This window comes from Enterococcus sp. 3G6_DIV0642, from assembly GCF_002140635.1.
Classification (GTDB): Bacteria; Bacillota; Bacilli; order Lactobacillales; family Enterococcaceae; genus Enterococcus_D; species Enterococcus_D casseliflavus.
The window spans coordinates 3,411,124-3,468,794 of record NZ_NGLH01000001.1 but is presented as its reverse complement, the minus strand read 5'-3'; the positions used below and the strand labels follow the sequence as shown (position 1 = coordinate 3,468,794).

The following is a 57,671-nucleotide window of genomic DNA, read 5'->3' as shown; positions in this document are numbered from 1 at the left end:
TTCTGTTTTAAAAAACGTATGCTTTTTTTGTTTTCAGTCTTGCCAGAACATCTTATAATAGAGAAGAGAAAGGAAGCGGATAAAATGAACAAGACCTCGTCTTCCAGAGAAAAAATGATAACGGTTAAGTTTTATACGAATTATCTTTCTCGCATGATGATGCCGAATTTAAGTATTTTTATTGCGTGGATGCTGATTTCATTCCTGCTGCCTTTTTTCTCAGTCGATCAACAAGTGATCCAGCAAATGGAACAAGGGGTCTTGACTGTGCTGCTGCCCCTCATGATCGCCTATACAGGTGGGCAGATGTTGGCGCCTGAACGAGGTGGGGTCGTAGGAGCAGTGGCGGTCTTAGGGGCTATTCTCGCAACGGATATTCCCCAGGTCTTTGGGGCGATGCTGCTGGGACCGCTAGCGGGCTGGCTATTGTACCGCAGTGATTCGATCGTGAGCAAAGTCAAAAGTGGCTATGAGATGCTGGTGCGCAATTTTATTGCAGGTGCGTTTGGCGGACTCCTTTTTTTAGGCAGTTACTTCCTATTGGCGCCGCTTTTTAATTGGTTCAGTCTCGGCAGCTATCAGCTGGTTGATTATTTTGTTCAGCAAAACGTTTTGCCCTTTATTCATATCATTGTAGAACCATTGAAGGTTTTGTTTTTCAATAATATTGTCAACCATGGTCTATTTACACCGCTAGGGATCGAAGCAGCGGCACTCAATGGTCAGTCGGTTTTATTTTTGATCGAGGCCAACCCCGGTCCAGGATTAGGGGTCTTAGCGGCGTATCTTTTTTTTGGTTCAAAGCGAAACCGAACGAATGCCGCAGCATCCGTTTTTGTGCAGGCTATTGGTGGGATTCATGAAGTGTATTTCCCGTTTGTTCTGCTCGATCCTTGGGTGTTGCTCGGTCCGATCGTTGGTGGTTTCAGTGGCACGCTGATCTTCCAATTTTTAGGGGTAGGCTTAAGAGCGCCTGCGTCTCCGGGCTCGATCTTAGCGATTTTACTCAATACACCGCCGTCTATGATCCTAGGTGTCTTAGCTGGGATTGTCGTCAGTACGGTCGTATCGTTTGCGATCGCTAGTGTGCTGTTAAAACGGAAGTCCAATACAGAAAATGAGGAGCGTAAGATGCCGAAAATGAAGAAAGTCACGGAGATCGTCGTGGCCTGTGACGCAGGGATGGGGTCCAGTGCGATTGGTGCCAGCATACTAAAAAAACAGTTACAAGAAGCCCAGCTAACGTTTCCTGTCCGCTATCAATCGATTTATCGTGTGATCGATGATCCCGCGCTTTTGGTGATCACCCAACGGGAATTAGCAGCTATTGCCCAAAAGCAGACACCACACGCACAGCATTATGTGTTAGATAATTTTTTGGCGGCTGATGAGTATGCCCCGCTGATTAAAGAATTACAAAGAAGAGAACAGGATCCGCAAAAATCGCTGCAAACCGAGGCAGCAAGTTCGCTAGGAGTTTCAACGATCATCTTTTTGTATACTGGAAAAAAACGCGGTTCACAAACGATGGCAGTGGAGATACTAAGCAAAATGGCCCGCCAACAAGCGCTGTCTTTGACCATCAAAAAAATGGCGTATGAAGGACAAGCTCTTGACCCTACGGCAGTCTATATCCTCCCGAAAGAACTTGCAGAAAAGTGCCCGATCCCAGATGTTCCTTTACTGGTGGTGGATGATTTATTGACGGCAGATGCGTATCGTCATTTACTGACAGAAGGAGTCGACTATGTTTTTGACCAATCGTGAAACACTTTTATTAACGGAATTGATGAACAGTACCGGTCCAGTTTCTTTAGATCGCATGATGCAAGTCTTAAAAGTCAGTAAACGAACGGTGTACCGTGAACTGGCTAATCTAGAAAAATCGCTGGAAACAGTAGGAGCTACCTTAGAGAAGGTCGGTCGTGGTCATTTCCAAATTTTTGCATCAGAAACGAGCATTCGCCAATTGCAAGAAGCCATTATGGCAGATACCGATCAAGAATTCGCGGCTAGTGAGCGACAACATCGTATTTTGCTGCAACTGACTACCGCCACGAAGCCTGTATCTAGTCATTTCTTCTTGGATCGCTACCAAATCAGCAATACGACGTTTTTTTCAGATATCAAACAACTAGAAGAAAGTCTCGCACGGCTGCCGTTAAGGATCGTGCGCAATCAAGGGTATGAGATCGAAGGCTCCGAAAAGTATCGGCGGTTGATCACAGCCAATACACTAGTGATGGAGATCAATGAATACCAATTTTTCCATTTACTGGAAACCGATGATGAAGCCCCGTTTATTTTTCAATTTCTGTCCCGCGACCATCTATTGCTAGCCCAGCGGTTGATTCGGGAAACCATCGAACCGCAGTTCAAGGAACTTAGTGACCGCAAATTAGCCTTTATCGTCTTGATGCTGGCGCTAGCCATGGATCGGGTAGCTTTGGGCTATACGGTGGAAGAAGAGACGTACCCGAGTCAGATCAACAAAGACTTGCTGAAGGTGGCGAAAAAGATTTTTGCTCAGATCGCCGAAAAGACCAAACTGCTTTATTCCATCAACGAAATCGTCTTTTTTGCCGTGTTACTAGGTGATTTTGCCAATTCCTTTGATCGTGATTTTTTTGATGACAATTTTGATACTGACTTGGCTTATCGCGTGAAACGCTTGATCGAATTGGTCAGTGAGCAAACGGAAGTGGCGTTTTATGAAGATACGAACTTGTATAAAATGCTGCTGACCCATATCTCAGGAGTGATGACGCGGGCTATTTTAGAAGAAGATCATTTGAACAACCCTATCCTAGAAAAAATCATGAACCAGTATGTCGAGATCGCCAGCGGGATTCGCAATCATCTGCCGCAGGTCTTTCCGCAGCAGCAGTTCTCGGAAGAAGAAATCGCCTATATGGTCCTGCATTTTGCCAATTCGTTGGAAAAAAATCCGAAAGTGTTAGAAGTCAATATTGCAGGGATCTCTCCTAGCGGATTAGCCTCCATCAGTTTATTAGAGATGCAGCTGCGGAAACATTTTCCCTTTATCAATCAAATCACCTTCTTTCGAGTGGGGGATGTCAAACGGGAAAATATCGAGGAGACCTATGACTTGGTGATCTCGACTTCATTGCTGCCAGGGTATCAAGGAGAGTACAAACTCGTTTCACCGATCCTGCTAGAAGAAGACATTCAAGAGTTGAAGAAGGCCTTCCAAGCCATTAGTCAGAAAAAACGTTCCGCCAAAAAAGCACCCTCTGCTTTGGTCAAAGAGGAATCCTATGAAGCGGTCTTGGCTTTTATCGAAGCCATTAACCAGCTATTGGCGCTGTTTCAAGTGCAGGCCATTGATAACCCAGCGGACTTGGAAGAAACGTTGCAGCTGGTGCTGACGTCTTTTGATGAACATGTTGTTTTGGATCGTGAGAAAGTCGTTGATCGTCTCTTACGGCGCTACTTCCAAGCGCCAGTGGGCATTCCTGACACTCACTTTGCCTTGTTTCACGCGGCGAGCTCGGCGATCCTGCAACCAGTTTTTCGTATTTTCGACTTGAAACAACCTTTGCCCCTTTTAGCGATGGATAAAAAAGAAATCGCTGTTACCCGTTTATTAGTCATGCTTGCGCCGTATCCTATCAATGAAACAAGCTCTCAGATGTTAGGAAAAATCAGTGGTTCGATCATTATGAATGATCTAAATACGGAGATTTTTAATTCGGGCAATGATTCGATTATTTATCAGTTGCTCTCTTCGCTCTTGATTGAAGAAGTAAAACAATAGGAGGGATCAGCGATGTATATTCCACAGGAGCGGATTTTGTTGGATCAACACTTTACCGATGCCACAGAGGCCCTGACAAAAATTGGCGAGTACTTAGTCAACCAGGAGATTGTTTCCTTGCCCTATGTCAAAAGCCTTTTGCGTCGCCATCAAAAAACAGGTGTTTACATCGGCAACTTTGTGGCATTGCCCCATGCGGAAGAAGAAGCCCAGCAATGGATCAAGGAAGAAGGACTCTTTTTGATCCAAGTGCCTGATGGCGTTGACTTCGGCACGAAGGAGCAGCCCAAAATCGCTACGATCCTTTTCGTAGTCGTCCTAAAAGAGCAGCAATTAGCTGTTTTGCAAGAAATCGCCTTTTTTTGTTCTGATATGCAGAATGTTCGGGCGCTTAGTGATGCCGAATCGGTTGAAGAGATCCAACAGATTTTGCTGGCAGAAGAATAAGCAATCAGCATCAGACTGGCTTGCAACAAGAGCAGCGAACGAAATAAATGAATGAGCTGCCTCCGTGTACTTGCTCTTTCTACCTTGTGTAGAAGGAGCGGGTACACGTTTTTTTTTGTTTTGGCAAAATCCAAAAAAATGCTCCACGTGAAACATAACAAAAATAAGCGAGTGCAGGGGCTGCTCGCCTTTTTTGTTCTGTCTGTTTGGCTACAAGTTTTGGCACAGTTTTTTGTGCCAAAGTACGACTTTCGAGCTTTTTGGGAAGCGCCTACAATAAGGGTGTAAGCAGACGAGAGGAGAGAAAAAAATGGAACAGACACAAAAAGCAGCCAAATCATCAGTCAAAGCAAAAGTTCAAAAATTAGGCAGTACGTTGTCGAGTATGGTGATGCCGAATATCGGCGCATTGATTGCATGGGGTGTATTAACGGCATTATTTATTCCAGATGGGTATTTACCAAATGAAGCCTTTGCAACGATGGTCGGTCCAATGCTAACGTATTTGATCCCAATCTTGATCGGGTATACTGGCGGGAAAGTGATTGCTGGTGACCGCGGAGCCGTGGTTGGGGCGATCGCAACGATGGGGGTCATCGTCGGAACGGATATCCCAATGCTATTGGGTGCAATGATCATGGGTCCTTTAGGCGGTTGGGTCATCAAGAAATTTGACGAGATCTTCCAAGACAAAGTTCGCGCTGGCTTTGAAATGTTGGTCAACAACTTTTCATCAGGTTTGATCGGTTTTGCTTTAGCATTACTGGGCTTTGTAGCAATCGGGCCAGTTGTTAACACCTTGACAGAAGCAATGGCAGCAGGGGTCGAAGTAATCGTCAATGCCCACTTGATTCCATTAGCCAATATCTTTATTGAACCAGCAAAAATCTTATTCTTAAACAATGCTATCAACCATGGAATTTTGACACCACTAGGCACTGAGCAAGTCAGCGAATTTGGGAAATCGATCCTTTACTTATTAGAAGCCAATCCTGGACCTGGTTTAGGAGTCTTGCTAGCCTTCACTTTCTTCGGAAAAGGAGCAGCGAAATCTTCGGCACCTGGAGCGATCATCATTCACTTTATCGGTGGGATCCATGAGATCTACTTCCCATACGTCATGATGAAACCATTGATGTTCTTAGCAGTGATTGCCGGCGGTGTATCAGGAAGCTTTACCTTCCAATTACTAGGTGCAGGCTTACGGGCACCTGCTTCACCAGGTTCGATCATTGCGATCTTAGCAATGACGCCATTCAACTCGGTGATGAGTGTCGTTTCTGTCTTAGCGGGAATTGCCGTAGGAGCAGGCGTATCCTTTATCGTCGCTGCCGCGATCTTGAAAGCAGATGCGAAGGATACGGTGGATAATTTTGAAGAAAAAGTACAACAAACGCAAGCAGCAAAACTCAGCTCAAAAGGCTTGGCGGCTCAACCAATGACTGGCATCAATCGTATCATCTTCGCATGTGATGCAGGCATGGGCTCCAGTGCTATGGGGGCATCGATCTTACGGAAAAAAGTCAAAGAAGCGGGTCTTCCACAAAATGTTTCTAATTCCGCCATCAACAATTTAACGGACGATGCCAATACGCTGATTGTCACTCAAGAAGAATTGCAAGAACGTGCCAAACAAAAAGCGCCAAATGCGACCTTTGTCGCGGTTGAAAATTTCCTGAACTCTCCACGGTACGATGAAATCGTAGCCACATTGTCAGGGACTAAGACAACGGGGGAGTCAGCAAAAAAGTCTGAAGCAGGCAACCAGGTAGATGTTCCTTCCGCCAATGACCTTAAGCAAGTCAGCGAAATCATTTTGGCCCACGATGATCGCAAAGGTTCGGCAACGATGGCTCAGAAAGTCTTCCAAGATCTTTTAGCCAAAGAAGCTCTGACGATGCCGATCAGAAAAAGCCATATCAATGATCTCCATGCCAACGCCTCTTCACTGGTGATCACCAAAGAAGCCCTAACGCCGCAAGCGCAATCGTCAGCGCCAGAAGCGATCCACCTATCTGTCAATAATTTGATGGGAACGACGAACTATCAACGGATCGTGGCATCGATCAAAGCAGCGAATTAAGAAAGGATGAGCCGAATGCAAGTATTAGAAAAAGACATGATTGAATTGAACAAACAATTTGCGACCAAAGAAGAAGCCATTCGTTACTGCGGCGAAAAATTGCTGGCGGCAGGCTGTGTGGAAAAAGAATACGTCGAAGCCATGCTTGAGCGTGACGAGATGCTCTCAGTCTATATGGGGAACTTTATTGCGATTCCTCACGGCACGGATGAAGCCAAAAAATACGTCAAAAAATCAGGTATCTGTATCGTGCAAGTACCGGATGGCGTGAATTTCGGTACCGCGGACGAAGAAAAAATCGTCACCGTCCTTTTCGGCATTGCGGGCAAAGGGGAAGATCATCTGCAATTGGTCCAACAAATCGCCCTCTTTTGCAGTGATATCGATAACGTTGTCGAATTGGCGGATGCCTTAGATAAAGAAGAAATCGCCCAAAGCTTGACCGTGGCATAAGGATTTAAGGAGGAGACAAGACATGAAGGCAGTTCACTTTGGTGCAGGTAATATTGGTCGCGGCTTTATCGGCGAGATATTGGCTGCCAACAACTTTGAAATCACATTTATTGATGTCAATGAAACGCTCATTGACGCCTTAAAAGCAAGACAAGGGTATACCATCGAATTAGCCGATGAGACCCAAGAACAGATCCACATCGAGCATGTGACAGGATTGAACAATGCCAAAGAACCAGAAGCGGTGATCCAAGCGATCGCCGAGGCAGACATCCTTACGACCGCCATTGGTCCCAACATTTTGCCGCATATCGCTGAGCTGATCGCCAAAGGCTTAGAAGCACGTCAGCAACACCCAGACAAGCCAGCCATTGATGTGATCGCCTGTGAGAACATGATCGGCGGATCGACCTTTTTAAAAAGCGAAGTGCAAAAATACGTTGCGGATTGGTCCGCGTTAGAAGCGACGGTTGGTTTTCCAGATGCAGCGGTGGACCGCATCGTACCGCTGCAACATCATGAAGATCCCTTATTCGTTCAAGTAGAACCTTTTTGCGAATGGGTGATCCAAGAGTCAGGGATGAAATCCTCGATCCATCTGCAAGGGGTCCATTATGTGGCGGACCTGGAACCGTACATTGAACGGAAATTATTCAGTGTCAATACGGGTCATGCTACGGTAGCGTACACAGGCGCCCTCCAAGGCTATCAGACGATCGATGAAGCGATGCAGGACCATTTAGTGGTTATCCAATTAAAATCCGTTCTCGAAGAAACTGGGCGGCTTTTAATTGAGAAGTGGGCCTTTGATCCCGAAGAACATGAACGGTATATCGAAAAAATCATCCAACGCTTTAAAAACAAGCACATTTCCGATGCTATCACACGGGTGGCACGGACACCTGTCCGCAAATTAGGAACTGAAGAACGCTTTATCCGACCAGTCCTTGAGTTAGAAAAACGCAACATGCAGCCAGATCATCTCTATGAAACGATTGGCATGATCTTCAACTACAAAGACCCTGAAGATGAGCAAAGCCAACAATTGCAAGCACTTTTGGATGAAAAATCACTACCGGAAGTCATTGCAGAAATCACTGGCTTACAAGATGAAGACATGATTGAAACGATCCGACAAAACATTGAAAAATATGCGTATGTTGCCGCATAAAAACGAGTAACACACAGAACAAGCAGATAAATTGCCGCATTCGTAAAAGCTAGCCCAACAAGCGAGCTTTTGCGGATGTGGCAATTTCTTTCAACGCTTGTTCTGTGTTTTTTTGCTCACGGATTGACCTTTGCTGCTAACTTGACGATAATAAGAAAAGAAATGAGGGAGAGCGATGGAACGATGGTTTGAAGAAGCCCAGCTTCAAGTAATTGAGTTGCCGATCGAATGGCAGGAAAACCGCCCCGTCTATCGGGCCTTTATCCGTGAATTGCCGACGATCCAAGGGGAAGGAACTTCGCGGCAAGCTGTTTATCGGCAGTTGGCAGAAGCCTATGCGGCTTACCTTGCCCAACTTCGAGAGGCCAATGAGACACAGGAAGAAATGACGTCTTCCTTATTATCGACGGAAGAATTATTGCGCTACTATGATGGCGAGACTTTCGATGGTTTTGAGCTGCCCTCTGACGAGTAACGGGGAAAGAGCCATTCACTGAAAACTGAAAAGCTACGCAAGAAAAAACCGCTCAGCTGCAGCTCGATCGATACGAAGGATCGAACGCTGCAACTGGCGGCTTTTTTTCTCTAAGAAACCAAGTCTTATTCGTGGTTAATTCAATGCCTCGGTAATGGCTTGATTGAAGGCATCTAGATCATCTGGGTTTCGGCTGGTGATCAACCGATAGGTTTCGTCGATCACGACGGGCTCATCTTTGACGGTGGCACCTGCGTAGGCTAAATCTGGTCGCACAGAATCATAAGCCGTCAAGGTCAAATCTTTTGTCAGTCCTGTTTGGATAAACAGTTGTGGGCCGTGGCAAATGGCAAAGACGGGACGATCAGATGTCAAAAAGTCTTTCGTCAATGACACATAGCGCTCATCGGTCCGTAATTGGTCAGGGGAGAAACCGCCTGGGATCAACAAAGCATCAAAACTTGCAGGATCGATCGTATCGATGGTCGCATCGACGGTAAATGTTCCACCTTGTTTGCCTTCGACGGTCTCGGCGCCTTCATTACTAATAACGACTACTTCGTGTCCAGCCGCTTCCAGTGCTTCTTTTGGTGACGTCAACTCAACATCTTCAACTAGATCAGTGACAATAACAGCAACTTTACTCATTCGATCTCCTCCTTATTACTTGATGAACAATTTGTTCACCTGCTATTATTTATGCTAACGAAGATTTTCGCTGTTGACAAATCATCTGTTTGTCCGCAGCTTGAAAAAGAAAGAAGGCAACGCCATGGCAACGATCCAACTATTTATCTCTGATACCCCCCTTTGCTTTGAAAAAGCGGAATTCACTTTTATGGAAGAAACATTTGTCATCGAGAAACAGCAATTATTTGAAAAAGTTGATGCGGTGATGCATCAGGAGGTATCCTCGGCCTTGGTTTCATTGGTAGAAAAAGCCCTTTTGACGCTAGAAGCGATCGGGGAAGAAGAGGATTATTTCGACCTGCTTTATTTGACCTATGAGAATACCCGCCATTCCCTCAGCGGACAGCAATTACTCGCGCAGCCGTTTCCAGCTGTAGAAGCAGCCTTGCAGCCAGTCTTTGATGAGTTGGCAGAACCGATCGTAGAAAAGTTTTATGAGGAGCTGACCAATCAGCTAGAAGAAGTCGCTGATGATGAACTGTTTAGTTCTTATTATCTGGATGAGGAGGAAGCGGTGATCCAAATCGATGCCCCGATCCCACATGAAGAAGTGATCGCCTTGCCCGCCCTTTTACGGGATTACCATGGCACGTTGCGATTGACCTTTGAAAAGTTTTATGAATACCTTGTGTAGCGGCGGCAACTGCCGTCGTTGTTTTTTTGTGAAAACAGTTACATGTTTAGTTTTTTTTAAATCCTGCGACAGAAGCCTCTGGAATCTTGACCCTTTTGTCAGAAACGATTATAAAGGTAAGAAGAGGCTGAAGGAACCGAGGCTGCCAATGGGCAACATCGGGTAAGAAAAGGATGAGAATCATGCGAAAAGTCCCGCCTATTTTAAAACCAATTGCACTTTTAACGATATCAACGATTATTGCCACTGCCACCGGCGTGGTGAATTCAGGCAGCTACCGCCAACCAAGTCGTGCGACGGAAACGACAGAGACGACCGAACAAGCACCAAGTGAAAGCACACCCTCTTCGATGACAGAAGACAGTCAAAATCAGACACCTGCTAGCACGGACTCACAACCGACGAACGATGACCAGCAGACAACACCGTCATCCAGCAGTGAACCAGCATCGTCGGGAACGACACCGTCTTCTTCGACACCGGCCAGCACAACACCTTCAAGTGGAGCGACAGTTCCGTCAACGCCGGCAAACAATCAGGAAATACCTTCTTCAAGTGAAGAGACCACGCCAGATCCACAAGGGATCATGGATGAGAATCAAGGAAATGAGTAGGTGAGAAAATGACGCTTATTTTAGATTTAATCAACGGCATCCATAAATTTTTGGGCTATCTCGATATCAGTCCTAAATATTTGAACCGTGCCTATACCATCCTCAGTATCATTCCAACGGCGTATATTTTGCGGATCGTCTACGGGATGTTTGCGAACCAAAACTATTTTCAAGCGATCCTTTATACGGTCGGCTTTTTGGTCTTAGTCTACTTCTGGGTACTGAATATCTTCTATTATTTCTTAAACAAAAATATGAAGTTCGATGTCACACAGGCCTTTGTCAAAGTTTTACCAGACGAAGTCTTCAATATTGAAGGAGAAACCATCAGCACCACCGACATTGATCGTTTGACGACTGAAAAAGCGGTGATCCATTTTGAAGAAGACTATCAGCTGGTATTGGCGAATCATTTGCAGACCTTGATCGCTCAAGAAGAATTGGCGATCAAACCGTCATCCAACGGCTTTACGATCCCGAAAAACACCTTGTATCCTTACTATTTTGTTAAACAGCAAGGGGAAAATGAGTACGCATTGCAGATCGGTACTAGCTACACGGAGATGACGAAAGTCGGCACGATCCAATGGACAGGCAAACAACCTTTAGAGCCAGTGGGTTTATTTATCACTGGCGGTGATTTTATCAAAAATGATGTGAAATACCATGAACCCTACAGTTTGAAATTGTACGTCAAAAAAGAGATTTCTGAAGAAGAACCACAGACCTCAAGACAGGCGTATCGACGACAAGCACGCAAATAGGAAAAGGCAGTCCCCCCAGAGCGTTCTCTGAAGGGACTGCCTTTTTGGTATCTCGGTTATTCGATCGGGATATTTTTTGCGGGTGCATCTTTGTAGCTGGCTTTTGGTAACGTCAGGGTCAAAACGCCGTCTTCAAACACTGCTTTAATGGACTCGTCATCAATGTCTGTGATGGTGAAGGTCCGTTGATAGGCACTGCTAGAGCGTTCTTTGCGCAAATAATGTCCGAAATCCTCCTCGGTTTCCGTGGTCTCTGTTTGAGCCGCTGAAATCGTCAGCGTGTTGTTGACGTAACTGACGCGGATGTTTTCTTTCTTGATGCCGGGTAAATCTGCTTGAACGAGATACTTGTCTTCGTACTCTTTAATGTCCGTATTCATTTGCCGTTCTTGCCAAAAACTGTTCATTAATTTGCCTAATAGTTCTTCGCCGCCTGCGAAATCTCTTGGAATCAAATTTGCCATGTGGTTCCCCCGCTTTCTTTTATCTATTGAGTTGGTACTTCTATTTTACGAGGAACCAAGCCAAAGGGCAACCAAAATGGCAACAATCATAAAAACAAGAGAAATCACTCAACTATCTTATAAGAATCTGCTATGATAGAACTAAATAACTATCAGATGATTGGATGAATGAAGATGGAGATTATTGAAAAAGCGCCAGCTAAGATCAACCTCGGTCTCGATGTGTTAGAGAAAAGAACAGACGGCTACCATGAGTTGGAAATGGTGATGTCTAGTGTTGATCTAGCCGACCGTCTGATAATGGAAGAGATAGCAGAAGATAAGATCATTATAGAAACCAACAAAGCCTTTTTGCCGATCGACAAACGCAATAATGTCTATCAAGCCGCCAGTATCTTAAAAAAACGCTACGGCATAAAAAAAGGCATCCGTATCCGCATCACCAAGAATATCCCGGTGGCAGCTGGGTTAGGTGGGGGCAGTACGGATTGTGCGGCAGCGCTGCGGGGGATGGTTCGCCTCTGGCATTTAGACCTTTCCATGGCAGAGCTGATCGATATTGGTATGGAAGTCGGCACCGATGTTCCCTATTGTCTTTATGGGACCACTTCCCACATTGCAGGAAAAGGGGAGCTGGTGACGCCGCTGCGGCCGATGCCGCAATGTTGGGTCATCTTGGTTAAACCTCGTTTGAGTGTTTCAACGGGGAAAATCTTTCAAGAAGTTGAGCTAGACCAACTGCACCATCCAGATATCGCGGCATTGTCGGCCGCCGTCTTAGCCGAAGATTATCCAGCAATGATCGCTGCCATGGGCAATAGCCTAGAAGCAATCACGATCCCGAAGTATCCGATCGTCCAACAGATCAAAGATCGCATGATGAAATACGGCGCAGATGTTGCCTTGATGACCGGCAGCGGACCGACTGTCTTTGCTCTTTGTCAAAAATATTCGCGGGCACAGCGGGTCTATAATGCCTTAAAAGGATTCTGCGATGAGGTTTATCTTGTACGTACATTGAAATGAATGAGTCAAGGACACAGGCTGAATTCGCCTGTGTTTTTTTGTATGCCTTCTATTTCAATAGTAAAGAAAAAGGCAGCTGAAGTGGGGAAGGAAGCATCTAGAAGCTGCCCTACAAAAAAGTCCCCGACGAAAATAAGGCGTCAGGGTCTGATTCTTTACGTAAAGCAAAGGCTATTATTTTTGGTGCTGCTTCTTTGCGGATTTTTTCTTTTTGTCTTCTTCATACAATGGTTTGTCGATCGTTTTGCGGATTTCTTCGGTTTGCTGCGATGCAGGATCTTCTGGTAAGACGATTCGAGTCAACAAGTCGCTGTTGTTTACAGTTGGCGGCACAGTTACAAATTCGTTCATCTTCGTTTCCTCCAAGTGCTTTTAGGTTATTATCCTACATACTCTCTAATTTTTCAAGCTGGTACAGCAGGGGCGCATGGCGAATGGTGTAAAATATGGCTAAGTTCCTGAGAGAAGAATCCGCTTCAAATGAACGTTTTCTCCTATGTTTTCCGATTTATCTCGAAATAAAAGTTTTAAATCGTAAAACGTACGATTTGTCTTGACGAACCGGAAATCATTTGATAGAGTAACTTTTGCTAACAAAACGGAGTTGTTCCGTTTTAAAATAAAAAGAAGAGCCAGCAAATGGAAGGGGAAATCCCGATGAAAAAAATCTTACTTACTACAGCACTCCTTTTAGGGGGCGTGCTTCTTGGCGCTTGTGGGCAGCAAGAAGCGACAAGTCAATCGAGTGACACCGAGAAGCTGTCGATCGTCACGACGTTTTATCCAATGTACGAATTTACGAAAGAAGTCGTAGGCGACGCAGCAGAGGTCTCCTTGTTGATCCCTGCAGGAACCGAACCCCATGACTATGAGCCAAGTGCCAAAGATATGACCAAAATCATGGATGCAGATGCCTTTGTCTACAATAGTCCTGAGCTAGAAACTTGGGTCGCTAGTTTGACGGATTCCGTCGATTCTGAGCAAACAGCCGTGATCGAAGCGGCCAAAAACATTCAGTTGGTGGAAGGCACAGAGGAAGAGGATCATGACGCGCATGATCACGAAAGCGAAGACAGCCATGAAGGCCATGATCATACGTACGATCCTCATGTTTGGACCGACCCAGTCTTAGCGATCCAAGAAGTAGAAACGATCCGCGATGACTTGATTGCGAAGTTTCCTGAGCAAAAGGCAACTTTCACGGAAAATGCAGCTGCCTATATCGAAAAGCTTTCTGCTTTAGATGAAGCCTACCAAGCGGCGTTAAAGGATGCGACCCAACGAACCTTCGTTACGCAGCACGCAGCCTTTGGCTATTTGGCACGGCAGTATGATTTAGTCGAAGAATCGATTTCGGGCATTTCACCCGATCAAGAACCAACACCAAGTCGGTTGGCTGAGCTGAAAGAATATGTAGAAGAAAAACAAGTCAAAGTTATCTATTTTGAAGAAAACGCGTCATCGAAGGTGGCTGAGACCTTAGCTTCTGAAACAGGAGTGGAGCTGGCGGTCTTGAATCCATTAGAAAGCTTGACGCAAGAGCAGATGGATAACGGCGAAACATACCTGTCTGTGATGGAAGACAATTTGGCAGCATTACAAAAAAGTATTCACTAAGGAGGCGCCTGCGTGCGTTATATCGATGTAAAAGATTTGACCTTTTATTATGATGATGAGCCCGTCCTGGAAGACATTTCCTACTTTGTCGAAGACGGCGAATTCGTGATTTTGACTGGCGAAAATGGGGCGGCAAAATCTACTTTGATCAAAGCAACTCTTGGTTTGTTGAAACCTTCTAAAGGAGCAGTCACCTTGGCGACCAAAAATGCTGCTGGTGAAAAATTAAGCATCGGCTACATTCCTCAGCAGATTGCTTCCTTTAACGTCGGGTTCCCCAGCACCGTTTTGGAATTGGTCCAATCGGGCCGCTACCCAAGAGATCGCTGGTTCAAGCGCTTGACGAAACGAGACCATGAACATGTCCGCCGTGCATTAGATGCCGTCGGGATGTGGGACGTGCGTCATAAACGGATCGGCGAGTTGTCCGGTGGCCAAAAGCAGCGGATCAGCTTGGCACGGGTCTTTGCCACGGACCCTGATTTATTTATTTTAGATGAACCGACTACGGGGATGGATGAACAATCCCGCAATCTGTTTTATGAACTGCTACGGCACAATGCTCATGACCACGGCAAGTCGATTTTGATGATCACCCATGATCACGAAGATATCAAAGAATACGCGGACCGTCAGATCCGTTTAGTGCGGAAGGAGGATTCACCATGGCGTTGCTTTCATATGAATTCATGAGAAGAGCTTTTCTTGCGGCGATTTTTATTGCTGGTATCGCACCGATGCTGGGGGTCTTTCTAGTGATTCGGCGACAGTCATTGATGGCTGATACGCTGTCCCATGTCTCTTTAGCAGGGGTGGCACTGGGCTTCTTTCTAAATCTAAATCCGAGTTTGACGACGCTATTGATCGTAGTCATTGCCGCAATCATTTTGGAATACTTGCGAACACTGTACCGCAGTTATTCAGAGATCTCGATCGCCATTTTGATGTCTGGCGGCTTAGCGTTAGCCCTCGTCCTGATGAACCTTAGCGGTGGAAACTCCGCAACGAGTATCCAATCGTATTTGTTTGGGTCGATCGTTACGATCACACAAGAACAAGTCTGGATTTTAGGCTTTTTGTTTTTAGTCGTTTTTGCTTTATTCTTCTTATTCAAACGGCCCATGTACATTTTGACCTTTGATGAAGATACCGCTCATGTTGATGGCTTGCCTGTGCGAGTGATGTCGATGCTCTTTAATGTCTTGACGGGGGTGGCAATCGCCATGATGATCCCGATTGCGGGTGCATTGTTGATCTCTGCGATCATGGTTTTACCAGCTGCCATCAGTATGCGTTTAGGCAAGAGCTTCAATGCCGTGATTTTGATCAGTGTCGTGATCGGCATGATTGGGATGATGTCTGGTTTGACCAGTTCCTTTTATTTGGACACACCACCGGGAGCGACGATCACGCTGGTTTTTATCGCTCTTTTCTTAGTGATCAATTTGATCAAACGCATCGTGATCCTCGTCCAACGAAAACAACGCCTAAAATAAAGGGCTTTATGAAAAAGAAACGAAGAATTTTCGTTTCTTTTTTTTAAACTCTAATCAAAACCGAACAATATAAGCAATATTTTAGATAATGCTCGCATTTATCCCGAAAAAGCCTTATAATAAGGCGAATAAACTAAAGGAGTTGTCCGGTGTGAAAATACGTCGAAGTGAACGACTGATCGATATGACACATTACTTGTTGAATCATCCCCATGAATTGATTTCATTGTCCTTCTTTTCTAAACGATATGCTTCTGCAAAATCATCGATTAGCGAAGATTTATCTATTATCAAAAAGACCTTTAAAGAACGAGGAACAGGCATTCTTGATACCGTGCCAGGCGCTGCTGGCGGTGTTTTTTTTGTGCCTGAAATTTCTGAAGAAGAAGCGTATGCGTACGTCGAAGGGCTGGCAGAACGCTTGTCTGAGCAAGACCGTTTGTTGCCTGGCGGCTATGTTTATCTATCTGACTTATTAGGCGAACCGGAATTGCTGCGCCAGGTCGGCCGCATCATCGCTTCCAAATATTTAGGCGAACAAATCGATGCGGTGATGACCGTTGCTACTAAAGGAGTGCCGATCGCTCAAGCAGTCTCTTACTACTTGAATGTTCCCTTCGTGATCGTGCGTCGTGATTCCAAGATCACTGAAGGCTCGACCGTGAGTGTCAATTATGTCTCTGGTTCTTCAGAGCGCATCGAAAAAATGGAATTATCCAAACGCAGCTTAAAGCGCGGCTCTAGAGTATTGGTGGTCGATGACTTTATGAAAGGCGGCGGCACGGTCAATGGGATGAAGAGCTTGATTGAAGAATTTGAAGCCGAATTAGTCGGTATTACGGTTTTTGCCGAAACGAAATTCAAAGGCAAGCGGGCCATCAGCGATTACAGTTCTCTGCTGTATGTTGAAGATGTCGATACCCAGACCAAAACGATCTCGGTAGTACCGGGAAATTACTTTGAGAAAAAAGCCTGATTTTTGTGGCTCTTAGACTGGCGCAAGCAGCTGTTTTTTAAACGGCGGCCGCCAGTCTTTTTTTGATTGGTCTAGGTGGGGATTCCTTAAATCGTTGAAATTTACAAGTACTTGGGCTAAACTGTTTATAGGAAATTCAATGAACAAAAATCGTTCAGATTGATAGGAGTGGAATACGTGGACGCACGTTTTGCAATAATTTTAGCGGCTGGAAAAGGCACGCGCATGAAATCGAAGTTATATAAAGTGTTACATCCTGTTTGTGGCAAACCAATGGTGGAGCACATCATGAATCGAGTGGTGGAAACAAATCCTGAAGAGATCGTGACGATCGTCGGTCACGGGGCAGAAATGGTCAAAGAGCAACTGGGGGATCGCACCAACTATGCCTTACAAGCCGAACAATTGGGTACTGGCCATGCTGTCGTTCAAGCTGAATCATTTTTAAAAGGCAAAAAAGGGACGACCTTAGTGATCAGTGGGGATACACCGTTATTGACGACGGAAACCTTGAATAACTTGTTCGATTACCACCAAGGGAAAAATGCGTCGGCGACGATCTTAACGGCGCAAGCGGCAGACCCAACAGGCTATGGCCGAATCGTGCGGGATCGTGTCGGTATCGTGGAGAAAATCGTTGAGCAAAAAGATGCGTCGATCGAAGAAGCGCTGATCCAAGAAATCAATACAGGGACGTATTGCTTCGATAATGAATTGTTATTTGACGCCTTGGCAAAATTAGATACGGACAATGCCCAAGGGGAGTACTACTTGACTGATATCATCGAGATCTTAAAGGAAGACGGCAAAATCATCGCTGCTTATCAAACCGAAGATTTTCATGAATCATTAGGAGTCAATGACCGCATCGCCTTAGCCGAAGCCAATCGCTTGATGCGTCAGCGGATCAATCGTCAGCACATGCAAAATGGCGTGACCTTGATCGATCCGGCAACGACTTATATCGACGAAGGTGTTGTGATCGGCTCAGATACCCTGATCGAAGCCGGTGTCACCATCAAAGGGAAGACGACGATCGGAGAAGACTGTGTCATTACGGCAGCTTCTGAAATAGAAGACAGCAAGATCGGCAACCAAGTGACGATCAAGGCATCGACGATCGAGGAGAGCATCATTCATGATGGCGCCGATGTCGGTCCCAATGCCCATCTTCGTCCCAATGCGGAAATTTTGGCCCATGCCCATATCGGGAACTTTGTGGAGGTCAAAAATGCGACGATTGGTGAAGGCACCAAAGTCGGACACTTGTCTTATGTTGGCGATGCGACCTTAGGCAAAAACATCAATGTCGGTTGCGGCGTAGTCTTTGTTAATTATGACGGCAAGAGCAAATTCAAAACGACTGTCGGCGACAATTGCTTTATCGGCTCTGGCTCCAATCTAGTTGCGCCATTGACCATCGAAGAGGAAACGATGATCGCTGCTGGCTCAACGATCACCAAAGATATTCCTAAACACAGTATGGCGATTGCCCGCGCCCGTCAGGAAAATAAAGCGGATTACGCGAAAAAGTTGCCTTATCTAAATTAGAAATAGCGAAATGACTTGATTTCTTAAGGAAAAATGACTACTATTTATTAGGAAGAAGATTCTAGTAAAAGGAGTCATTTTTTTCTAGATGAACGCAAAGAAAGTGGAGGTTCTCATGTCAAATCATTATTTTGATCCAAGATTGAAGATTTTTTCTCTGAACTCAAATCGTCCTTTGGCGGAAAAAATCGCAGCTGCAGTAGGTGTTGAATTAGGTAAGTGTTCAGTCAAACAATTTAGCGATGGTGAAATCCAAGTGAATATTGAAGAAAGTATTCGTGGTGCCCACGTCTACGTGATTCAATCAACCAGCAGCCCTGTAAACGATAACTTAATGGAATTGCTGATCATGATCGATGCTTTGAAGCGCGCCAGTGCGAAGACGATCAATGTAGTAATGCCTTATTATGGTTATGCAAGACAAGACCGCAAAGCGCGATCAAGAGAACCAATCACCGCAAAACTTGTAGCAAACATGATCGAAAAAGCCGGTGCGAACCGCATGGTTACACTGGATTTGCATGCCTCACAGATTCAAGGGTTCTTTGATATCCCAGTTGACCACTTGATGGGTGCACCATTGATCGCCAACTACTTCTTGGAAAGAGGCATTCAAGGCGATGACGTCGTCGTCGTTTCACCAGACCACGGGGGCGTGACTCGTGCCCGTAAATTAGCTGAGTTTCTTAAGTCACCAATCGCGATCATCGACAAACGTCGTCCGAAAGCCAACGTAGCAGAAGTCATGAATATCATTGGTCATGTTGAAGGCAAAACTTGTGTCTTGATCGACGATATGATCGATACTGCTGGTACCATCACATTGGCTGCGAATGCGTTGAAACAAGCAGGTGCTAAAAGTGTTTACGCCTCATGTACCCACCCTGTCTTGTCAGGACCTGCCTTGGAACGGATCGAAGATTCTGCCATTGAGCATCTAGTTGTGACAGATTCGATTCACTTGCCAGAAGACCGCAAGTCGAAAAAAATCGATGAGATCAGTGTCGGTGCCTTGATGGGCGAAGCGATCAAACGAATCCATGAGAACAAACCAGTCAGTCCACTGTTTGAATCAAAATTATCAATTTAATCGTGTCTCATAAGCATGAGAACAACAGCCAATGGTCGGTCTTTAGCCCCTCATTGGCTGTTTTTTTCTGAGGAGTTTCAGGATGTTTTTAGAAAAAACGATCGCAGTCATGTTTCTTTTCACCAATTTATGGTATTCTTGAAAGTGACTTGCGAAATGCAAGCAAAAAATAAAATAGAATCTAATCACAAAGGGGAGTCTGCAAAGGCTGAGAATGAGAGTACTCTAAACCCTTCGTACCTGTTTCGATCATGCGAACGTAGGAATTGTGACGAGTTGAAGTGTCCAACACTTCTCCTTTGTGAATTGTGATGATTCTAAAGGAGGAGTTTTTTTTGAAACGAAAAATGTCGCTGCAAGTGTGGACGGAAGGAACGATGATCGCTGCGATCGGGGTCGTCTTGTCGTATATCCCGATCCAGACAGCCAATTCCAGTATCGACTTGTCTCTAGGTCTCGTGCCCTTGGTTTTGTATTCGTATCGCCGCGGAGTGCTGCCGGGAATGACGGCGGGATTTATGTGGGGCTTGCTGAATATTTTGATTGGTAGCGCCATGCGTAACTTTATCACCGTTCCACAGATCATTTTTGAATATCCCTTTGCCTTTGCTTTTGGCGGGATGGGCGGCTTGTTTGCTAATAAAATCCAGCAAGCGATCCGTCAAAACAGCAAAACCGTTACGTGGTATGTCGTCTTAGGGGGCATCGTGGCGGTGATCAGCCGTTGGTTTTGGCATTATTGGGCGGGGGTCTTTGTCTGGGGAATGTACGCACCGCCAGGACAAAGCCCGTATCTGTATTCCTTGATCTTTAATGGATCATCGGTCATTATCAATATCGTTTATGTAGGGGTCGTCCTAGGTCTCTTAGTCAAGGCAGCCCCGAAATTATTTGTCCCGAAAGCTTAGTTTTAGAAATGGAACCATCAAAAAATGTCTTGATGCTCTTCGAGAAAGAGAAGCATCAAGACATTTTTTTGTCGATAAAGCCAAACGCTAGATCTTCTTGGTCAATTTCCAACGACCAGCTTTTTTTGCTGGCTGAATAGCGCAAAACAGCGATTTGATCCAGCTCTTTTTGATTGACCAGCGTGTTTTTTAAGCCAGCATCTTCTGACAGATAGATCGGGATCGTATAGGTTCTGTCGATCAATTGTTCTTGTGTCAGACAAAAGACGATGCCTTCTTGCATGATTCCCCGCAATTCTTTCAGCAAATTAAAATCGAGCTTTTCCACCGGTGTTGCTTTTTTAAAAAAGGAGAGACGATCATTGATTTTTTCTAAGACGATGCGGGTGATCCGATCCGCCAAGATCCGATAATATTCATCTAAATAGCGATAATAAACGCGGGAACGTGCATCTTTTAAGTCAAAGAAAACAAAGTTATTTTGCAGTTTGTAAAAGAAAGGGGAGTGGAGGTGTGTCTTCATGTGGCCAAAATATAACAACTCGGAGATCTCTAAAGGCGTCAATTCTTTGACCATCTCGTAATCATTAAAATCGATCCACTTCATTTCTTCGGCAACACGACCTTTGTTGATCTGCTGAAAAAACAGTTGGACGTCTTCCATTCCGCGTATCACTTTTAAGCCCGTATGACCGTCGAATTCGCCGAAATCACTGGAAGGATCAAGCAAGAGCAAATTCTTGGGCTGATGGACGATGCTCTTGTTAAAATCTTGGGGGGCAAGCCCGCGGGTCAAGACGGCATTGCTGGTTGTATCAATATGTACGTAAATCGTGTTAGACATGCCGATCGATCCCTCCTATATACTAAGTTCATTCTACAACAAAGCGCTGAAAATTGCTTGTATCTTTTCGTTTAAAGTTATATTACAAAATAACAGAAAAAACAATTTTTAAGTTCCCTTTTTCGACAAAAAAAGGCAAATCTTGTCTTTTCGTAAAAAAACTGGCCAAAATTGGCGTCTTTATGAGGATTTTGGTATGATAAAAGAAGAAACTAATGGAGACGAAAACCTATGAGAAAAAAGAAACGCAGACTTTCGAATTGGCTGAGCAATCTCTTTTTGCTTTTGCTGTTATTGATTGGTTTAGCATTGATTTTTAATAATCAAATCAAAAATTATTTTATTAAACAAACAGGTGAAGCTTACGCAGTCGGCACCATTGATCGTATTGATGTGGAAAAAAATATGGAAGCGGAAGTGACCTTTGATTTTGATGCCGTGGAGCCGGCGAGTTCAGAAGCAGTCTTACGGGCGCAGCTGAGCAACAAAGCCTTGCCAGTGATCGGCGGCGTGGCGGTTCCTAGTGTGGGGATCAATCTGCCGATTTTTAAAGGCTTGGCCAACGAGGCCTTGCTGTATGGTGCTGGTACGTTAAGTCCCACCCAAAAAATGGGGGAAGGCAATTACGCATTAGCCAGCCATCGCGCCCAATCGCCAGAGCTTTTGTTTACGCCATTGGATGATGTCGCCATCGGGGCGGCTATCTATGTGACCGATCTGGAAAATATTTACACGTATACCGCGACTTCTTCTGTGCGGGTCGATCCGACCGATGTCTATTTGCTTGACGAAGTGGAAGGCCGTAAAATGATCACGCTGATCACCTGTGGGGAAATGGGCGGTGTCACCCGTCGTGTGATCCAAGGTGATCTGGAATCTGTAACGCCTGTCGACGAAGCAACGGATGAGATGCTGGCGGCATTCAACATGGCACAACGAACATTTTAATCAAAAGAATAGCTCGAGTGGTACGGCAGCTGGCGTGTCATTCGTCTATTCTTTTTTGCTTGAGGAGGCGTCTTGATGAAAGTGAAAAAACTGACTTCGATCGATTTTCTTGCACAAAGGGCAGGATTTCAAGAAAGCCGACTCGTCTTTTCCTTTTTTGAGTCGCATTCAAAAGCGCGACGAGCCTTTCTAGCCGATATAGCGCAGCAGGGCTGGCAGATCGACAGCCGTTACGGACGTTTTTACCTTGCTGGGCAGTTTGATTTTGACCAAAAGACACTGACTATCACCAATCTGCTGGTGGAAGCAGCCGCCGATTTTACTTGGAAACAACTGCTAGCCGTGACAGAAAGCTTTGCCCGCAGTCGTTTTGTGGCAGCTGTCTCGTGGCAACTTCCTCATCGAACCCCCTTGGCTGAGTGGTTTATCCAGCAAGGGTATCAGGTGGTCCCTCAAGGGTATCAAAAAGCGCTAGCTTATCAGACGGCGCTGGTTTTAGGCGGTGGCGGTGCTCACGGGGCGTATCAAATCGGTGTTTGGCAAGCGCTGCAAGAACGGGGCATCACCTTTGAATGGATCACGGGAACTTCCGTCGGTGCCTTGAATGGCGCCTTGATTTTAATGAACGATGTGGAAGCGGCCGTCGATTTATGGGCAAATATCTCTAACGAGCAAGTATTGCACTATCCGCTTGCTTCGGTACGTGCCCAAACATTGCGAGATTTGATGAATCAAGCCAATTCGCTGGTCCGCGAAGCGGTCAAAAGCAACGGTGCCAGTACCGAACCGTTGGCAAAGCTTTTGCAAAAGACCTTTGATCAAGAAAAATTCAGACAAACTGCTTGTCGTTTGCTGATCTGTACGACTCGTCTGCCCGATTTCAAGGAGACGGTTTATGCCTTTAATCCATCCGCAGTAGAGGAAAATCTGCATTGGTTATTGGCATCCGCCTCGTTTTATCCAGCGATGCAGGCGCAAAAAATTAACGACGTCTATTACATTGATGGCGGCTATCGCAACAACCTACCCATCGACATCGCTGTCCAGCAAGGGGCAACGGAATGTATCACCGTGGATGTCCAAGGACCTGGCATCAATAAAAGGACGGTTGTGACGGAAGAAACTGCGCAGCTTTCGTTGGGGTCTCCTTGGTCATTAGGCAGCTTTTTGGTTTTTGATGCCCAGCGTTCGCTGGATAATATGACCTTAGGCTATTTGGAAACCTTGAAAGTGTTCGGCAAATACCAAGGCCATTGGTATACCTTTGAAAAGGCGGTTGATTTTCAGCCGTTATGGCGGGGCTTTTTGAAAGAGCTACGCCAGACAGACCCGTTGCTTTATCAGGAACTAAAGAAAAAAGAATTTTGGAAAAAAATGCGTAAATTCTATCAACAGGATGTGCCATTTGAGCAGTGGGGGCGTATACTGATAGAGTGTACCGCGAAAGTATTGTATCTAGCGCCTACGGTGATTTATGAGCAGGAAACGATGCTAACGGCTTTAGCTGAAAAAATTGCGCTAAAGGCAGTGGAAGAAGCCGATGCCTGGTCGATCACCGAGTGGCTGAGCTATTATCGCGACCGTTTTTTTGTCTTGTCCGAGCAAAACCGTTTTTTCTTTTTTTATCGGACGCAGCAATTGAATCTGCCCGCCCTTCAGCAGATTCGCCGGCGTTACCCGCTGACTGCTTTAATGGCAGCGTATAGTCACTATCTTTTGAAAGGAGCAGAAAATGGATAAATTTTCGTATGAAATCGTTGAAGAGATCGCCGTGCTTTCGGAAAATCAAAGAGGCTGGCGCAAAGAATTGAATTTGGTGAGCTGGAATGGGCGTCCGCCAAAATTTGATCTGAGAGATTGGGGCCCAGAGCACGAGAAGATGGGCAAAGGCGTGACCTTATCCAATGAAGAATTCGCAGAACTTAAAAAAGCCCTGCTTTCCATGTAAGAAAGCAAAACGGTGAGGAGTGATCAAATGAAAAGTATGACTGGTTTTGGCAAAGGCAGTGCAGAAACGCCAGATGTGCAGATCGAAATTGAGATCAAAAGTGTCAATCAGCGCTTTTTGGACCTGCAGCTGCGAATGCCCAAACAATTGAATCCTCTAGAAGGTGCTTTACGGCAGTCGATCAAGCAGACCCTCCAGCGAGGACGAATCGAATTGTATGTGACTTTAAAAGAAAAAACCGCAAATACGAAACAGATCGAGATCCAATGGGACTTGCTGGAACGTTTCATGCAGGAGATCGATACCGAAGCCAAAGACCGTTTTGACCTAGCAGAGCTGCCAAAAGCAGCATTGCTGGAACAATTCCTGCTCCATGAGGCCTTTCTAACGATCTCTGATCAAGAGCCAGAAGAAAGCACCTTGGCCGATGGCGTGATGGAAGCATTAGATCAAGCGCTGGCAGCGATCGATCAAAGCCGCTGGGTGGAAGGGCAAGGTATTTTGCAGATCTTGCAAGAAAACCAGCGACAGCTGCAGGAAAAGCTGACAGAACTCAAACAATTCGTGGGCATCTATGAGGCGGACTACCAAGAACGCTTTGAAAAGAAACTGACTGCTTATTTAGGGGAAGAAGTCGATCGCGATCGTTTACTGACAGAGTTGGCGATTTTATTGGAACGCGGCGATATCCACGAAGAACTGGATCGTTTAAGTATCCATTTAACGACGATGACGGAGCTGCTGGCAGCTGAGACACCGATAGGTCGAGAGCTGGATTTCTTGATCCAAGAGATGAACCGAGAAGTCAATACGATTGGCTCAAAATCAAGTCCGATCCAAATCAAAAACAGTGTCGTCCAAATGAAGACGATCATTGAAAAAATCAGAGAACAAGTTCAAAACATCGAGTAGGAGGAATGAACCAATGAAATATTACGATATCACCTTTCACGAACTAAGCGGAAAAAATGTCATCAAGCGCAGTATTCCTTCTGACAAAGAGAATTTCTCTGCGTGGGAAGATGCTTGCGTAGCCATCGAGCCAGATTTTCTCCATCTATTAGTTGATGGCGTAGCTGTTTCTTTAAATCGTCGGTACATCGTACGTATCGATTGCCAAGAAGTGACGGATCCTACTGAAAAAGCGATCACCGCTAAAGACGAATTGGCAGGGGTCATCAATACCTTAAGCAACATGGGCTTTTAAGAAAGCGGCCGAAGTGTAGACTAGCAATTTCATGAAATTCCCATTATAATAAAGTAGTTCTTGAAAGTTGCTGAAAAAAAGTGCAAAATAGACGTTAAGCAAATGTCAGTGAAAGGACGTCATTATGTCAGAGCGAGGATTACTTATAGTTTTATCAGGACCTTCCGGAGTAGGGAAAGGGACCGTGCGCAAAGCAATTTTTGAGAGTGACGACAACGATTTTCAATATTCCGTTTCAATGACCACTCGTCAAAAACGCGAGGGGGAAGTGGAAGGGGTCGATTACTATTTCCGCACGCGTGAAGAATTTGAAGCCTTGATCGAAGCCGGTGAAATGCTGGAATACGCCGAATATGTCGGCAATTATTATGGCACCCCATTATCTTATGTCCAACAGACACTGGATCAAGGAAAAGATGTGTTTTTAGAGATCGAAGTGCAAGGGGCAAAACAAGTAAAAGACAAAGTTCCCGATGGTGTGTTTATTTTTCTGACGCCACCTGATCTGGCAGAATTACGCTCTCGTATTACAGGAAGAGGAACCGACTCTGCCGAAGTGATCGATGAACGGATGCGTGTCGCCCGTGAAGAAATCGAAATGATGGCTTTGTATGATTATGCCGTTGTCAATGATGAAGTACCTAAGGCAGTCCAACGAATTCGCGAAATTATTTCGAGTGAACATTTTCGCGTTGACCGAGTGATCGGAACCTATATCAAAATGTTAGAGGAGCTGTAAGAAATATGATGTTAAAACCTTCAATCGATTCTTTGTTGGATCGTGTCAATTCAAAATATTCATTAGTGATCTTAGCAAGCAAACGGGCGCATGAACTTGATGCCGGTGCGCAAGCAACACTAGAAAACTTTGATTCAGTGAAAAGCGTGGGTCAAGCACTTGAAGAAATCGAAGCGGAATTAGTCGTTAATGATCCGCATCCAGAAATCAAGCGTGCCCGCTTGAAAATGGAACAAGAAGAGCGCAAAGCGCAAAAAGACCAAGAACAAAAAGAATTAGAAGCGCGTATCCGCGACGAACAAAAGCTATAGACAAAAGCAAGCTAGAGCACGCCTGTGTTCTGGCTTTTTCTTTTGAATGATGATGGTTAAATTTTTGTAAGGGGTACAGACAAACCCCCACCCATTTAGTAAAATAGAACCTAAAAGGAGGAGAAGAAATGGCGTACATAGCAGAAGTGATCGTGGATGTTCCCACGATGCAGACCGATCAGCCTTTTACCTATCTGATCCCATCAGAATTACAAGCCGCCATTGAGACAGGGATGCGGGTCGAAGTGCCATTTGGCAAGGGCGACCGCCATATCCAAGGGTTCGTCGTCGGCCTTTCAGAAGTTGCCGAACCGCAGCAGACCTTAAAACCAATCGTTCGTTTGTTGGATTTGTCGCCTGTCGTCAATGAAGAACTTCTCCAATTAGCCGACTACATGAAGGAAACGACCTTTGCCTTTAAGATCACTTGCTTGCAGACGATGCTGCCTAGTGTGATGAAAGCCGAGTACCAAAAGCAGATCGTTTTGCTGGAAGGAAATCATCCCATCAAAGAATATTTTCCCGAAAACGGCATCCTCAGCTGGCAAGACGCCGAAAGTGCCGGGCTGTTGCCGCAGTTGAAGCCTTTGCGGGAAGCCGCAGTAGTTGAATTGCAGTATCTCGTGAAAAATAAAAACAAAGCGAAAATGACCCGTTACATTGAACGCAAGATCGAGCCAGTAGAAATCCCCGCCGTCCAGCAACAGCTGCGCAAAGGGGCCAAACGCAAGCTGGAAATCTTACAGATTTTGACAGAGGAAGCCCGCTTGCCGGTTTCCTTTTTTACCGAACAAGGGATTTCCACCGCGGCTTTGAACCAAGCGCAAGAAGCTGGTTGGCTGACCTTTACGGAAGTTGAAGCCTACCGTGATCCTTACAAAGACCGTCAATTTCAAAAAACGGTCCCGCTTGAATTAAATGAAGAACAGGCAGCTGCAGTAGCGCAAATCACTGCTTGTGCGGATAACCAAGAGGCACAGACTTTTTTACTGGAAGGGATCACCGGCAGTGGGAAAACAGAAGTCTATCTGCAAGCGATCGCCCAATTGCTGAAACAAGGCAAAACCGCGATCATGCTCGTGCCAGAGATCGCGTTGACTCCGCAAATGGTCGAACGCTTTAAAAGCCGTCTCGGCGACGCAGTGGCTGTTTTACACAGCGGCTTGTCCCAAGGTGAAAAATACGATGAATGGCGTAAGATCGAACGTGGGGAGGCGCAGGTGGTGGTTGGCGCCCGCTCGGCGATTTTTGCTCCGTTGAAAAACATCGGGGTCATCATCGTCGATGAGGAGCACGAAGCCTCCTACAAGCAAGATGAAGCCCCTCGTTACCATGCGAGAGATTTAGCGATTTGGCGCAGCCAGTACCATCACTGTCCAGTGGTGTTAGGCAGTGCGACGCCGTCATTGGAATCTCGTGCCCGGGCGCAAAAAGAAGTCTACCGCTTATTGAAATTGAATCAACGAGCAAAAACCAGTGCGCAATTACCGCAGATCGAAGTCGTGGATATGCGTACCGAATTTGCCAATAAAAAGTATCAAACCTTTTCTCGTCCGTTACAGGAAAAAATTACAGACCGCTTGGCCCGCAAAGAACAGATCGTCTTGCTGCTGAATCGGCGCGGCTACTCTTCCTTCGTGATGTGCCGCGATTGCGGGTATGTTTTGCCTTGCCCAAATTGCGACATCTCCTTGACGCTGCATATGGATACCAAAACGATGCGTTGTCATTATTGCGGACATGAAGAACACATCCCCCATCGTTGCCCCAATTGCAATGCAGACAAGATTCGTTATTACGGAACGGGTACGCAAAAAGTGGAAGAAGAGTTGAAGGAACTGTTTCCCGAAGCGCGGGTCTTACGGATGGATGTCGATACCACCCGCAAAAAAGGCGCCCATGAAAAAATCTTGACCTTGTTTGGGGAGAAAAAAGCGGATATTTTGTTAGGGACTCAAATGATCGCCAAAGGCTTGGATTTCCCTGATATCACACTGGTAGGGGTCTTGAATGCCGATACCGCCTTGAATTTGCCAGATTTTCGTTCAAGTGAACGGACGTTCCAGCTGTTGACTCAGGTCAGTGGTCGGGCAGGTCGGGCGGAAAAAACCGGCGAAGTGGTGATCCAAACATTCAACCCTGAGCACTACGCCATCCAATTGGCGCAGTCGCAAGATTACGAAGATTTCTATCAAAAAGAAATGTGGATGCGGCACCAAAGCGGCTATCCACCGTATTATTTCACCGTCAAAATCACCTGCAGTCATCCCGAAGAGCAAGTCGCAGCTCAGAAGATGTTTGCGATCGCGCGGAATCTGCAGCAGGAGCTGTCACCGCAAAGTATTTTGTTGGGTCCGGCACCCAGTGCGATTTTGCGGGTGAAAAACCGTTATTACTACCAATTGATCATTAAATACAAAAATGAACCGCAGCTACCTGCTTTGTTGACCCGTCTGTTGGATCAAAGTCAAATCGATCAGCGCAAAGGATTGTACGTGTCGATTGACCAAGAGCCGTTGAATTTTATTTAGAGGAGAAAATATGCGTTATCCTATTATTATCACCCCCGATGAACGTCTTCGTCGGCAAGCAAAACCCGTCAAAGTTATTACCGATGAGCTCGTTCAGCTACTAGACGACCTTTATGAAACGATGGTCGCCCACGACGGGATCGGTATTGCCGCACCGCAAGTCGGCAAAAACCTGCAAGTGGCGATCGTGGAAGTCGAAGAAGACGACCGCTTTGAAATGATCAACCCTGAGATCATCGCTTCTTCTGGTGAATCCCTTGATGTGGAAGGCTGCTTGAGTATTCCCCACACCTTTGGGACCGTCAAACGAGCAGACGAGATCACTGTCCGCTATTTCGACCGAGAAGGAGAGGAAATGGAAGTGGAAGCATTCGGCTACTTGGCGCGTGCGATGCAGCATGAGATCGATCATTTAAATGGCGTGCTGTTTGTCGACAAGCTCGTCGAACGCATTCCTGAAGAAGACTTAGAAAAGTATATGGAGGAACATGAAAATGACTAAAATCGTCTTTATGGGTACCCCGGCGTTTTCCGTCCCAATTTTAGAAGGCTTGCTTGAAGCTGGCTATGAAGTGGCAGCAGTCGTGACCCAGCCGGATCGTCCCGTCGGTCGCAAAAAAACCATCACTCCGACCCCCGTTAAAGAAGCGGCGATGAAGCATGGCTTGTTGGTTTTACAACCAGAAAAAATCAGTGGGTCGCCAGAAATGGAGCAGATTCAAGCTTTAGCACCTGACCTGCTGATCACGGCAGCTTTCGGCCAATTTTTACCTAGTGCGTTACTAGAAGTACCAAAGCATGGCGCTATCAACGTTCATGCGTCCCTACTGCCGAAATACCGTGGCGGAGCACCTGTGCATTATGCCATTATGGAAGGGGAGCAAGAAACGGGTGTAACCATCATGGAAATGATCAAAAAAATGGATGCTGGCGGTATTTTTGCTCAAGCTCATTTGCCGATCACGGCACAAGATGATGTGGGGACGATGTTTGATAAGTTGAGCCTATTAGGCAAAGACTTGCTGCTGGAAACTGTGCCGAAAATCTTGTCAGGAGAGCTGCAGCCTGTCCCGCAAGAAGAAGCAAAAGTCACCTTTTCACCAAATATCAGCCGTGAACAAGAAGCCATCGACTGGCAGAAAACGGCGGTGCAAATCGATGCCCAAGTCCGAGGCATGCGACCATGGCCGATCGCCTTTACGACACAAAATGGCAACCGCTGGAAACTTTGGCAAGTGACACCGCTGGAGCAAACGACGACAGCCCAACCAGGAACGATCATTGAACGGACGAAAAAAACGTTGCTGATCGCTTGTGGGGAAGGCACGGTATTGGCTATCGATGAATTGCAGCCAGCTGGAAAAGGCCGACAAGACATTGCCGCATTCTTAAACGGCAGTGGACAACAGATTCAAAAAGGGGATCAGGTAGGTACCTATGAAGCGTAATCTTGGAGACATACAATATACAGTGCGCTTTGTGGCACTAGAAGCGTTGTTGCGAATCGAAAAAGGCGGCGCTTATTCCAATCTACTGCTGCGGGAATTGATGAATCAAGGGCGCTTAAATGACAAAGACGGTCGCTTATTGACTGAATTGGTGTACGGCACCATCAGTCGTCAGCTTTTATTGGATTATTATTTGGACCGGTTTATTAAAAATGCCCGCAAAGTCGACCCGTGGGTCAAAACGCTGCTGCGGCTTTCCTTGTATCAGATGCTGTATCTCGATAAAGTACCCGCCCATGCCATCATTCATGAAGCCGTGGATATTGCGAAAGCCAAAGGCAATCCGGGGACTGGTAAGTTCGTCAATGGCGTGCTGCGCACGATCCAACGACAAGGAGTGCCAGACTTGGCATTGATCAAAGACCCAATGGAACGTTTAGCAACGGAAATCAGTTTGCCCCTGTGGCTAACGAAGAAACTAGTCAAACAAATTGGGATCGAAGAAACTAGCGAGCTGGGTTATGCCCTATTTGAACCCAATCATGCCAGTGGTCGTATCGATCTGCAGCGCATCTCGCAAGCAGCAGCGATCGAACGGCTACAAGAAGAAGGCATCGACGCACGACCAAGTGAGCTTTCCCCCTATGGGGTTGTGGCTGACAAAGGCTTTATGGCGGGCTCGTCCCTCTACAAAGAAGGTTTACTGACGATCCAAGATGAAAGTTCGATGCTGGTTGCCCCCGTTTTACAAGTAGCCCGAGACCATCAAGTACTGGATGCCTGCGCCGCACCAGGAGGCAAAACGACCCATATCGCTGCCTTCTTGTCTGCCGCAGAGGGCGGCAAAGTGACAGCACTGGATATCCATGCCCATAAGGTTAAGCTGATTCAGCAAAATGCCCAACGTTTAGGCATCGAAGCAGTTGTGGAGACCCGCGTGATGGATGCGCGGGAGACGGCTCAAACCTTTGCACCCGAACAATTTGATCGCATCTTAGTGGATGCCCCTTGTTCTGGATTAGGGTTGATGCGCCGTAAACCGGACATCAAATACAGCAAGACGGAAGCCGATTTCCAACGCTTGCCGCAGATTCAGCGAGAGATTTTGGAAAGTGCCGCCCCAACCCTGAAAAAATCGGGTATAATGGTCTACAGCACATGCACGATTCTAGCGGAAGAAAATCAACAAGTCGTGGCAGCGTTTCTCGCTGACCATCCTGAATTTGAGCAAATGCCTCTTGCGGTAGGACCGCTGGCAGCCGAAGCGGTTCAAGAGGATATGTTGACGATCTATCCGCAAGATTTTATGACAGATGGCTTTTTTATCAGTTGTCTACGCAAAAAGTAACGAGGTGAAAGAAATTGGAGATTCGTTTTCAAACAGATGTCGGCAAACGTCGCAACACAAACCAAGATTTTGCAGCAACCTATGTAAATAAAGCCAATGTGACATTGGCCTTGCTTGCCGATGGCATGGGGGGCCACCGGGCCGGAGATGTCGCTAGCCGTCAAGCAGTCAGTGAGATCGGCACCGCTTGGGAACAGACAGAGCTGACAGACAGTGAAAAAACTGCCCAATGGCTGATCCAAAAAATCCAAGCGGAAAGCCAAGTGATTTTCCAAAAAGGACAAGAACAAGAAGAACTTAGCGGCATGGGCACCACGATCATTGCTGTGGCCTTATTAGGCGACCAGTTTACGATCGCCAATGTCGGGGACAGCCGTGCCTATCTTTTACGCAATCAAGTGCTGACTCAAATCACAGAGGACCATTCACTGGTCAATGAATTGGTGAAGTCGGGACAAATCACGGCAGAAATGGCCTTGAATCATCCTCGCAAAAACGTTTTGACCCGCTCGATCGGTATGCCAAGCGAAGTCGAAGTCGATGTGGCGATCCACTTTATTGCAGACGGGGATTATTTGCTGCTGTGTTCAGATGGATTGACCAACATGGTCTCAGATGAAGAGATCACAGCAACGATCCAAGAAAACCCTGTGCTGGAAGAAGCAGTGCAATCATTGATCGATCAAGCCAACGAACGCGGTGGTGTCGACAATATCACGGTATTATTGATTAAAGTTGGAGGAGAGCGCCCATGATCGAAATTGGGAAGAAGATAAACGGCCGATACAAAATCATCGGCAATATCGGCAGCGGCGGAATGGCAAATGTGTTTTTGGCGCATGACTTGATCTTAGACCGTGAAGTGGCAATCAAAGTGCTTCGTTTTGACTTCCAAAACGACCAAAGTGCGATTCGGCGCTTTCAACGAGAAGCCTTGGCGGCGACTGAGCTGGTTCATCCAAACATCGTAACCGTTTATGATGTCGGCGAAGAAGACGGCATGCAGTTTTTGGTGATGGAATATGTCAAAGGGATGGATCTCAAGCGCTATATCCAAACGCACTATCCCGTACCTTATTTGCAGATCGTTGATATCATCCAACAAATTTTATCAGCGGTGGCATTGGCCCATCAGCACCGCATCATTCACCGGGACCTAAAGCCCCAGAATGTGCTGATCAATGAAGACGGCGTGGTGAAAATCACCGATTTTGGGATCGCGATCGCCTTATCAGAAACATCAATCACCCAAACCAACTCGATGCTAGGCTCGGTGCATTATCTTTCACCAGAACAAGCACGAGGCAGTATGGCGACCAACCAATCAGATATTTATGCGATTGGAATCATTCTCTATGAAATTTTAACGGGCAAAGTACCCTTTGATGGCGAATCAGCCGTAACGATCGCCTTGAAACATTTCCAAGATGAGATCCCTTCGATTCGGATCTATGACAAAAATGTTCCGCAATCGCTGGAAAACGTCGTATTGAAGGCGACCGCCAAAGAACCGGCGGATCGGTACAAAACTGCCGATGAAATGCGAGCGGACCTTGATACCGTGTTGTCTCCTGACCGACTCAATGAACCGAGATGGGAACCTCATGCCCTGATGGATGAAACGAGAGTGCTGACTCCTGTGGAAGCAGCCCAAGTCGAAACGCCGCCAGTAGAAGAACCCGTAGAAGATAAGGTTGCGGATCAAGCTGAAGAACCAGCGCAGCCGAAAAAGAAAAAACGCAAACGGTGGCTGCTGCTGCCCATCATTATGGTGATCGCACTGCTAGGCATAGGCAGTTACTTCCTATTCGGCGGTGGTCGGGGAGATGTGGCAATTCCTGAAGTCAGTGGTCAAACAGAAGCAGCTGCCCGTGCCGAGCTGGAAGCTGCTGGTTTGCAAGTGGCAGACGAGGTAGAAGAAATCGAAGACGATGAAGTCGAAGCAGGCAATGTCGTCAAGACCGATCCGCCAGAAGGCAATGAAGTCAAAAAGAATTCCGTCGTGACTCTTTATATCAGCAGCGGAACGAAGAAAATCACCCTTGATGACTATGAAGGTCGTTCCTTCGATGATGTCAAAAAAGAATTGATCGATTTAGGCTTTGATGAAGACAGAATCAAAGAAGAGTTAGAGTCGTCAGATGATGTCGACGAAGGGGATATTATCAGTCAATCACCAGCAGCAGGGCGGGAAGTTTCCCCAGCAGAAGACGAAATCACCTTTAAGGTCAGCTCCGGACCAGATAGCTTCGCAATGGACAACTATTATGGTATGACAGAGGCAGATGCACGAGCAGCATTAACTTCTCGCGGGGTAAGCCTTTCACAAATCAATGTCACTTACGAATCCAGTAGCCAACCGGAAGGTACGATCATTGGTCAAGCACCAGCGAGTGGCGAGTCCGTTGTGACTTCCAGAACCATCATTACATTAACTGTCAGCAGCGGGCAAGAAATGGTCAATGTACCAAGAATCGTTGGCAAAAGCCAAGCCGATGCAGAAGCAGATTTGAATGAAGCAGGATTGCAGTATACGATAGAACAAGAATCTGATTATAACGAATCTGTGCCTGCTGGAGAAGTAGTGCGCGTTACGCCGGGAGCAGGTACTTCTGTAGCAGTAGGAAGTTCTGTCACCGTGACGGTTTCCAGAGGTCCTCGACCACAGGATTCTTCTTCGTCAAGCAGCTCATCCTCCTCAAGCAGCAGCTCGTCAACGAGTGAAAGTAGTTCAGAAAGTACGCAATAAGACGAACGTTTATGTTAGAAGAACAAGCAGCCTTCGGGGACTAAAGAATTTTCTTTTTGTTCCCCGACGAGCTGCTTGTTTCTTTTTGTAGCTAAAAAAGCTGAAGCGAGGGATAAGCGTCTTTAAAATTTCCTTTAGACCTTCCTTTTGTGCAAGCGTACATCTTTCCAAGGATTCAAAAATTGGGTATAATGAAGGTCAGAATTAGTCAAGGGAGGGAATGAATTGAGCCATCACAACACTTCCGATTTGATTGAAGCATATTTGAAGAAAATTCTTGAAGACAGTGAAACCATTGAGATTCGTCGCGCAGAAATGGCAAATTTGTTCAACTGCGTGCCCTCACAAATAAATTACGTGATCAATACCCGCTTTACCGTTCAAAGAGGCTATGCGGTTGAAAGTAAACGCGGCGGGGGCGGCTATATTCGGATCGAGAAAGTCAAAATTACTGACAGCCACCACTATTTAAAAGAAATGAATCAATTATTCGATGAAACCATCTCGGAAAAAGATGCGTATGCAATAATCCAGAAACTTTATGAGGAAGGAATCCTGTCCAAGCGAGAAGGCAATTTATTGTTGACCGTCATCGCGAAAGCAGTTCTAGGACGTTCTCCTTATGAAAATAGAACACGAGCAGATTTGCTCCATGCAATTCTAGAACGATTAAGTTACGAAGACAGGAAGTGAAAGAGATGGATGAATTATTCACCCAACGCGCGAAAGCCGTTTTGGCTATCGCCCAAGAAGAAGCAAAATACTTTAAGCACCAAGCGGTAGGTTCTGAACATATTCTATTGGCACTGGTCATTGAACAAAACGGGATCGCTGGCAAAACGTTACGGGAAATGAATATCACAGAAAACGATATTCGTGAAGAAATCGAACATTTAACAGGGTACGGCACCGTTCGTCAATACCCAGAAAACGCCTATCTCGCGTATTCACCACGAGCAAAACATACATTTGCTTATGCAGGGGATGAAGCCAAGCGTTTAGGGGCACCACAGATCGGTACCGAACATCTATTATTAGGCTTATTAAGAGACGAAGACATTTTGGCTTCACGAATCATGCTGAATCTCGGCTTGAGTCTCGCGAAAATGCGTCAGCTTTTGAAGAAAAAAATGGGCTTCAATGAAAGCAAAACCAACGGAAGTGCTGGTCGTCGTCGTCCAGCCCAAGCCAAAGCGCAGCAAGGAACACCGACCTTGGATTCCTTAGCCCGTGATTTGACCAAATTAGCCCGTGAAAAACGGCTAGATCCTGTTGTCGGTCGTGCCAAAGAAGTCAAACGGCTGATCCAGATCCTTAGCCGTCGGACCAAAAACAACCCTGTTCTCGTTGGGGAACCTGGTGTTGGGAAAACCGCGATCGCCGAAGGCTTAGCCCAAAAAATCATCAATGGGGAAGTCCCAGAAGACATGCAAAACAAACGTTTGATGATGCTGGACATGGGGGCTTTAGTTGCTGGAACGAAATACCGTGGAGAATTTGAGGACCGAATGAAAAAAATCATCGATGAGATCTATCAAGACGGTCAAATCATCTTATTCATTGATGAATTGCATACACTGATTGGGGCCGGCGGAGCCGAAGGGGCGATTGATGCCTCGAATATTCTGAAACCAGCCTTAGCCCGTGGAGAATTGCAAACCATCGGTGCCACGACATTAGATGAGTATCAAAAATACATTGAAAAAGATTCTGCGTTAGAACGCCGTTTTGCCCGAGTGCAAGTCGACGAACCAACACCAGAAGAAGCGGAAGAAATTTTGCGGGGCTTGCGTCCTCGTTATGAAGAACATCATGGGGTAGAAATTTCTGATGATGCGTTACACGCCGCTGTGCAATTGTCCGTACGTTACATCAATTCGCGCCAATTACCAGATAAAGCCATCGATTTGATGGATGAATCAGCAGCCAAAGTGCGTCTAGACAAAACCGATGAAAGTTCGGAATTGGCAGATCTACAAAACGAGATCGCTAACTTGATCGAAGAAAAAGAAGCAGCCATTCGCCAGCAAGATTTTGAAGCAGCAGCTCGTCTGCGAATCAAGGAAAAGAAATTGACCCAACAACTGACGGAAGTGGCGTTTATGGAAGTCAAAGAAGCGTCAGGCTATGCCGATAGTGTTACTGCAGAAGATGTTGCCACGGTCGTTTCCCAATGGACTGGTGTACCTTTGCAACAGATGGAGAAAAAAGAAAGCGAACGCTTGTTGGATCTTGAAAAGATCTTGCATCAACGGGTAGTTGGCCAAGAAGAAGCGGTCAAAGCAGTCGCTCGTTCGATCCGTCGTGCCCGCAGTGGGTTGAAAGACCCCAACCGCCCAATTGGTTCCTTCATGTTCTTAGGCCCGACCGGTGTCGGGAAAACCGAGCTTGCCAAAGCCTTAGCAGAAGCGATGTTTGGTAGTGAAGATGCCTTGGTTCGTGTCGATATGTCCGAATTTATGGAAAAATACAGCACGAGCCGTTTGATCGGTTCACCGCCAGGCTATGTCGGCTATGACGAAGGTGGGCAATTGACGGAAAAAATCCGTTCAAAACCTTACTCCGTCATCTTATTGGACGAGGTGGAAAAAGCCCATCCCGATGTCTTCAATATCCTCTTGCAAGTGCTAGATGATGGACATTTGACGGATGCCAAAGGTCGGAAGGTCGATTTCCGCAACACGATTTTGATCATGACTTCTAATATCGGTGCCCAACAAATCCGCGAAGAAAAAAGCGTTGGATTCAATGTCACTGATTTAACGAAAGATCACCAAGCGATGCAAAAACGGATCTTAGAAGAGCTGAAAAAAGCCTTCCGTCCAGAATTCTTGAACCGTGTGGATGAAACAGTGGTCTTCCAATCCTTAGGTGAAGGGGAGATCCACGAAATCGTGAAGATTATGAGCAAAGCGATCATCAAACGGTTAAGCAACCAAGACATCCAATTGAAGATCACGCCATCTGCCATCGATGTGATCGGTAAAGCTGGTTTTGATCCAGAATATGGGGCACGGCCGATTCGTCGAGCATTGCAAAAAGAAGTCGAAGACCGTTTAAGTGAAGCACTCCTATCAGGACAAATTCATTTAGGTGACAAAGTGACGATTGGTGCTTCCAAAGGATCGATCACTCTCAATGTCAAAGAGGGACAAGCACGGGTCTTGCAACAAGTTTAAGTCGAGCCAATAACGGCAGCGGCGTTTCTATGGTCGAGTAATCGGCACCCATAGAAACGTCGCTTTTTTGTCTTGCTATGTCTAGTAGTGATCAAGTGATCTCTATTAATTATGATTGATGATTCACAAAAAAATATCCTTCTAAATAGCTTTATGACAACGGTTGATTAACGGAAAAAGCGCTATTCGTGAAAAAAAGAGTAACGAGACCTCTTGGAAAGAATCCTGCTGTGTGATACTATGAATGAGTTGAAAAAAGGAGGAGTATTATGGTTGAGATTATCGCCACGGTGGAATCGATCGAGCAAGCACAGCAGCTCATCCCTTATGTTGATACATTGTTTTTTGGAGAAGAGACATTCGGGCTGCGCCTACCGGCCTCTTTTTCTCGTGAAGAGCAAATCAGACTGATCGACATGGCCCACGAAGCTGGAAAGAAAGTGACGATCGCAGTCAATGGCATCATGCATCCAGAAAAAATGAAGCGGATTCCAGAATACCTAGCATTTCTGAAGACCAATCAAGCCGATCAAATCGCTCTCGGAGATCCTGGGATCATTTACCGCATGAAGCAAAATCCAGAATGTGCCTTGCCATTTATCTATGCAGGGGAAACCTTAGTAACGAGCGCTCGTCAAATCAATTTTTGGGGACAAAAAGGAGCAAAGGCAGCCGTTTTAGCGCGAGAAGTTCCTTTCGAGGAAATGAAAATCATGGCACCGCAACTAAATATTCCTGTGGAAGTATTGGTTTATGGTGCGACATGCATTCACCAATCGAAGCGTCCGCTTTTACAAAATTATTATAACTATACCCAACAATCGGAAGAAAAGAACCACGACCGTGGGTTGTTTTTATCTGAACCGAAAAAAGAAGAAACCCACTATTCCATTTATGAAGATAGCCACGGCACGCACATTTTTGCCAATAACGACATCAATCTGATGCTGCAGCTGGCGGAATTAGCCGCAACAGGCTTTCAAACCTGGAAGCTGGACGGAATCTATACACGAGGGGCTGCCTTTGTGGCAATTGCTAAGCTGTTTGCCCAAGCCAAGAGCCTTGTGGAAAGTGGGAAGTGGCAAGCAGAGCAAGCAACTGTGCTCAGTGAACAAGTTGCCCAACTTCATCCAGCAGAACGTGGGTTGGACACTGGATTTTATGCCATCGATCCTGACGATATCAAGTAAGGAGCAAGAACAAATGACCGTTAAACAAGCATTGAAACGACCAGAAGTGTTAGCACCAGCTGGTACGTTAGAAAAATTAAAAACAGCGATCCACTATGGCGCTGACGCTGTCTATATCGGCGGCAATGCCTATGGTCTACGGAGTCGCGCGGGAAACTTTACCTATGAAGAAATGGCGGAAGGGGTGGCTTTTGCCAAAGCCCACAACGCAAAAGTCTATGTAGCAGCCAACATGGTGACCCACGAGGGCAATCAAGAAGGTGCAGGGGAATTCTTTCGGGAATTGCGAGATGTCGGTATTTCGGCAGTGATCGTTTCTGATCCCGCTTTGATCCAGATCTGCGCAACAGAAGCGCCAGGTCTACCGATCCATTTGTCCACCCAAGCCAGTGCCACGAACTATGAAACATTGGAATTTTGGCGGGAAGAAGGCCTAGAACGGGTCGTTCTCGCCCGAGAAGTGTCGATGGAGGAAGTCGCTGAGATCCGCAAAAATACTAGCGTGGAGATCGAAGCCTTTATTCATGGTGCCATGTGTATTTCTTATTCTGGCCGTTGTACTTTGTCCAATCATATGTCGATGCGAGACGCCAATCGCGGCGGCTGTTCGCAATCTTGCCGCTGGAAATATGATCTGTTTGACATGCCCTTTGCAACGGAACGAAACAGTTTGACTAAAAATGGGACAGTGGAAGAAGAGTTTTCCATGAGTGCTGTGGATATGTCGATGATCGAACATATCCCTGATTTGATTGAAAACGGCGTGGATAGTTTCAAAATCGAAGGCCGCATGAAATCGATCCACTATGTTTCAACCGTGGCGAACGTTTATAAAGCAGCCGTGGACAGTTACATGGCCGATCCAGAGAACTATGTCTGCAAACAAGAATGGATCGATGAACTGTGGAAAGTTGCGCAGCGAGAGCTTGCCTCAGGCTTTTACTACGATACCCCAAGTGAAAATGAGCAGTTGTTTGGTCCGCGTCGGAAAATTCCGCAATACAAATTTATTGGGGAAGTCATGGCGTATGATCCGGCAACAAAAGTAGCTACGATTCGGCAACGGAACCACTTTTCCGTTGGCGATGAAATCGAATTTTACGGTCCCGGATTCCATCACTTTCACCAAACCGTCGAAGTCATGTATAATGAAGACGGTGAATCCATCGATCGTGCACCAAATCCTATGATGCTGTTGACGATGCCGGTCAAAGAACCGGTGGAAGTCGGAGACATGATTCGGAAGAAAAAATAAGGTCGAGAGTTTCTCTCGGCTTTTTTTGTTGAATCAATCCAGCCAAAAAGGATCGATGAGAACATAGACAATCTTAAGGAGGAAACAACAAATATGGAAACATACGACTACATAGTAATTGGTGGCGGCAGCGGCGGAATCGCCTCAGCCAATCGGGCAGGGATGCACGGCGCCAAAGTATTATTGATTGAAGGCAATGAATTAGGCGGCACCTGTGTCAATGTCGGTTGTGTACCGAAAAAAGTCATGTGGCAAGCTAGTGAGATGTTAGAAATGATTAAACGGGACGCAACTAGCTACGGCATTTATCCACATGTGGATAAATTTAATTTTACTGAGCTTGTGGATAACCGTGAAAAATACATTGATTTTTTACACACAGCCTATCAAAAAGGCTTAGACAGCAACAATGTAGAAGTTATCCACGGTTATGCACAGTTTGTGGATAACCACACGGTTACCGTCAATGGGGAAAACTACCATGCAGCAAACATTTTGATTGCCACCGGTGGAAAACCTAGCGCGATGAGTATTCCCGGCGGTGAGTACGCCATTGACTCGAATGGTTTTTTTGCGTTGCGAGAAGCACCAAAGCGTATGGTCGTCTTAGGGGCTGGCTACATCGCAGCCGAAATCAGCGGTGTCAGCCAACAGCTGGGCAGCCAAGTGGCTTGGGCGTACCGCAAAGAGCGGCCATTACGAACCTTTGACAAGATGCTTGCGGATAATCTCGTGGAGATGTACCAAGAATCAGGAATCGAAACTTATGCAGGCTACGTGGCCTCTCGTATCATTAAAGAAGGTGACGAGTATATCGTTCACTTTGAAAATGGCGAAACCTTGACCGGCGATTGCGTCCTTTTTGCTGGTGGTCGTGTGCCGAATACGGATAAGTTAGGTCTGGAAAACACCGATGTCCAATTGGATGAAAAAGGGTTTATCATTGTGGACAAATATCAAAATACCACAGCTGACTCGATTTTTGCGGTGGGGGATGTCATCGGAAAATTGGATTTGACCCCGGTTGCGATCGCCGCCGGTCGTCGCTTGTCTGAACGCTTGTTCAACGGTCAAAGCGATGCGTACTTGGATTATCACTTAGTACCGACGGTCATCTTTACTCATCCACCGATTGCCACGATTGGTTTATCCGAAGAAGCAGCCTTGGCAAAATACGGCCAAGAGCAGATAAAGGTGTATCGCTCGCGCTTTACACCGATGTTCTTTGCTTTAAATGAGTATCGCCAAAAATGTGAGATGAAATTGGTGTGCTTAGGAGAAGAAGAAAAAATCATCGGTCTGCACGGCATCGGGATCGGTGTCGATGAAATGCTGCAAGGCTTCGCTGTAGCCATCAAAATGGGTGCTACAAAAGCAGACTTTGATCAAACCGTTGCCATTCATCCGACGGGGTCAGAAGAATTTGTGACGATGCGTTAAAAGAAAAAAAACCTCAACTGACAGATGATTTGTCAGTTGAGGCTTTTTTTTGCGTATAAAATTCTAGCTATCAACTAAAAAGCCCCCAAAGGTAGATCAAAAATCTAACCTTGGGGACTTATTTCAGTATGATTCCAGCTGCTAGGCTTTTGCTAGATCCTTGATCAGTTCTGACGCCCTAGGATCTGAGCAGTGATCTGGTAAAGATACGTTTTGGTTTCATCTTTGGTCTCAGGTAATTTCTGGATCGCCTGCAAAGCTTTTTTCGTATAGTCGGCTGCGAGTTTCTTGGCTTCCTCGATCCCAGCACTTTCTTGGACGATCCGATAGACTTCGTGGGTGTCGGTGTCCGTCATAGCGTCTTGTTTTTCCAGCAATGGGAGCAGCTGTTGGCGGTCACTTTTCAATGCCATCAACAGCGGCAGGGAATAGACGCCTTGCCGAACATCTTCCAATACTGGTTTTCCTAAAGCAGCCGCATCTTGGCTGTAATCCAAGACGTCATCCATGATTTGAAAGGCAAGGCCAATGGCTTCACCGATCTCACGGGCTTGATTGGCAAAGCGCAAGGAGGTGCCGCTTTCGTAAGCCCCGATGAAGCAGCTTAAAGCAAACAACTCAGCGGTTTTGCCGCGAATGTTTTCTAAGTAATCCTCGACAGTGACGGACAAATCGTATCGTTTGCTCATTTGTCCTAATTCGCCGGCCAGGATTTTTTCCATACTACGGGAATTCATCTGCAAGCTTTTCATGGAGCTGGCATAATCCGCCATCAATTTAAAGCAGCAGACAAAGAGGTAATCACCAGCATAGACAGCGACATCGTTGCCAAATTCGGAACGAATGGTCGGCAGCTTGCGGCGGGTGTCCGCATGATCGACGATATCGTCGTGGATCAACGAGGCAGTGTGGAGCATTTCGATCGAGGCCGCCAATGCGACGGCTTTTTCGCGATCTTTGTCGCTGCCATAAGCAGAAAAGAGCAGCTGATAAGCAGGACGCAGCAGTTTCCCACCTGAATGGATCATGGACAGGATCGCTTGTTCGACCTCTTTGTTTTTTAGTTTTAATGATTTTTCCATCAATTGCAAGGAGGCAGATAAGTCAGCTTGCAGTGCTGGATACTCTTGCCACATGGAATGAAGTTTCATAATTAACTCCTTTATTCTGAATCCGAGCGCCATTTGACTTTGGTCTGGCGTTCATAATCAATTTGAAAACGGCGCAGTGTTTCGACACGGCGCAGCAAGTAGTTGGCGGCGATCCCGATAGCGATCCCGGACAAGATCCCAAAGAAAGACAGGACCGGCAAGTAGAGCATCACGCTCCAGGATTGAGCGATCCATGAGGCAGTGATCAACTGTCCGACGTTGTGTAAGAAACCGCCGGCCGCACTAATGCCGATGATGCTGACACGCTTAGGCCCCAACTGTTTCACCAAAGACATCCCAAAGTAGCTCAGTAAGGAACCGCTCATACTATATAAGAAGGTCGAAACCGTTCCTCCTAGTAACGTCGTTAAGATCAGTCTTAGCCAAATCAAGAGAAAGCTGTCTTTTTTCGGCATAGTGAACAAAGCAATAATGGTAATTAAATTTGCCAAACCTAGTTTCGCACCAGGCGCAAAGGCAAATGGATAAGGGATCATATTTTCAACTAAACCAATCACGACCCCTTGGGCGACCAGCAGTGAGATGAAAATTATTCGTTGTAATCGACTCATAAGCAAACGATCAATAGATTAGATCGTCGGTCTCACTCCCATCTGCGGCTTGGATTTCGATCACCAATTTATGAGGCAGACAGACGATGGTTTCCCCATTTTTACTGGCCCAGCCACGGCGGACACAAATCTGGTCGCCGCAATCGGCTTCCTTGATTCGGATCCGATCCCCTTCGATCTCCAGTAAATTGGTATCGCCATCTTCATCTTCATAAAGATAGGTGTACGTTTTTTGACCTTCAACTAAGTCAAAACGCTTGATTTCTGTCCCATCGACCCGCAAGACGGCTTCTTTGTCCGCTGTTTGCGTCTGGCCAAAAATAAAAATCGGTAAAAAAGAGCTGAGGATCAAAACAAGTATGATGACGCCATCCCATGGTTTTAAATGGGCATCGCGGATAAATTCTTTTAATTTCATCAAAAAAGACTCCTGTTCTTTCATGTGATGTGTCTCATTCTAGCATAAGAAGACAAGATTCTACTAGCTGAATCCTCAATAATCCACCGATTTCTGTGCAAGGACGATCAAGAAAAAGTTCTGTACTTGGAAAGAGACCAAGACACTGATTGAAAATCAGAATGTCTTAGTCTCATGAAGTCGTACAGGTATTCTATTTTGCTGGCTTATTTATTGCCATATAAGGAGCGAGGGGTACCGTACCACCATTTTCCAAGGGTACGTTGCAACCATGGGATTACCCAACGGTCTAAACCGACTGCGCGTCCTGAACCGTTCATCAAGGCAAATGCAACTGGAATGAACCAGATGTTTACCCAGTAGAACATACCAGACATACAGAAAGTCAATACTAAAACGATAGTCGTTGCGTTTACTAACCAAGTGAAGAGACCAGCCATCAATGCAAGAGCTAAAGCAATTTCAAAGAAGACCATGAATTTTTGGAAGAACATTGCAACGTCGTTGTTTGGCATGATAAATTGCATAACTTTTGTGAACCAGTCAGGTGATTTTTCAATCACGATCATTGGTTGCTCACCGTAAGCATAGCTCAAACCGAAGTGTGCGGCTTGTGTCGCTGCATCGGCTGCTTCACCGGCACCACTAGCGGCACTGGCTGCATCGGCTGCTTCACTAGCACCACTGGCTGCATCAGCGACTGTTTGATATTCCCAAGTCCAAGGGAATACGCTGTTGCCTTGGAACCAAGAACCTTCACCGAACCATGTACCAGGTTTGAAGACTTCCCCATTCGTACCCAAAATTTTCTTGAAGGCTTCAACGAACCAGACAAGACCATAGAAAATACGAAGCGGAACACTCCACAAGACGTTTCCGTAACGAGACGTATGACCACGGGCTACTGTCCGGTCATCTTTGATGTGGAAGATTTCATGCATCAAGTATTGGAACATGTAGTAACCAGAACGAATATCAAAGAAGTATTTCAAGTTAACGATATGTTTCATAATGATCGCTAAGAAACCGCTCAGGTGAATCTTATTGAATAAGTTCGCCACGCCCCATTTGGCACCGATGGAAACCATAAATCCTTGGTAGTTTCCTTTGAATTTATGTTTTTCGCCGCCTTTGATGGCTGAAACGATATTCGTTGCTGCAGTGTGCCCAGTTTGTTCAGCTGCTTGCACGATTTGTGGTGTTGGTGTGTTCGGGAATTCTTCGAAGTAAACCAAGTCACCAATAATATAGATGTTTTTGTCTTCGTAGCCTTTTGCTTCCATGTACTCATTGGCAACTAGACGGAACCCACGCGCGGTTTCTAAACCGAAATCAGCAGCATCGCTAGTTCCTTTGACACCAGCAGTCCAGATCAATGTGTGGGTTGGGATCGTTGAACCATCTTTTAGTTTGATGTGGTCAGGTGCCACTTCAACGATTGGTGCATTCAAGACAAGATCAACATTGTTTTTCTTCAAGTAACGTTCTGCTTTGGCTGCATCGTTACGATCAAGCATGTTTAAGATCGTTGGCATTGCTTCAACGACTTTCAAGCTGATTTCACTTGGGTCCAATTTATAATCGGAAGCTAAACGATCTTTCCAATCGATCAGTTCACCGATCATTTCGATCCCAGTAAATCCAGAACCACAAACGACAAACGTCAACATTGCTTTACGTAATGCTGCATCTGGTTCGATCGCTGCTTTTGCGACAGTTTTTTCAATGTGTTCGCGAATGCGGACAGCATCGTCAAATGACCATAGAGTAAAGCCATTTTCTTTGACACCAGGTGTACCGAAGTCATTCGGTTCGCCACCCATCCCTAAGATCAAGTAGTCAAATGAATAGCTGCCTAATTTTGTTTGGACGGTTTTATTTTCTTTATCGATCCCAGTTACTGTATCGGTTACTAAACGAACATTTTTCTTGCGTGAGAACAAGCGCTGCAAGTCATATTGAATTGCGGTAGGTTCTACACGTCCTCCAGCGACTTCATGCAGTTCAGTCATCATCGTATGATAAGAGTGACGGTCGATCAATGTTATCTCAACATCATTGTCTTTTTTCAATTTCTTTGCCATGTACTTCGTAGCAGAAACGCCTGCATAACCGGCACCGACAACGACAATGTTTTTCTTTGCCATTGCAAATCTCTCCTTAATAAAAATAATCTATGATAATAATTACACAATCGTTCCTATTATATAGACAAATGGTTCATTTGTCTAACGATTCTGATGAAAAAAACGCATATTTCCTGAAATTCGTGAAAACTTGCGAAAATCAAAAAATAAGTCATTTTTTATTGAAAAAGCGGAAAGGAAGCGGTTGACATCTCGTAAATTTACTTTACAATGTTAGATGTATCACAAACTTTTTTGTGGGGAAAATAAACAAGTAAAAGGTGGATAATTATGAAAGCAAAGAAATTGATTGTAGGTATGGCGGTATTTTCATTCGCAGGATTATTGTTAGGGGGATGCGGAGCAGACGACAACAATACAGGTTCTTCGTCAACTAGTGAAAGTACATCACAAACTTCTGCAAGCGATTCTGCAACTACAGAAAGCTCAGAAGCAACCGTCGTTGCAGGCGAGCCAATGCAAGATGGTACGTATCGTTTAGAAGAAAAGAACTATAAAAACGACTACCGTGTCACATTTGAGATCACAGTCAAAGACGGCAAAATCGTTGAATCAAAATATGACAACGTCAATGCGGATGGCGAATCAAAAACAGAAAACACTGAATACAATGAAACAATGAAAGAAAAAGCAGGCATCAGCCCAGAAGAATTTATTCCTAAATTCAATGAAGAGTTAGTTGCCGCACAAAGCCCTTCTTCAATCGAAGTAGTTTCTGGCGCGACTCATTCCTTTGATTCCTTCCAAAACTATGCACAACAATTGATTCAAGCGGCGCAAGCAGGCAACACGGAAACCATTGAAATCGACAATGGTGCAGACTTGAAAGACGGAACCTATACATTAGAAGAAAAGAACTACTCAAACGGTTACCGCGTAGTCTTCTCAATGACTGTAGCTGACGGCAAAATCTCTGAATCAAACTACGACTACCTAAACGAAGCAGGCGAGTCGAAAAAAGATGATGCATCATACAACGAAAACATGGAAGCAAAATCTGGTACAAGTCCAGAAGAGTTCATTCCAAACTTCAATGAAGCCTTTGTTTCTGCAGTCAATGCCGAAGACGGCTCTGTGGCAGACATGGATGTTGTTTCAGGGGCAACCCACAGCTTCCACAGCTTTGTTATCTATGCACAACAATTGTTGAATGCCGCTGAAAAAGGCGACCAAACAACAATCGAAGTGGATAACTTCGTTACTGAATAATCACAACTTCTTTCCATGAAGAGGACAGCATTCGTTTTGAGTGCTGTCTTTTTTTCGTGGGCAACAAGGTCACAAAAGCAAGTTCGTGCAAAAGGAAGCAATCTGGTGGGAAGGTTTTTTTTAAAAAGAACTGTTTTTTACAAAGAAGAAAAGGTTCGATTAAGGATTCCTAAAATACGTTGAGGAATCACGGAATGCCCCTTTTCATTCTGCCAAAAAAAGGCTATTATATGAAGGTTGAAGACAATAGAAAAGAGGAAAATCATGAAAAAGAAAGTAACGTTTTTTCTGATGTTTGTTTTTTTAGGCACAATGTTGGCAGCCTGCGGCAGTGATCAGGAAGCAACGACGCTGCGAGAAGAACCATATTTTCAAGAAGAATTTTTATTAGGTACGTATACTCGGATTCGCATTTATGATGAAGGCAAAGAGGACGCTATGAAGCCTGCCTTTGACCGCATCAGAGAGTTAGGCGATAAAATCACCATCAACCAAGCAGGGTCAGAGATCGATGAAATCAATGCGCAAGCTGGCATCAAGCCAGTGAAGGTTTCAGATGATATCTATTATTTGTTGAAAGAAGCCTATGATTATAGTGTGAAATCAGAAGGCGGCTTTAATATGGCCATCGGTGCGATCACCCAATTATGGCGAATCGGCTTTGATGATGCCCGCAAGCCAGAGCAATCTGAGATCGATGAAGCGTTGAAACATATCAATTATGAACAAGTCGAGTTTAACGACGAAGACCACACGGTGTATTTAAAAGACAAGGACATGATCCTTGACCTTGGGGCGATCGCCAAAGGCTACATCACGGATGAAGTCGTCAAAGTGCTGAAGGACAATGGCGTGACTTCCGCGATCGTCGATTTGGGCGGGAATGTCTATGTGTTAGGTCATAGCAACCGCGGTGCAGATGAGCCATGGAATGTCGGAATCCAAGATCCAAACAAATCTCGCGGCTCGATTATCGGCAGTATCAAAGAAACCAATAAAACAGTAGTTACTTCAGGGATCTACGAACGCTACTTAGAAGTAGACGGCAAAACGTATCACCATATTTTTGATTCTGAGACTGGCTATCCTTACGATAGCGATGTAGCAAGTGTGACTGTGATCACTGACAAATCCATCGATGGTGACGGGTTGACTACGGTGGCGTTTGATAAAGGAGTCAAAGAAGGCTTGGCTTATATCGAACAGCATACCGAAAAGGGAACCGATGCGATCTTTATCACAAAAGAAGATAAAGTGTACGTAACAGACGGCATCAAAGATACCTTTGAGCTTTCAGAGGAATCAGGCTACACGATGGGTGATCGTGCTGATTTAGAATAGGAGGAGTGAAAGATGTCTCTTTCAGTGTTTTTAGAAGTGGTGGAGATCCGCACCAAGGTGGCGAGTGTCTTCCCTTTCATTATGGGTGTGTTGTTCTCGTTGGTGTATTTTCATGAATTTCATCCGTTGAATACTGTGATTTTTTTTCTGGGGATGCTGCTGTTTGATTTGACGACGACGTCCATCAACAATTATATGGATTTCAAAAAAGCCAAATCAGAGACCTACAAATACCAGCACAATGTGATCGGGCGCGAAAACATCTCAGAAGCTACTGTTCGCAATCTGATTTTTGCGATGCTGGCAGGAACCTTACTGATCGGTCTTTACTTGACCTTTGTTACCGGCTGGCTGTTGCTAGTGATGGGGCTGGTGGTTTGTTTTATCGGGGTCTTTTATACCTTTGGCCCCATTCCGTTATCGCGGATGCCTTTAGGCGAGGTGTTCAGCGGTGTAACGATGGGATTAGGGATTTTTGCCATCACGATCTATATCAATACCATTGATCAAAAAGTGTTTTATCTGGCACTGGATTTTGCGAACGGAACCTTTGGCTTAGTGGGGAACCTCTGGGCCGTGTGCGCCATCGTGTTGGCATCCTTGCCGTTGATTTTCACGATTGCTGACATCATGTTAGCCAATAATTTACGGGATCTGGAAGCTGATATCGAAAACCATCGCTACACGCTGGTGTACTACATCGGTCGCGAAGCAGGTATCCGTCTGTTTCAAGGCATGATGTTGGCGTCTTATGCCGCTATTTTATTGGGCCTCTTGTTTGGTCTCTTTCAATGGCCAATTTTGCTCGTGTTTCTGACACTGCCGAAAATCCGTCAAAACTTGAAAGAACATCAAACCAGCCTGCCCCACCCACGTAGCTTCGGCTATTCGATTAAAAACATGATTTTATTCAACAGCAGCTATGCCTTGGGCTTGCTTTTGTGCCTGCTGTGGCAATTGCTGTAAAAGAAAAGATCGACCCGCTCTTGAAAGAGCAGGTCGATCTTTTTTATGTGGGGAATGAAAGAGCGCATAAAAACTGTAGAAAAGACATGATAAAAGAACAAGCATCCTACTTAGTATGAAAAGATGAGGCTCGCTTTCTTTTCGATCCTGATTGCAACAGTAAAGTTTTGGTGACAGTGGCTAAACCCGATAGAAAGGGGAGCTGCCTAGGTTGTTCTTTTGTATAAACCTTCGGAATAAGCAGGTCTGTTTATGGAGTATTTATGCTCGCGATTGCTTTGACTGATTCCTTACGAAAGCAGCGAATCAGCAAGCGGATTTGCGACTTTTTGCAGCATCAATACCGTTCCAAACTGATTTCTCCAGAAGAAAGCACCTTGCGCTCCGTTGCTGTTTCCACCACTAATTCACCGGTGTTAGTAATGTCTTTGGCGATTCCTTCATAGGTCACACCTTGTTGTGTAAACTGAACGGTGCGGCCCAAAACGAAGGATTTCTGCCGATAGCGGGCCATGTAATCCATGTCAGGCAGCTTTGCCAATAATTGGAAGAACCGACGCCAAATTTCTTGGATCAAGGTTGCCCGAGAAAAGGTTGGATACTCTTCGCCAGGAAAGAGTGAGGTCGCTTTTTCCCGAATCTCTGCTGGAAACTGCTGTTGCGGAATCGAAAAACTGATGCCGATACCGATCACAACCGAGGTAATGCGGCCTGTTTCAAAGTCACTGGTTGCTTCAGACAAAATACCGCAGATTTTTTTTCCATCTAAGTACAGATCGTTGACCCACTTAATGGCCGTTTCCTTCATTAGAAGGGCATCGATGGCTTCTGCGACTGCCACCGCAGCCAAAACGGTATATTGCGGCAATTCTTGAAACGCTTGGTTGGGTTTTAAGAGCAAGCTCATGTAGATCCCTTGTTTTTTCGGTGAGAAAAACGGTCGTTCGAAGCGGCCATGGCCGCCTGTTTGCGTTTCGGTCAAAAAAAGGGCGGGGGTTGCCAGTCCACTGTCCAAAGCGGCGATTTTGGCTTCTTTCATGGTGGACTCAACAGCATCCTTGATTTGAATCGTGGGGATCATCGGCAAGGCGGCTGCAAGTGCTGCTTGATCGTAGCGGTCAGCGGAGACAAAGCGATAACCGTTGGCCAAGTGTTTGAAATGATAGCCTTCTTTCTCAAGTTCTTTAATGGCTTTCCAGACTGCTGTACGAGAGATCGACAAGGCTTGGGCTAGTTTTTCTCCGGACAGTACAGTATCTTCTTTTTGTAATAAGGTCAGTATTTTTTCTTTTGTCGTCATAAGGATATCCTTCCTAATGTTTCACGTGTAACGTTTTCGTTAGCATAGCAAGAAATCGGCAAAAAGCAAAGTAGTTTCTTACGAAAAACAGTCCTCACCAGCCTTGTTTTTTTCTTTAGAAAATCTTAGGAAATGGGTGCGTCAGAAAAGCATTGTAACTTCCAATGAAAGCTTGACAGAAAAGTGCTTCGTCTGTATAATAAGGAGTTGCAAAAACTATCTGAACGAAAAAAGCAGAAACGAAATATTGTCCGTTTCGGCTTAGGAATAAGGAAACAAAAGTAGAAAATGCCCAATGCATCCGTTCTATTTTTGGTTTTTTTTTGCCTAAAAGCCGCAAAAAATGCTTTCTGTAACCTATATTTAATATTTGTTACAGTTTTGTAAATAATCGGATAGCCTTTTTGAAAGACTTTATGAAGAGGTGAAGAGCTTGGCTGGACACGTAGTAAAATACGGAAAGCATCGCGAACGTAGAAGTTTCGCACGGATCAGTGAAGTATTAGAATTACCGAATTTGATTGAAATTCAAACCGACTCTTACCAATGGTTCCTAGATGAGGGCCTAAGAGAAATGTTTGAAGATATTTTGCCAATCGAAGGATTCAACGGTAACTTGTCCCTAGAATTTGTGGATTATGAATTGAAAGAACCAAAGTATACAGTAGAAGAAGCCCGTGCCCATGATGCAAACTATTCGGCACCATTACATGTTACTTTGCGTTTGACGAACCGTGAAACTGGGGAAATCAAATCCCAAGAAGTATTCTTTGGTGATTTCCCATTAATGACTGAACAAGGAACCTTTATCATCAACGGGGCAGAACGGGTTATCGTTTCTCAGTTGGTCCGCTCTCCAGGTGTATATTTCCATGGCAAAGTCGATAAAAACGGCAAAGAAGGCTTTGGTTCAACTGTTATCCCTAACCGCGGTGCGTGGTTAGAAATGGAAACTGATGCCAAAGATATCTCTTACGTGCGGATTGACCGTACCCGTAAAATTCCTTTGACGGTCTTAGTCCGTGCCCTAGGGTTTGGTTCTGATGACACGATCTTTGAAATTTTCGGCGACAGTGAATCATTGCGTAACACGATCGAGAAAGACTTGCATAAAAACGCAAGCGATTCTCGTACCGAAGAAGGATTGAAAGATGTTTACGAACGTCTTCGTCCAGGCGAGCCAAAAACAGCAGACAGCTCACGTAGCTTGCTGAACGCACGTTTCTTCGATCCAAAACGTTACGACTTAGCAAATGTTGGTCGTTACAAAGTAAACAAAAAATTAGACTTGAAAACACGTCTATTGAACTTGACCTTAGCAGAAACCTTGGTTGACCCTGAAACAGGCGAGATCATTGTTGAAAAAGGCACTGTTTTGACTCACCAAGTCATGGAAACACTAGGCGCATTTATCGATAATGGCCTAAACAGTGTAACGTACTATCCATCAGAAGATGGGGTCGTTACCGAACCAATGACCGTCCAAGTCATCAAAGTCTTTTCACCAAAAGATCCAGAACAAGAAGTCAACGTGATCGGTAATGGCTATCCAGATACTGCTACACGTACGGTTCGTCCAGCAGACATCATTGCTTCAATGAGCTACTTCTTCAACTTGATGGAAGGCATCGGCAATGTCGATGACATCGACCACTTAGGGAACCGTCGGATTCGTTCTGTTGGTGAATTATTGCAAAACCAATTCCGGATCGGGCTTGCTCGGATGGAGCGTGTCGTGCGTGAACGGATGTCGATCCAAGACACCGAAACCTTGACACCGCAACAGTTGATCAATATCCGTCCGGTTGTCGCAAGTATCAAAGAATTCTTTGGTTCTTCTCAGTTGTCACAGTTCATGGACCAAACAAACCCACTGGGTGAATTGACCCATAAACGTCGTCTATCTGCCTTAGGACCTGGTGGTTTGACGCGTGACCGTGCCGGCTATGAAGTCCGAGACGTTCACTATTCCCACTATGGCCGTATGTGTCCGATCGAAACGCCTGAGGGACCAAACATCGGGTTGATCAACAGCTTGGCCTCTTATGCCAAAGTCAACAAGTATGGCTTCATTGAAACACCATACCGTCGAGTTGACCGCGAAACAGGCCGTGTTACTGACAAGATCGATTACTTGACTGCCGATACCGAAGACCACTACGTTGTGGCCCAAGCAAACAGCTTGTTAAATGAAGACGGCTCTTTCGTAAACGACGTTGTTATGGCGCGTGCTACTTCTGAAAACTTGGAAGTTTCGATCGATAAAGTCGACTACATGGACGTATCACCAAAACAAGTAGTCGCAGTCGCAACCGCATGTATTCCTTTCTTGGAAAACGATGACTCCAACCGTGCCTTGATGGGTGCCAACATGCAGCGGCAAGCTGTACCATTGATCAATCCGAAAGCACCTTGGGTTGGTACTGGTATGGAATACAAATCAGCACATGACTCAGGAGCTGCTTTGTTATGTAAACATGATGGGATCGTAGAATACGTGGATGCAGCCGAAGTGCGCGTTCGTCGTGACAATGGCGCATTGGACGTTTATTCTGTTACCAAATTCCGTCGTTCAAACTCAGGAACCAGCTACAACCAACGTCCATTAGTAGCACTTGGTGAAAAAGTGGAAAAAGGCGACATCTTAGCAGATGGCCCATCTATGGAACAAGGCGAAATGGCACTAGGACAAAACGTCTTAGTCGCATTCATGACTTGGGAAGGGTACAACTATGAAGATGCCATCATCATGAGCCGTCGTTTGGTGAAAGATGATGTTTACACTTCTGTCCATATTGAAGAATATGAATCAGAAGCCCGCGACACAAAATTAGGACCTGAAGAAATCACTCGCGAAATCCCGAACGTTGGGGAAGACGCTTTGAAAGACCTAGACGAAATGGGGATTATCCGCATTGGTGCGGAAGTCAAAGATGGCGATCTGCTTGTTGGGAAAGTCACGCCAAAAGGGGTAACGGAACTTTCAGCAGAAGAGCGTTTATTGCACGCAATCTTTGGCGAAAAAGCCCGCGAAGTGCGTGACACTTCTCTACGCGTGCCTCACGGCGGCGGCGGAATCGTCCACGATGTCAAAATCTTTACCCGCGAAGCTGGCGATGAATTGTCACCAGGCGTGAACATGCTGGTTCGCGTTTATATCGTTCAAAAACGGAAAATCCATGAAGGGGATAAAATGGCCGGACGTCACGGAAACAAAGGGGTCGTTTCTCGCATTATGCCAGAAGAAGACATGCCTTTCTTACCAGATGGCACACCAGTCGATATCATGCTGAACCCATTAGGGGTACCTTCTCGGATGAACATTGGACAAGTATTAGAGTTACACTTAGGAATGGCTGCGCGTCAACTAGGCATTCACGTGGCAACACCAGTCTTTGATGGTGCCAGCGATGAAGATGTTTGGGCAACGGTTGCTGAAGCAGGAATGGCCAGCGATGCCAAAACAGTGCTTTACGACGGACGTACCGGCGAACCATTTGATGGCCGCATCTCCGTTGGTGTCATGTACATGATCAAATTGGCCCACATGGTCGATGATAAATTGCATGCCCGTTCCATTGGACCTTACTCATTGGTTACTCAACAACCATTGGGAGGAAAAGCCCAATTTGGTGGACAACGTTTCGGAGAGATGGAAGTTTGGGCACTGGAAGCATACGGTGCTGCTTACACCTTGCAAGAAATCTTGACCTACAAATCAGATGACGTGGTTGGTCGTGTGAAAACATACGAAGCAATCGTCAAAGGGGAACCAATTCCAAAACCAGGTGTACCAGAATCATTCCGCGTATTAGTAAAAGAATTGCAATCACTGGGTCTAGACATGCGTGTCCTAGATATCGATGATGCAGAGATCGAACTACGTGATATGGATGATGACGATGATGATTTGATCACCGTTGATGCCTTAACAAAATTTGCGGAGCAACAAACAGCCCGTGAATTAGAACAAAAAGCACAAACAGAAGCTAAAAATGCCGCCGACGCGTTGAACCAACAAATCGAGACAGCAGAAGATCGCTTGCAATAATAGACGGCCCTCGCTATTTCCGCCACCAGCGGAAATAGCCCCCGTTCTATCGGATATGTCCATGAAATGAAATGGAGGGAACCTTTTTTGATCGATGTAAATAAATTCGAAAGTATGCAAATCGGTTTGGCTTCTCCTGAAAAAATCAGAAGCTGGTCTTATGGTGAAGTAAAAAAACCAGAAACCATTAACTACCGTACGTTAAAACCTGAACGCGAAGGGTTGTTTGACGAGCGTATTTTCGGTCCAACCAAAGACTGGGAATGTGCTTGCGGCAAATACAAACGGATCCGCTATAAAGGCATCGTTTGTGACCGTTGCGGCGTGGAAGTAACACGTTCAAAAGTGCGTCGTGAACGCATGGGACACATTGAACTAGCAGCACCAGTATCACACATTTGGTACTTCAAAGGCATTCCTTCACGGATGGGTCTTGTCTTAGACATGAGCCCACGTGCATTGGAAGAAATCATCTACTTTGCTTCTTACGTAGTGATTGAACCAGGAAACACCAGCCTTGAGAAAAAACAACTATTGACTGAACGGGAATACCGTGAAAAACGTGACCAATACGGTCAAGAATTTTCAGCAGCGATGGGTGCCGAAGCCATCAAACAATTATTAGATGGCGTTGATCTTGAAGGCGAAGTTGCTGAATTGAAAGAAGAATTGAAAAACGCAACTGGTCAAAAACGGACGCGTGCGATCCGCCGTTTGGATATCTTAGAAGCATTCCGTGCTTCAGGAAACAAACCAAGCTGGATGGTCATGGACGTTATCCCAGTTATCCCGCCTGATTTGCGCCCAATGGTGCAATTAGAAGGTGGACGTTTTGCCACAAGTGACTTGAACGACTTGTATCGTCGTGTAATCAACCGTAACAACCGTTTGAAACGCTTGTTAGACTTGAATGCACCAAACATCATCGTTCAAAATGAAAAACGGATGTTGCAAGAAGCAGTCGATGCCTTGATCGATAACGGTCGTCGCGGCCGTCCAGTTGCAGGACCAGGGAACCGCCCATTGAAATCTCTTTCTCACATGTTGAAAGGGAAACAAGGTCGTTTCCGTCAAAACTTGCTAGGAAAACGGGTCGACTACTCAGGTCGTTCAGTTATCGTCGTTGGTCCATTCCTGAAAATGTACCAATGTGGTCTGCCTAAAGAAATGGCGATCGAATTGTTCAAACCATTCGTGATGCGGGAGCTTGTTTCTCGTGAAATCGCGTCAAACATCAAAAATGCCAAACGCAAAATCGAACGTCAAGAAGACGAAGTTTGGGATGTTTTAGAAGATGTCATCAAAGAACATCCAGTGCTATTGAACCGGGCACCTACGCTTCACAGATTAGGTATCCAAGCATTTGAACCAGTCTTAGTTGAAGGCCGTGCCATTCGTTTGCACCCACTTGTTTGTGAAGCCTACAATGCCGATTTCGATGGAGACCAAATGGCCGTTCACGTACCATTGAACGAAGAAGCGCAAGCAGAAGCACGTATGCTGATGTTAGCAGCCCAAAACATTTTGAATCCAAAAGACGGAAAACCAGTTGTAACACCATCTCAGGATATGGTCCTAGGGAACTACTACTTGACGATGGAAGAAGAAGGCCGTGAAGGGGAAGGCATGATCTTCCGTGACATGGACGAAGCAGTTACGGCATGGCGCAATGGCTACGTGCATTTACACACACGGATCGCCATCAATCCAAACACTTTAGGGGACAAACCATTCACGTCTGAACAAAAACAACGCTTGATGGTAACAACAGTGGGTAAAGTGATCTTCAACTCGATCATGCCCCCAGAATTCCCATTCTTGAACGAACCGACAGACTACAACTTGACGGTTCAAACACCAGACAAGTACTTTATTGAAGCTGGTACAGATGTGCCTGCCTTCATCAAAGAACAAGAGCTTGTTGGCCCATTCAAGAAGAAAAACTTAGGAAACATCATTTCAGAAGTCTTCAAACGTTTCCGCATCACTGAAACGTCACGCATGCTTGACCGCATGAAAGACTTAGGATACAGCCACTCAACAATGGCGGGTATCACCGTTGGTATCGCTGATATCATGAACTTGCATGAAAAACATGAAATCATCGACAATGCCCACAAACAAGTAGAAACGATCACGAAACAATTCCGTCGTGGGTTAATTACCGATGACGAGCGTTATGAACGAGTTATTGGTGTTTGGAATGCAGCCAAAGATGAAATTCAGTTAAAACTGATGGAATCATTGGAAGCGAAAAACCCAATCTTCATGATGTCTGATTCCGGTGCCCGTGGTAACATCTCCAACTTTACTCAGCTTGCTGGGATGCGTGGATTGATGGCCGCGCCTAACGGACGTATCATGGAATTGCCGATCATCTCAAACTTCCGTGAAGGTCTATCTGTCTTAGAAATGTTTATCTCGACCCATGGTGCCCGTAAAGGGATGACCGATACCGCCTTGAAAACAGCCGATTCCGGTTACTTGACACGTCGTCTCGTTGACGTTGCCCAAGATGTCATCATCCGTGAAGACGATTGTGGCACTGACCGTGGTTTAGATATTCAAGCAATTCGCGAAGGAAACGAAATCATCGAATCCTTAGAAGAACGTTTGATTGGACGTTACACACGTAAATCAGTGATCCATCCTGAAACTGGCGAAGTCCTTCTAGGGGTCAATGAATTGATCACTGAAGATTTAGCTAAAGCCATCGTGGATGCTGGCATCGAAACAGTATCGATTCGCTCTGTCTTTACATGTAACACCAAACATGGTGTATGTAAACATTGTTATGGCCGCAACTTAGCCACTGGTTCTGAAGTTGAAGTTGGGGAAGCAGTCGGTACCATCGCTGCCCAATCAATCGGTGAACCTGGTACTCAGTTGACCATGCGTACCTTCCATACCGGCGGGGTTGCCGGAGACGATATCACGCAAGGTCTCCCTCGTGTCCAAGAAATCTTTGAAGCCCGTAATCCGAAAGGACAAGCGGTCATTACCGAAGTTACCGGAGAAGTCATCGATATCTCAGAAGACCCTTCAACTCGGACCAAAGAAGTGACCATCAAAGGGGAAACCGATACGCGTACGTATACCGTTCCTTATACTGCCCGGATGAAAGTAGCAGAAGGCGACTTTA

The 57,671-nt window shown here is 45.6% G+C and carries 50 protein-coding genes and 1 riboswitch (1 of these 51 running past the window's edge); of the genes, 41 read left to right on the top strand and 9 right to left on the bottom strand.

Features of this window, described 5'->3' with window-relative positions:
- Positions 1 to 18 precede the first annotated feature (18 nt).
- The 7 genes from A5878_RS16755 (at position 19) to A5878_RS16725 (ending at position 8,407) form a co-directional block, all read left to right on the top strand.
- Entirely contained in the window at positions 19 to 1,767 is a 1,749-nt protein-coding gene (locus A5878_RS16755) for a PTS mannitol transporter subunit IICB (RefSeq protein WP_086295792.1), read from the top strand.
- Positions 1,748 to 3,778: a BglG family transcription antiterminator gene (locus A5878_RS16750; RefSeq protein WP_005230244.1), complete on the top strand. Its 2,031-nt coding sequence runs from the start codon at positions 1,748 to 1,750 to the stop codon at positions 3,776 to 3,778. The genes A5878_RS16755 and A5878_RS16750 overlap by 20 nt, the downstream gene beginning before the upstream one ends.
- Positions 3,779 to 3,790: 12 nt before the next feature.
- Positions 3,791 to 4,225, top strand: coding sequence for a PTS sugar transporter subunit IIA (locus tag A5878_RS16745; protein WP_005232954.1), 435 nt, complete (start codon positions 3,791 to 3,793; stop codon positions 4,223 to 4,225).
- A gap of 310 nt (positions 4,226 to 4,535) precedes the next feature.
- Positions 4,536 to 6,308 (top strand): PTS mannitol transporter subunit IICBA, encoded by a 1,773-nt coding sequence (locus A5878_RS16740; RefSeq protein ID WP_086295791.1) that lies wholly within the window; start codon positions 4,536 to 4,538, stop codon positions 6,306 to 6,308.
- Between the two features lie 15 nt (positions 6,309 to 6,323).
- The gene (locus tag A5878_RS16735; RefSeq protein WP_005230254.1) at positions 6,324 to 6,761 is read left to right on the top strand and encodes a PTS sugar transporter subunit IIA; all 438 of its coding nucleotides are present in this window, start codon (positions 6,324 to 6,326) and stop codon (positions 6,759 to 6,761) included.
- A gap of 22 nt (positions 6,762 to 6,783) precedes the next feature.
- Positions 6,784 to 7,932: a mannitol-1-phosphate 5-dehydrogenase gene (locus A5878_RS16730; RefSeq protein ID WP_086295790.1), complete on the top strand. Its 1,149-nt coding sequence runs from the start codon at positions 6,784 to 6,786 to the stop codon at positions 7,930 to 7,932.
- Positions 7,933 to 8,107: 175 nt separating this feature from the next.
- The gene (locus A5878_RS16725) at positions 8,108 to 8,407 is read left to right on the top strand and encodes a hypothetical protein (protein WP_010748852.1); all 300 of its coding nucleotides are present in this window, start codon (positions 8,108 to 8,110) and stop codon (positions 8,405 to 8,407) included.
- Positions 8,408 to 8,542: 135 nt separating this feature from the next.
- Here the strand turns inward: A5878_RS16725 and A5878_RS16720 are convergent, their stop codons facing one another.
- Positions 8,543 to 9,055: a type 1 glutamine amidotransferase domain-containing protein gene (locus tag A5878_RS16720; protein ID WP_010748853.1), complete on the bottom strand. Its 513-nt coding sequence runs from the start codon at positions 9,053 to 9,055 to the stop codon at positions 8,543 to 8,545.
- A 124-nt stretch (positions 9,056 to 9,179) separates the two neighbouring features.
- On the opposite strand from A5878_RS16720, the gene A5878_RS16715 reads away from it, so the two are divergent.
- The 3 genes from A5878_RS16715 (at position 9,180) to A5878_RS16700 (ending at position 11,109) form a co-directional block, all read left to right on the top strand.
- The gene (locus A5878_RS16715) at positions 9,180 to 9,731 is read left to right on the top strand and encodes a hypothetical protein (protein ID WP_010748854.1); all 552 of its coding nucleotides are present in this window, start codon (positions 9,180 to 9,182) and stop codon (positions 9,729 to 9,731) included.
- Positions 9,732 to 9,913: 182 nt separating this feature from the next.
- Complete coding sequence (locus A5878_RS16705; protein ID WP_010748855.1) at positions 9,914 to 10,345, top strand: hypothetical protein; 432 nt, start codon at positions 9,914 to 9,916, stop codon at positions 10,343 to 10,345.
- Between the two features lie 8 nt (positions 10,346 to 10,353).
- The gene (locus tag A5878_RS16700; protein WP_005230266.1) at positions 10,354 to 11,109 is read left to right on the top strand and encodes a DUF6681 family protein; all 756 of its coding nucleotides are present in this window, start codon (positions 10,354 to 10,356) and stop codon (positions 11,107 to 11,109) included.
- Between the two features lie 56 nt (positions 11,110 to 11,165).
- Here A5878_RS16700 and A5878_RS16695 read toward each other — a convergent pair whose 3' ends face one another.
- Positions 11,166 to 11,573, bottom strand: a complete 408-nt coding sequence (locus tag A5878_RS16695) for an Hsp20/alpha crystallin family protein (protein WP_005230267.1) — start codon at positions 11,571 to 11,573, stop codon at positions 11,166 to 11,168.
- 174 nt (positions 11,574 to 11,747) lie between these two features.
- Between A5878_RS16695 and ispE the strand changes: the two genes are divergently transcribed.
- Positions 11,748 to 12,599, top strand: a complete 852-nt coding sequence (gene ispE / locus A5878_RS16690; RefSeq protein ID WP_034858541.1) for a 4-(cytidine 5'-diphospho)-2-C-methyl-D-erythritol kinase — start codon at positions 11,748 to 11,750, stop codon at positions 12,597 to 12,599.
- Positions 12,600 to 12,773: 174 nt separating this feature from the next.
- On the opposite strand, the gene A5878_RS17580 is transcribed toward ispE, so the two are convergent.
- Positions 12,774 to 12,950 carry a hypothetical protein gene (locus A5878_RS17580; protein WP_179190653.1) on the bottom strand — a complete coding sequence of 59 codons (177 nt, stop codon included), beginning with the start codon at positions 12,948 to 12,950 and terminating at the stop codon, positions 12,774 to 12,776.
- Between the two features lie 306 nt (positions 12,951 to 13,256).
- On the opposite strand from A5878_RS17580, the gene A5878_RS16685 reads away from it, so the two are divergent.
- The 7 genes from A5878_RS16685 to thiT all read left to right on the top strand — a co-directional run bounded on the left by A5878_RS16685 (position 13,257) and on the right by thiT (position 20,237).
- Entirely contained in the window at positions 13,257 to 14,216 is a 960-nt protein-coding gene (locus A5878_RS16685) for a metal ABC transporter substrate-binding protein (RefSeq protein ID WP_143353835.1), read from the top strand.
- Between the two features lie 12 nt (positions 14,217 to 14,228).
- Entirely contained in the window at positions 14,229 to 14,909 is a 681-nt protein-coding gene (locus tag A5878_RS16680) for a metal ABC transporter ATP-binding protein (RefSeq protein ID WP_005232967.1), read from the top strand.
- The gene (locus A5878_RS16675; RefSeq protein ID WP_005230272.1) at positions 14,882 to 15,712 is read left to right on the top strand and encodes a metal ABC transporter permease; all 831 of its coding nucleotides are present in this window, start codon (positions 14,882 to 14,884) and stop codon (positions 15,710 to 15,712) included. The genes A5878_RS16680 and A5878_RS16675 overlap by 28 nt, the downstream gene beginning before the upstream one ends.
- Before the next feature lie 151 nt (positions 15,713 to 15,863).
- On the top strand, positions 15,864 to 16,688 hold the full coding sequence (gene purR, locus A5878_RS16670; protein WP_005230273.1) for a pur operon repressor: 825 nt from the start codon (positions 15,864 to 15,866) through the stop codon (positions 16,686 to 16,688).
- Positions 16,689 to 16,865: 177 nt separating this feature from the next.
- Entirely contained in the window at positions 16,866 to 18,239 is a 1,374-nt protein-coding gene (gene glmU, locus A5878_RS16665) for a bifunctional UDP-N-acetylglucosamine diphosphorylase/glucosamine-1-phosphate N-acetyltransferase GlmU (protein ID WP_086295788.1), read from the top strand.
- Positions 18,240 to 18,354: 115 nt separating this feature from the next.
- The gene (locus A5878_RS16660; RefSeq protein WP_005230276.1) at positions 18,355 to 19,329 is read left to right on the top strand and encodes a ribose-phosphate diphosphokinase; all 975 of its coding nucleotides are present in this window, start codon (positions 18,355 to 18,357) and stop codon (positions 19,327 to 19,329) included.
- Positions 19,330 to 19,510: 181 nt separating this feature from the next.
- Positions 19,511 to 19,612: riboswitch (TPP riboswitch) on the top strand.
- Between the two features lie 52 nt (positions 19,613 to 19,664).
- Positions 19,665 to 20,237, top strand: a complete 573-nt coding sequence (thiT, locus tag A5878_RS16655) for an energy-coupled thiamine transporter ThiT (protein WP_015510621.1) — start codon at positions 19,665 to 19,667, stop codon at positions 20,235 to 20,237.
- A 55-nt stretch (positions 20,238 to 20,292) separates the two neighbouring features.
- Here thiT and A5878_RS16650 read toward each other — a convergent pair whose 3' ends face one another.
- A complete protein-coding gene (locus A5878_RS16650; protein ID WP_005230281.1) occupies positions 20,293 to 21,081 on the bottom strand; it encodes a hypothetical protein in 789 nt (262 codons plus the stop codon).
- A 231-nt stretch (positions 21,082 to 21,312) separates the two neighbouring features.
- Here A5878_RS16650 and A5878_RS16645 point away from each other — a divergent pair, with 231 nt between their 5' ends.
- The 18 genes from A5878_RS16645 (at position 21,313) to gor (ending at position 41,374) form a co-directional block, all read left to right on the top strand.
- On the top strand, positions 21,313 to 22,029 hold the full coding sequence (locus tag A5878_RS16645) for a class A sortase (RefSeq protein ID WP_086295786.1): 717 nt from the start codon (positions 21,313 to 21,315) through the stop codon (positions 22,027 to 22,029).
- 75 nt (positions 22,030 to 22,104) lie between these two features.
- On the top strand, positions 22,105 to 23,769 hold the full coding sequence (locus A5878_RS16640; protein WP_086295785.1) for a patatin-like phospholipase family protein: 1,665 nt from the start codon (positions 22,105 to 22,107) through the stop codon (positions 23,767 to 23,769).
- Positions 23,762 to 23,977, top strand: a complete 216-nt coding sequence (locus A5878_RS16635) for a YdbC family protein (protein ID WP_005230288.1) — start codon at positions 23,762 to 23,764, stop codon at positions 23,975 to 23,977. The genes A5878_RS16640 and A5878_RS16635 overlap by 8 nt, the downstream gene beginning before the upstream one ends.
- A 27-nt stretch (positions 23,978 to 24,004) precedes the next feature.
- Positions 24,005 to 24,889, top strand: a complete 885-nt coding sequence (locus tag A5878_RS16630; protein WP_086295784.1) for a YicC/YloC family endoribonuclease — start codon at positions 24,005 to 24,007, stop codon at positions 24,887 to 24,889.
- A gap of 13 nt (positions 24,890 to 24,902) precedes the next feature.
- Positions 24,903 to 25,184, top strand: a complete 282-nt coding sequence (locus A5878_RS16625; RefSeq protein WP_005230307.1) for a hypothetical protein — start codon at positions 24,903 to 24,905, stop codon at positions 25,182 to 25,184.
- Between the two features lie 124 nt (positions 25,185 to 25,308).
- Positions 25,309 to 25,923, top strand: coding sequence for a guanylate kinase (gmk, locus tag A5878_RS16620; protein WP_005230308.1), 615 nt, complete (start codon positions 25,309 to 25,311; stop codon positions 25,921 to 25,923).
- 5 nt (positions 25,924 to 25,928) lie between these two features.
- Entirely contained in the window at positions 25,929 to 26,234 is a 306-nt protein-coding gene (gene rpoZ / locus A5878_RS16615) for a DNA-directed RNA polymerase subunit omega (protein ID WP_005232977.1), read from the top strand.
- A 128-nt stretch (positions 26,235 to 26,362) separates the two neighbouring features.
- Complete coding sequence (gene priA / locus A5878_RS16610) at positions 26,363 to 28,765, top strand: primosomal protein N' (RefSeq protein WP_086295783.1); 2,403 nt, start codon at positions 26,363 to 26,365, stop codon at positions 28,763 to 28,765.
- Between the two features lie 10 nt (positions 28,766 to 28,775).
- Positions 28,776 to 29,267, top strand: coding sequence for a peptide deformylase (gene def, locus A5878_RS16605; RefSeq protein ID WP_005230314.1), 492 nt, complete (start codon positions 28,776 to 28,778; stop codon positions 29,265 to 29,267).
- Complete coding sequence (gene fmt / locus A5878_RS16600) at positions 29,260 to 30,213, top strand: methionyl-tRNA formyltransferase (RefSeq protein WP_074536311.1); 954 nt, start codon at positions 29,260 to 29,262, stop codon at positions 30,211 to 30,213. The genes def and fmt overlap by 8 nt, the downstream gene beginning before the upstream one ends.
- Positions 30,203 to 31,561, top strand: a complete 1,359-nt coding sequence (gene rsmB, locus A5878_RS16595; RefSeq protein WP_086295782.1) for a 16S rRNA (cytosine(967)-C(5))-methyltransferase RsmB — start codon at positions 30,203 to 30,205, stop codon at positions 31,559 to 31,561. The genes fmt and rsmB overlap by 11 nt, the downstream gene beginning before the upstream one ends.
- 14 nt (positions 31,562 to 31,575) lie before the next feature.
- Entirely contained in the window at positions 31,576 to 32,316 is a 741-nt protein-coding gene (locus A5878_RS16590; protein ID WP_074536310.1) for a Stp1/IreP family PP2C-type Ser/Thr phosphatase, read from the top strand.
- Positions 32,313 to 34,310 (top strand): Stk1 family PASTA domain-containing Ser/Thr kinase, encoded by a 1,998-nt coding sequence (gene pknB / locus A5878_RS16585; RefSeq protein WP_086295781.1) that lies wholly within the window; start codon positions 32,313 to 32,315, stop codon positions 34,308 to 34,310. Before A5878_RS16590 ends, pknB begins: the two co-directional genes overlap by 4 nt.
- Positions 34,311 to 34,535: 225 nt before the next feature.
- A complete protein-coding gene (locus A5878_RS16580; RefSeq protein ID WP_005230319.1) occupies positions 34,536 to 35,003 on the top strand; it encodes a CtsR family transcriptional regulator in 468 nt (155 codons plus the stop codon).
- Positions 35,004 to 35,008: 5 nt separating this feature from the next.
- Positions 35,009 to 37,489: an ATP-dependent Clp protease ATP-binding subunit gene (locus A5878_RS16575; protein WP_010748867.1), complete on the top strand. Its 2,481-nt coding sequence runs from the start codon at positions 35,009 to 35,011 to the stop codon at positions 37,487 to 37,489.
- Between the two features lie 269 nt (positions 37,490 to 37,758).
- Positions 37,759 to 38,679 (top strand): peptidase U32 family protein, encoded by a 921-nt coding sequence (locus A5878_RS16570; protein ID WP_086291456.1) that lies wholly within the window; start codon positions 37,759 to 37,761, stop codon positions 38,677 to 38,679.
- 13 nt (positions 38,680 to 38,692) lie between these two features.
- The gene (locus A5878_RS16565) at positions 38,693 to 39,934 is read left to right on the top strand and encodes a U32 family peptidase (RefSeq protein ID WP_086295780.1); all 1,242 of its coding nucleotides are present in this window, start codon (positions 38,693 to 38,695) and stop codon (positions 39,932 to 39,934) included.
- 93 nt (positions 39,935 to 40,027) lie between these two features.
- Complete coding sequence (gene gor / locus A5878_RS16560) at positions 40,028 to 41,374, top strand: glutathione-disulfide reductase (protein ID WP_086295779.1); 1,347 nt, start codon at positions 40,028 to 40,030, stop codon at positions 41,372 to 41,374.
- Positions 41,375 to 41,538: 164 nt separating this feature from the next.
- On the opposite strand, the gene A5878_RS16555 is transcribed toward gor, so the two are convergent.
- The 4 genes from A5878_RS16555 to A5878_RS16540 form a co-directional block, all read right to left on the bottom strand.
- On the bottom strand, positions 41,539 to 42,525 hold the full coding sequence (locus A5878_RS16555) for a polyprenyl synthetase family protein (RefSeq protein ID WP_010748870.1): 987 nt from the start codon (positions 42,523 to 42,525) through the stop codon (positions 41,539 to 41,541).
- A gap of 11 nt (positions 42,526 to 42,536) precedes the next feature.
- On the bottom strand, positions 42,537 to 43,097 hold the full coding sequence (locus A5878_RS16550; protein ID WP_005232987.1) for a Gx transporter family protein: 561 nt from the start codon (positions 43,095 to 43,097) through the stop codon (positions 42,537 to 42,539).
- A gap of 10 nt (positions 43,098 to 43,107) precedes the next feature.
- Positions 43,108 to 43,515, bottom strand: a complete 408-nt coding sequence (locus tag A5878_RS16545) for a NusG domain II-containing protein (protein WP_010748871.1) — start codon at positions 43,513 to 43,515, stop codon at positions 43,108 to 43,110.
- 206 nt (positions 43,516 to 43,721) lie between these two features.
- On the bottom strand, positions 43,722 to 45,662 hold the full coding sequence (locus A5878_RS16540; protein WP_005230327.1) for an NAD(P)/FAD-dependent oxidoreductase: 1,941 nt from the start codon (positions 45,660 to 45,662) through the stop codon (positions 43,722 to 43,724).
- A 270-nt stretch (positions 45,663 to 45,932) separates the two neighbouring features.
- Here A5878_RS16540 and pplA point away from each other — a divergent pair, with 270 nt between their 5' ends.
- The 3 genes from pplA (at position 45,933) to menA (ending at position 49,178) form a co-directional block, all read left to right on the top strand.
- On the top strand, positions 45,933 to 46,871 hold the full coding sequence (gene pplA, locus A5878_RS16535; protein WP_005230329.1) for an extracellular electron transfer flavoprotein PplA: 939 nt from the start codon (positions 45,933 to 45,935) through the stop codon (positions 46,869 to 46,871).
- Positions 46,872 to 47,135: 264 nt separating this feature from the next.
- A complete protein-coding gene (locus A5878_RS16530; protein WP_005230331.1) occupies positions 47,136 to 48,212 on the top strand; it encodes an FAD:protein FMN transferase in 1,077 nt (358 codons plus the stop codon).
- A 12-nt stretch (positions 48,213 to 48,224) separates the two neighbouring features.
- Positions 48,225 to 49,178: a 1,4-dihydroxy-2-naphthoate polyprenyltransferase gene (menA, locus tag A5878_RS16525; protein ID WP_005230333.1), complete on the top strand. Its 954-nt coding sequence runs from the start codon at positions 48,225 to 48,227 to the stop codon at positions 49,176 to 49,178.
- A 337-nt stretch (positions 49,179 to 49,515) separates the two neighbouring features.
- Here the strand turns inward: menA and A5878_RS16520 are convergent, their stop codons facing one another.
- A complete protein-coding gene (locus A5878_RS16520) occupies positions 49,516 to 50,478 on the bottom strand; it encodes a biotin--[acetyl-CoA-carboxylase] ligase (protein WP_005230334.1) in 963 nt (320 codons plus the stop codon).
- Between the two features lie 433 nt (positions 50,479 to 50,911).
- Between A5878_RS16520 and rpoB the strand changes: the two genes are divergently transcribed.
- Together rpoB and rpoC are read left to right on the top strand one after the other, a co-directional pair.
- A complete protein-coding gene (rpoB, locus tag A5878_RS16510; protein WP_008381746.1) occupies positions 50,912 to 54,529 on the top strand; it encodes a DNA-directed RNA polymerase subunit beta in 3,618 nt (1,205 codons plus the stop codon).
- An 87-nt stretch (positions 54,530 to 54,616) separates the two neighbouring features.
- A protein-coding gene (rpoC, locus tag A5878_RS16505; RefSeq protein ID WP_005230340.1) for a DNA-directed RNA polymerase subunit beta' crosses the window boundary here: on the top strand, positions 54,617 to 57,671 show its 5' portion. The gene runs 596 nt beyond the window's last position; the window shows 3,055 of its 3,651 coding nt (coding positions 1–3,055); it begins with the start codon at positions 54,617 to 54,619; its stop codon lies beyond the right edge, outside the window.

Bases quoted from the DNA above. Each gene is read 5' to 3' on its own strand.
- A5878_RS16735 (WP_005230254.1), top strand. From the start codon at position 6,324: ATGCAAGTATTAGAAAAAGACATGATTGAATTGAACAAACAATTTGCG.
- gor (WP_086295779.1), top strand. From the start codon at position 40,028: ATGGAAACATACGACTACATAGTAATTGGTGGCGGCAGCGGCGGAATC.
- A5878_RS16570 (WP_086291456.1), top strand. From the start codon at position 37,759: ATGGTTGAGATTATCGCCACGGTGGAATCGATCGAGCAAGCACAGCAG.
- A5878_RS16520 (WP_005230334.1), bottom strand. From the start codon at position 50,478: ATGACGACAAAAGAAAAAATACTGACCTTATTACAAAAAGAAGATACT.
- A5878_RS16715 (WP_010748854.1), top strand. From the start codon at position 9,180: ATGGCAACGATCCAACTATTTATCTCTGATACCCCCCTTTGCTTTGAA.
- A5878_RS16660 (WP_005230276.1), top strand. From the start codon at position 18,355: ATGTCAAATCATTATTTTGATCCAAGATTGAAGATTTTTTCTCTGAAC.
- A5878_RS16550 (WP_005232987.1), bottom strand. From the start codon at position 43,097: ATGAGTCGATTACAACGAATAATTTTCATCTCACTGCTGGTCGCCCAA.
- fmt (WP_074536311.1), top strand. From the start codon at position 29,260: ATGACTAAAATCGTCTTTATGGGTACCCCGGCGTTTTCCGTCCCAATT.
- A5878_RS16695 (WP_005230267.1), bottom strand. From the start codon at position 11,573: ATGGCAAATTTGATTCCAAGAGATTTCGCAGGCGGCGAAGAACTATTA.
- A5878_RS16645 (WP_086295786.1), top strand. From the start codon at position 21,313: ATGAGAAAAAAGAAACGCAGACTTTCGAATTGGCTGAGCAATCTCTTT.
- A5878_RS16700 (WP_005230266.1), top strand. From the start codon at position 10,354: ATGACGCTTATTTTAGATTTAATCAACGGCATCCATAAATTTTTGGGC.
- A5878_RS17580 (WP_179190653.1), bottom strand. From the start codon at position 12,950: ATGAACGAATTTGTAACTGTGCCGCCAACTGTAAACAACAGCGACTTG.
- A5878_RS16640 (WP_086295785.1), top strand. From the start codon at position 22,105: ATGAAAGTGAAAAAACTGACTTCGATCGATTTTCTTGCACAAAGGGCA.
- rsmB (WP_086295782.1), top strand. From the start codon at position 30,203: ATGAAGCGTAATCTTGGAGACATACAATATACAGTGCGCTTTGTGGCA.
- A5878_RS16575 (WP_010748867.1), top strand. From the start codon at position 35,009: ATGGATGAATTATTCACCCAACGCGCGAAAGCCGTTTTGGCTATCGCC.
- A5878_RS16755 (WP_086295792.1), top strand. From the start codon at position 19: ATGCTTTTTTTGTTTTCAGTCTTGCCAGAACATCTTATAATAGAGAAG.
- ispE (WP_034858541.1), top strand. From the start codon at position 11,748: ATGGAGATTATTGAAAAAGCGCCAGCTAAGATCAACCTCGGTCTCGAT.
- def (WP_005230314.1), top strand. From the start codon at position 28,776: ATGCGTTATCCTATTATTATCACCCCCGATGAACGTCTTCGTCGGCAA.
- pknB (WP_086295781.1), top strand. From the start codon at position 32,313: ATGATCGAAATTGGGAAGAAGATAAACGGCCGATACAAAATCATCGGC.
- A5878_RS16730 (WP_086295790.1), top strand. From the start codon at position 6,784: ATGAAGGCAGTTCACTTTGGTGCAGGTAATATTGGTCGCGGCTTTATC.
- priA (WP_086295783.1), top strand. From the start codon at position 26,363: ATGGCGTACATAGCAGAAGTGATCGTGGATGTTCCCACGATGCAGACC.
- pplA (WP_005230329.1), top strand. From the start codon at position 45,933: ATGAAAGCAAAGAAATTGATTGTAGGTATGGCGGTATTTTCATTCGCA.
- A5878_RS16530 (WP_005230331.1), top strand. From the start codon at position 47,136: ATGAAAAAGAAAGTAACGTTTTTTCTGATGTTTGTTTTTTTAGGCACA.
- A5878_RS16630 (WP_086295784.1), top strand. From the start codon at position 24,005: ATGAAAAGTATGACTGGTTTTGGCAAAGGCAGTGCAGAAACGCCAGAT.
- A5878_RS16650 (WP_005230281.1), bottom strand. From the start codon at position 21,081: ATGTCTAACACGATTTACGTACATATTGATACAACCAGCAATGCCGTC.
- A5878_RS16625 (WP_005230307.1), top strand. From the start codon at position 24,903: ATGAAATATTACGATATCACCTTTCACGAACTAAGCGGAAAAAATGTC.
- menA (WP_005230333.1), top strand. From the start codon at position 48,225: ATGTCTCTTTCAGTGTTTTTAGAAGTGGTGGAGATCCGCACCAAGGTG.
- A5878_RS16745 (WP_005232954.1), top strand. From the start codon at position 3,791: ATGTATATTCCACAGGAGCGGATTTTGTTGGATCAACACTTTACCGAT.
- A5878_RS16705 (WP_010748855.1), top strand. From the start codon at position 9,914: ATGCGAAAAGTCCCGCCTATTTTAAAACCAATTGCACTTTTAACGATA.
- A5878_RS16720 (WP_010748853.1), bottom strand. From the start codon at position 9,055: ATGAGTAAAGTTGCTGTTATTGTCACTGATCTAGTTGAAGATGTTGAG.
- A5878_RS16725 (WP_010748852.1), top strand. From the start codon at position 8,108: ATGGAACGATGGTTTGAAGAAGCCCAGCTTCAAGTAATTGAGTTGCCG.
- A5878_RS16565 (WP_086295780.1), top strand. From the start codon at position 38,693: ATGACCGTTAAACAAGCATTGAAACGACCAGAAGTGTTAGCACCAGCT.
- A5878_RS16555 (WP_010748870.1), bottom strand. From the start codon at position 42,525: ATGAAACTTCATTCCATGTGGCAAGAGTATCCAGCACTGCAAGCTGAC.
- A5878_RS16675 (WP_005230272.1), top strand. From the start codon at position 14,882: ATGGCGTTGCTTTCATATGAATTCATGAGAAGAGCTTTTCTTGCGGCG.
- A5878_RS16540 (WP_005230327.1), bottom strand. From the start codon at position 45,662: ATGGCAAAGAAAAACATTGTCGTTGTCGGTGCCGGTTATGCAGGCGTT.
- A5878_RS16545 (WP_010748871.1), bottom strand. From the start codon at position 43,515: ATGAAATTAAAAGAATTTATCCGCGATGCCCATTTAAAACCATGGGAT.
- A5878_RS16740 (WP_086295791.1), top strand. From the start codon at position 4,536: ATGGAACAGACACAAAAAGCAGCCAAATCATCAGTCAAAGCAAAAGTT.
- A5878_RS16750 (WP_005230244.1), top strand. From the start codon at position 1,748: ATGTTTTTGACCAATCGTGAAACACTTTTATTAACGGAATTGATGAAC.
- gmk (WP_005230308.1), top strand. From the start codon at position 25,309: ATGTCAGAGCGAGGATTACTTATAGTTTTATCAGGACCTTCCGGAGTA.
- A5878_RS16685 (WP_143353835.1), top strand. From the start codon at position 13,257: ATGAAAAAAATCTTACTTACTACAGCACTCCTTTTAGGGGGCGTGCTT.
- A5878_RS16635 (WP_005230288.1), top strand. From the start codon at position 23,762: ATGGATAAATTTTCGTATGAAATCGTTGAAGAGATCGCCGTGCTTTCG.
- rpoZ (WP_005232977.1), top strand. From the start codon at position 25,929: ATGATGTTAAAACCTTCAATCGATTCTTTGTTGGATCGTGTCAATTCA.